The organism is Thalassospira sp. A3_1, from assembly GCF_017744215.1.
Classification (GTDB): Bacteria; Pseudomonadota; Alphaproteobacteria; order Rhodospirillales; family Thalassospiraceae; genus Thalassospira; species Thalassospira lucentensis_A.
Genome location: NZ_JAGHQQ010000001.1, coordinates 807,403 through 864,374, shown reverse-complemented (window position 1 = coordinate 864,374; position 56,972 = coordinate 807,403). Strand labels below are relative to the sequence as shown.

The following is a 56,972-nucleotide window of genomic DNA, read 5'->3' as shown; positions in this document are numbered from 1 at the left end:
GGCAATGCCATGGTACAATTACGGGCTGGAAGCGAGTGTTCATGACCGAACCGGGAAAAAACCCGAAAGGATTCAGGAACTGGCTTGTCATGCCGCTGTCGGCGGTATCGATGGGGTTGATGTTGCTGCTGGCATCAGACGCGCATGCGTCTGGTGGCGGACATGGCGGGGACGCCACATCCGAGAGCAGTGGGCCAAAGGAACCCGAGATTCCCGAAACGGTAATCCAGTCGGATTCAATTGCACTGACCGTGGTTTTGCCAAAGGTCGGTGCAATCCGGCAGATGGTGTTTCACGTTTGGCTGGAGGCGTCGTCGGTGGCGGACCGTGCCATCCTCGAACAGGCAGAGCCCAAACTACAGAACGCATTTCTGCGTGATCTTCAGCGCATCATGTATCGTGATACCCAGAACCGGTATGACAAGCTCGAAGCAGGCAAACGTGGCTTTGTCTATAACGGGCCAGAACTGATCGCGCCGCCACCGCCCAAAACGCCAGAAGAACTCGAAGCGGAAAAAGAAGCGGCCGAAGCGGCGAAGGAAAATGGTGAGGAAATCAAATCCGAACCACCATTCTCTCCATTTCCGCCAACGACCAATCGCTATTTTGCCGCTCTTCAGAACCGGCTTTTATCGACCGCACGGGGCATTGTGCCACCAGAAGCCATCCGCTCGGTCCAGGTGCGCAAGTTCTATGACAATTGGCCAGGTGATAAAAAGCCTGGGCGGTGAGACGTTCCTGCAAATCCTGTGCATGCCTTGTGGCCGCTTGCCATATGATTTGTCTCCCCATTCCTGAACGATCCTTTGCGGATTGGTCCATTCCCATACAACGCGTTTTGAACCGGGTTGAATGCGGCAGGGGCGGTGACTCCCTGTGCACTTGGTCTGTGGATGCCAGCCGTGCGCAGAGTGCACTTGTTCGAGGGCTTGAGCGTGATATTCCGAGGGCGTTTGATGTGACCCGGGGATTGAAATGCCGATTGAAACATGGCTCAGCTTTTGCGCACTGGTATCACTTATGGTGGCGACACCGGGTCCAAGTGTTCTGATCGGGATGTCGCATTCGTTGCGTTATGGTCCTCGCCCGACAATGATTACGGCACTTGGCGATGTGACCGCCAACATGATCCAGATGGTGATTGCCGCAGTTGGTCTGGGGGCGTTGCTTGCGACTTCGGCGACGGCGTTTGGTGTTGTCAAATGGTGCGGTGTTGCTTTCCTGTTTGTTATCGGCGTGACAGCGATCCTGCGCAAATCCAAGGCAGGAAATGATCGTAACGATATAGAAATGAATTCAGCGCCGGGGTTTGAGCCCGTGCGCAAGCGTCGCCTGTTCAGCGAAGGCTTCCTTGTCGCAGCCGGCAACCCGAAAGCGATTGCTTTTTTCGGAGCACTGTTTCCGCAATTCATCGATCCGTCGGCGGAACTTTTGCCGCAGTTGATGATTCTTGGAACCACCTTTGTGATTTTTGATTACACATTCGTAATGATATATGCGATGGGCGCCGCCCGTCTGATGCCCTGGCTGATAAAACGCGGCGGGAAAAACACAATTGGCCGTGTCAGCGGCGGTGTTTTGATTGTTGCAGCCCTGCTTTTGTCCTTGATTGACATGCCGGAAAGCATTGCCAAGACCCGTTAAGCCGAAATCTGGGATAAGCAGAAACTTCTTGTGTCACGGAGTATATGTTGCGGCTCTATGCGCGGGTGTTTCGATATAAGTTTTTGATATCAAAAGATTAAATCAAATATCTAATGCCTGGACGCAAAAACTCCTAACAAACCAACTGGTCTGTTTGTTGGCTATTCTTACGTGTGGGAAGGTGGGGTAAGAAAGGATGGGGCAGATTTTCTGTCCCATTTGGCGGAATTGCGCACTCTTGCCAATTCTTGGCTGCCAAAAACCGGGTGAATTCTGCTTGCCGATGGCAGTGACACCCGAAAAAACTTGGCTCGAAAGCCTCGGCTATTCGGTTTTCTTGCCGGCAGCGACGATAATGTCGCCGAATTCGCGGAGGAAAACGGAACCCTTTACCGTGCGCTGAATCAGGACCGAGCGACGGTCGTCCTCGTCAACCTTGCGTTTGACCATACCCAGCGAACTGAGGCGGTCAAGTGCACGTGTAATGGCCGGTTTGGAGATGTTAAGTGCATCCGAAAGGCCACGCACGGTATGCGGGGCCGGGGTCAGGTAAACAGTTAGCATAAGGGCCATCTGGCGGGCCGATAGGTCGGGAGAGTCCCGACGCACACTTTCCACAATCGCGATACGCCAAAGGTCAAGCGCCTGAGACGGTTTGATCTCGATCGACATGCCTGTGCCCAACAATTAATTTGTTACGAATACGTAATCTGTCTACCTGACCCCTGCACAGATGTCAAAGGTCTAATTGGCAAAAACTGAACGTTTACTTTCCGTAACGATCTGCGATCAGCTTGAAAGCAGCCCGAATGCCTTGGGCTTCGCCGCCTTCGGGGCGTCCCGGGCGGGCAGAAGGATTCCACGCCATCAGGTCAATATGCGCCCAGGCTTTTGCGCCCTCGGCGAAACGATCAAGGAACAGAGCGGCGATGATTGCCCCGCCATAGGGCGATCCGGAAATGTTGTTCATGTCGGCTGCCTTGCTATCAAGCATCGGGCGATAATCATCCCACAGCGGCAGGCGCCACATCGGATCGTTCAGCGCCAGGCCGTTTTCGAGAAGCCCATTGGCAAGATCATCGTTATTGGAAAACAGGGCAGGCAGACCAAGGCCCAGTGCAACACGTGCCGCCCCGGTCAGGGTTGCGAAGTCCAGAAGCATTTCCGGATCCTCGGCGACGGCTTCGGTCAGCGCATCGGACAGGACTAGCCGACCTTCGGCATCTGTATTGCCAACTTCAACCGTGATGCCCTTGCGGGTCTGAAGAATGTCGCTTGGCCGGTATGCCTTGCCCGATACCATGTTTTCAACAGCCGGGATCAGAACGCGCAAACGAACCGGAAGACCGGCTGCCATGATCATGCGCGCCAGACCAAGAACCTGTGCCGAGCCGCCCATATCCTTTTTCATCAGCAGCATATTGCTGGACGGTTTCAGGTCATAGCCACCGGTATCAAAACAGACACCCTTGCCGACCAGTGTGATTTTAGGTGCGCTTTCATCGCCCCAGCGCAGATCGATCAGGCGCGGGTCGCGGTCGCTGCCCTTGCCGACGGTATAGATCGCCGGGAAGTTTCGCTTGTTCAAATCTTCGCCAACGATGCTGGTGATCTTTGCCCCGAATTCCTCGCCAAGGCGACGTGCGGCGGCTTCGAGTTCCTCGGGCCCCATGTCATTGGCCGGGATATTGATCAGATCGCGGGCAAGGCCAATGCCGCGCGCGATATTCTCGGCACGCTTGGCCGCCTCGTTTGCCGGAATGGCAAAAAGGGCCCTTTTGGCGGTGCTGGCATCCGACTTGCGGTAACGATCAAACCGGTAGCCGCCAAGATAAAGACCAAGAACGGCCTTTTCACAGACCGCATCATTTTCCGTGACATCATCGGTCAGTATATATTCGCCCGCAGGAAGCGCACCGGGCAGTGCCGCAAAATCCCACTGGGTTTTTGCATCATCGACATAGCTGATCACAACGGTCTGATAGGCGCCCGCTTCGCCGGGCAGGGCAAGATGGGTGCCGCGTTTGCCTTCATAGCCGGAAGATTTGACCCATGCCTGATGACCATTAGTTTGTTTGCCCAACCAGTTTTTGAAATCGGCTTCGGCGACGGCCGTAATGCGGATCGGGTTGGACGATTTTTCAGACGCGATGATGTGATCGAACAATTTGACACTTCCCTTGTGGTGGCATGTTGGCGTTGCCGGGAGAAGACCCATGGACAGGGGGGCCGACAACGTTTCCTACGGCGAGATATGAATCCGATCTTACGGATGCCACCGTCAATCGGCAATCGCCCAAAAGAAAACCCCGTATGCGGAAATATCATGCGGATGATGATCTGTTTTGGCCGTCGAAGGGACATGGCATTGCCATATGCAAAAGAAGACGTTCGGGTACGGTAAAACGGCAAACGAAAATCAGCGATGCAACGGTCTTGAACCGGATTTTGAAAGCCCCGATAGTGGTCGGCCACCATCATCCGTTTGATAAAGGATACCGCAATGGAAACGCGCCCCGTTCTTTATATCGGCAACAAAAATTATTCTTCCTGGTCGCTTCGTGCCTGGCTTGGTCTGCGCGTGGCCGGGATTGATTTCGAGGAAAAGCTGATCCCGCTTTATACCGAGGAATGGCATGCCAAGGCCGAGATTTTTTCGCCCAGCAAAAAGGTTCCGTCCCTGTTTGATGGCCGCAAAACCATTTGGGAGGCATTAAGCATTCTGGAATATTTCGCCGATAGCAGGCCAGATGCCATGCTATGGCCGCTTGATCTTGATGTGCGCGCGATTGCGCGGTCGGTTTCACTGGAAATGCATGGCGGGTTTACCGCATTGCGCAGCAATATGCCGATGAATTTACGCAAAAGCCTTCCGGGCCGTGGTCGGGGAGAGGGCGTTGAGAAGGACATCGCGCGAATTGGTGAGATTTTTAAAACCTGCCGGACCCAATACGGGCAGGGCGGTGATTTTCTGTTCGGTCATTTTTCGATTGCCGATGCGATGTTTGCACCGGTCGTGACCCGTTTCAAAACTTATGGCGTGTCGCTTGATCCTGTTGGCAATGCTTATATGGAAGCAATCCTTGGCCTTCCCGAGATGGTCGAATGGTATCGTGATGCTCTGGCCGAGGAATGGGTGGTCGCCGGTGGCGAGATTTCCGACGCATAGGCAGCAGCAAAGCAGGAGCATGCAATGGCCGGAGTGACCGGCGAGCTTCCCGAAATCGATCCGCCGGGTGATGACCCGGCGCTCGACGATCTTCTGGTCAATGTCCGGGCCTGCCGGATATGCGAAGGTGCGTTGCCGCTGGGGCCGCGTCCGGTTGTGCGGATGGCGGCAGGTGCGAAAATCCTTGTGATCGGGCAGGCCCCGGGGACGAGGGTGCATGAAACCGGCTTGCCATGGAACGATGCATCGGGGGACCGGTTACGCGACTGGCTGCAAATGACGGTCGAGGATTTCTATGACCCGGCCAAACTTGCAATCATGCCGATGGGATTCTGTTATCCCGGCCGGTTTGAACGTGGCGGCGATTTACCGCCGCGCCCCGAATGTGCCCCGACATGGCATGATGAATTGTTACGACATTTGCCTGATATCGGCCTGACACTTCTGATCGGGCAATATGCGCAGGAACGTTATCTGGGCCCGCGCCGTGCAAAAAGCATGACGGAAACGGTGCATCGATTTGACGAATATTTGCCAGACGGATTACTGCCGATGCCTCATCCAAGCTGGCGCAATACCGGCTGGATCAAAAAGAACCCGTGGTTCGAAGTCGACCTTTTACCGGTCTTGCGCAACCGGGTGCATCGGTTGTTGGGCACAAACTGATTTTATGGTCCAATAGGGCAACGAAAAATGCAGGAGGTCACAATGAGCAAACTGGACAAAACCGCCATCGAAGCCGCAATTGCCAAGCTGGATGGATGGGATCTGGCAGAAGACGGGTTATCAATCGGCAAGATTTATATGTTCGGCGATTTCAATTCGGCATTCGGTTTCATGACGCGAGTTGCGATGCAGGCCGAAAAGATGAACCACCATCCGGAATGGTTCAATGTATACAACAAGGTGGGGGTTACGCTGACAACGCATGATGCGGGTGGCGTGACGCAAAAGGATATCGATCTGGCGACCTTTGCCGAAACGGTTGTATCGCATTAAGCTGCGTGATGCGTCAGAAAGAAAACGCCCTGCCATTGTGGGACTGGCAGGGCGTTTTTCGTGGCAGCGGTGGCTTATTTGGGTTCCAGCCTGACCGCGCCATCGATCCGGATGGTTTCGCCGTTGATCATTTCGTTTTCGCAGATATGCAGGGCCAGTCGGCCATATTCTGCCGGATCGCCAAGGCGTTTCGGGAAGGGAATGTTTGACGCCAGCGCCTGCTGCATTTCATCAGGCAGGGCAGTGACCATCGGGGTGCCAAACATACCCGGCGCAATCGAAACGACACGGATGCCATGACGGGCCAGTTCGCGTGCTGCCGGAAGGGTCATTGCGGCAACGCCGCCTTTGGATGCCGAATAGGCGGCCTGCCCGATCTGGCCTTCGTAGGCGGCGATGGATGCGGTATTGACGATAACACCGCGTTCACCGCCCTCGGTCGGTTCATTGCGGCTCATCGCGGTGGCGGCAACACGCATCATATTGAACGTGCCGATCAGGTTGACGTTGATCACGCGCGCAAAGGCATCAAGGTCAGCCGGACCTTCGCGTCCGACGATGCGTTCGCCTTGCAGGATACCTGCACAGTTTATCAGAATGGATGGAATGCCTTGTGTTTCGATAACATCCGAAACCGCGTCCTCGACACTTTTGGCGTTCGACACATCAACACCATAACCAATCCCACCCAGTTCGGCTGCTGTGGCTTTGGCCCCGGCCTCGTTCAAATCAAAGGCTGCGATTTTTGCTCCGGCGCTAGCAAGAACACGTGCAGTGGCAGCTCCAAGACCGGACGCAGCCCCGGTGACAATGGCGATGGATCCCTTGACCTGCATGGCTTCAAATTCCCTGTATTCAGTCCGATAAACAAATAATAGGTAATTCTATACCAAATTATTTGTTTATCGGGCAAGGTCATTTGACTCTGTTGTGTCAGGGGCCCGAATGTCGGCCTTCCGGTGTTGCGGCAATCGGGTCTTGTGCTGCGATATCGGGGACGGTTGGTGTGACGGATTTGCCGATTTTCCGCTCCCGCAGGGCAACATAGATTGCTGCTGCGATGATCAGTGCCCCGCCCGGTAATATCCAGATATCGGGAATTTCGCCAAACAGCATCAGGGCCAGAATGGCAATGATCGGCAGACGCAGATAGGAAAAGCCAACAAAGAAACTGTAATCAGCCAGTTGCAGGGCTTTGACATTGCACACCTGCATGACGTTCATCATGAGTGCGGCAAGCGCCATCAGGCCCAGTACCGGCCAGCTTGGCGTTTGCCAGACAAGCAGGGCCGGAATCAGGGATACCGGAGTTGTGATCAGCATCAGATAAAACAGAAGGGCGGTTGTGCTTTCGGTTGCAACCAGCCGTTTGGTGATCAGACCGGCACTTGCCATACAGATGGCTGCGGCAATCGGCAAAAGACTGGCCGGTTGCATGGCAGCGGTTCCCGGCTGGATGATCAGTCCGACACCGACAAACCCGACAAGAACAGCCAGCCAGCGATGAATGCGCACAGTCTCGCGCAAAATCAGGGCTGCCAGAATGGTGCCAAACAGCGGCACGGTGAAGTTCAGCGTGGTGGCCTCGGCCAGTGGCAGATAAAGAACGGCCATAAACCACAGGGCACATTTCGGCCGCCGACAATACGCCACGCAATCCCAGAAGCGGCAGGCGTTTCGTGCGCAGTTCGCCAAGGCCACGGTGCATCACGATGGGGGCAATCATTATCAGGCCAAACAGGAAACGCAGGAATACCGCCTGATAGGGATGGATTTCAGCCGTGGCAAAGCGTATTGTCAGGGTAAAGCAGGCGGCAAGGATGGCCGCAGAAAGGGCATAAAAACTGGCCTGAACCGGGGCGGATTGTTTCTTGAACCAGTTTTTCATGAGATCCTTGTTCCTTTGAATGGTCGATCAGTGACTTTCGCGCGTGGGTGGTGGGTCAAGATCACTTGCCGCAGGTGATGGGCCTCGATTGATCCGCTTGGCTTCTTTGGCCAGTTTGGCTTCGCGACGCGCAATGAACAGTGCGGATCCGATAATCAGACCAGCACCTGGCAGAAGCCAGATTTCCGGGACTTCGCCAAACATCACCAATGCGATGACGACGACAAACGGCAGGCGCAGATAATTGAACCCGACGACAAAGCTGTAATCATAGATGCGAAATGCGTTGGTGTTACAAATCTGGGTGATGTTGGCGATAAAGGCGCCCAGCGCCATCAGCCCCAATACCTGCAGGCTTGGGGTTTGCCAGACGAAAAGGGCGGGCACCAGCGTTAGTGGCGTGGTCAGCAGCATCATGTAAAGCACGATGGTGGTGCTGTTTTCGGTTCTGGCCAGCGACTTGATGGTCAATCCGGCACTTGCCATGCAAAGGGCTGCTGCAATTGGCAGCAGGCTGGCCAGTTGCATTGTTTCGCTGCCGGGGCGGATGATGATGATGACACCAATGAAACCGGCAAAAAGTGCTGCGATACGGTATTTTCGGACCGTCTCACCCAGAAAGATTGCAGCCAGGATCGTTCCGAACAGCGGCACGGTAAAGTTCAGCGTCGTCGCCTCGGCCAGCGGCATATAGGCAAGGGCTGAAAACCAGAAGCTCATGGCACCCATCGATAGGAACGCTCGTAGCAGAAACATCGGCATGCGGTGTGTTTTCAGCCGAGCAAAACCGGATCTGAGTGCGATGGGGGCAATAAAAAGAAGTCCGAAGAAGTTGCGAAAGAAGACCGCCTGCAACGGATCAATCTCGCGGGTTGCCATACGTACTATGACCGAAAACAGGGCTGCCATAAGCGATGCAATTACGGCGAAAACCGATGCCTGAAGATAGGGCGGCAGGCTGTTGAACCACTTACGCATCGATGCGGCCCGTTCTGTTTCCTGTATTGTCTTCTGGGGTATCTTCAGGTGGATTTATGGTTTTGGCCTTGGTGACAGGAATGGCCTGTGAGTCGGCTGCCGCTGTTGTCGGCATGCGGCGGCGGCGTTTTTCATTCCTTGCCAGAACAGCTTCGCGCCGCGCGATGTAAAGCGTTGATCCAATAATCAGCGATGCCCCGGCCCAGGTCCAGAAATCAACCGTTTCACCAAACATGATGAAGGCAAGTGCGGCAACAAATGGCAGACGTAGGAAATCAAACGCCATGACGTAGGACTGGTCCGCTGCGCGATTGGCACGTACAAAAAGCTGCTGCCCGGCAGTTGCGAGAATGGCGATAGCAAGAAGGATGGCGAGTTGCTGCCATGTTGGTTGCTGCCAATAGAAAAGTGCCGGGATCAGAGACAGGGGCGTCATGATCATGCCCATCCAGGTCACGATGCCGTTGGCACTTTCGCTGCGTGAAAGCATTTTGACCGTCGTCACGGCGCAGGCGGTAAACAGGGTCGCCAACAGGGCCAGAATTGCGCCGGTTTCAAGAGTTTGGCCAATCGGGCGCACGATGATCATGGCGCCGACAAACCCAAGAACCACGGCGGACCAACGGCGCGCCCGGACGGTCTCACGCAGGATAAGGGCTGCAAGGATGGTGGTCAGGATCGGGACGGTGAAATTGATCGCGATGACCTGTGCGGCAGGGGCGATTGCGAGGGCCGAGAACAGACACAGCATACCGGCCAGCCCGATCACCGCCCGAATGAAATGCAGCTTCAGTTTAAGCGTGCGCAGACCAACAAACCGGTCACGCAACATCCAGGGAATCATCGGTATCAACCCGAACAGATTCCGGAAAAAGGCTGCTTCAAACGGATGAACTTCGCGCGTGATGTACCGGATAAGCACCGCCATTGCCGCAAAAAGGATTGCAGCACCGGTCATCAACAGGGCGCCACGAAGCGCATCATTATCCGGAGAGACACGAAAAAGGTGCATGATCATCAACGAATAAGGCCGATTTTATAAAAAATCCAGCCTTGATCGGTGAAATAGTCCTACCATTTATCCAAAAGGTTGGCCGAAAGTTTCATGCGCACACAGTTTTCGTGTAAGATCGTCTGATATTGATAAAAATTCTTCAGGGGGATGTTTTATGGATGCCATTGATCGCAAGTTGATCGACATCTTGCAGGATGACGCGTCTTTGTCTTATTCGGCACTGGGGACGAAGGTCGGCCTTTCTGTTTCGGCGGTAAATGACCGTGTACGTAAACTGCGCGAGCAGGGGGTGATCAAGGCGTACCGCGTTGAAGTTGATGGACATGCCATCGGTCGCGCTCTTACCGCGATGGTCTGGTTACGGACCGATCCAGCCAAGGGAAACAAGAAGCTGGTCAAGTCGCTGATCAAGGCGGACGAGGTTCTTGAATGCCATCACATGACAGGGCGGTTTGATTTCCTGTTGAAATTACGGCTGCGCGATACGGCACATCTTGAAAGCTTTGTGACCGATACTATCAAGGAAGTCCCTGGCGTGGTCGAGGTTATTCCGGAAATTGCCTTGTCTACGGCCAAAGAAACCGGCTTTGTTCCGGCGGCACTTGATGGAGATAAGTGATCGGTTGTGTCACACTCTGAGCGGTAGGAGTACATAATTCCAGTTGCCTGATATTTGACCAAATGTCGGGCAATTTTGCCGCAAGAATGCCGCCTTTGGGCGTTTTAAACCATCGTTGCGGTAACGCATTTCAAACTTTCCCGTCGTAACTGGCGTGCGACAGGAACCTGACGGGCCTTTGGGCCTGTCCCACGGGTAATGACAAACAGGATGGAGACGCAAATATGATCGAATCGATGAATCTGGTGATCCTGATTGCATCGGTTCTGGTTGTCGTTGCTGTTTTTACCAGCCTGATCAGTTTCCGGGTTGGGGCACCATTGCTGCTTGTGTTCCTGTTTGTCGGGCTTGGGGCCGGAGAAGACGGGATTGGCGGCATTAATTTCGATAATGCGCCGCTGGCCTACTTTATCGGGTCTATCGCGCTTGTGATGATCTTGTTTGATAGCGGATTTGAAACCCAGCTTCGAACATTGAAAATTGCGGCAGCACCGTCGCTTGTACTGGCGACGGTGGGGGTCATGCTGACCACGGGGGTGGTTGGCGGGGTCACGTGGCTCGTGCTGGATGTGCCCTGGCTGGTGGCACTGCTTTTCGGGGCGATTGTCAGTTCAACGGATGCGGCGGCAGTATTTTTCCTGCTGCGGGTTGGCGGGATCAATTTGCGTGATCGTACGCGCAGCACGCTTGAAGTCGAGTCCGGTTCGAACGATCCCATGGCGGTGTTTCTGACCATTTCACTGGTCGAACTGATCATGCAGGGGGGCGGGGACAACCTTGCACTGGAATTGCTTGAACGGTTTGTCCTGCAAATCGGGCTTGGCGGTATTCTGGGGCTTCTGGGTGGTATGGCCATCGTCCAGATGATCAATCGGGTCAAGCTTGAACCGGCCCTTGTTCCCATTGTCACGCTTGCCTGCGCGCTCAGCCTGTTTGGTGCGACAAGTATCGTTGGTGGCAGCGGATTTCTGGCGGTTTATGTTGCCGGTCTTTATGCTGGCAACAGCCAGATGCGCATGAGCGTTGGTGTGCGCAGGTTTCAGCATGTCACGACATGGCTGGCGCAGATCGCGATGTTTGTCACCATGGGCCTGCTGGCAACCCCGTCACAGTTTGGCGAAGTGGTCATTCCGGGTGTTATTCTGGCACTGGTACTGGTGTTTATCGCGCGCCCGGTGGCGGTATGGCTTTGCCTGATGTTCTTTAACTTTTCACGCAACGATACCGCCTTCATTTCATGGGTCGGCTTGCGCGGGGCGGTTTCCATCCTGCTTGCGATCGTACCGATGGTTGAGGGCGTCGAATACGGACAGTTGCTGTTCAACACGGCATTTATTGTTGTAATCACATCGCTGCTTTTGCAGGGGTGGACGATCCGGCTGATGGCGCGGTGGCTTGGCATTATGATTCCGCCGCGACATGGGCCGGTGGATCGTATTGACCTTGAGCTGCCGGGCAACGCCAATCAGGAGATCGTTGTTTATCGCGTTCATGATGAAAGTGCAGTGGCAACGGGTCACCGTATTCCGCGTTGGGCACGGCCAAGCCTGATCCTGCGGGATGGCAAATCGTTACGCCCGCACAGCGCCGGGCGGATTGAAGGTGGCGATCAGGTCTATATTATTACCCCGCCACGCCATGTCGAACTGCTTGATCAATTGTTTGCCGGTCCGGCCGAAGGGGCAAATGATATCGACCTGTTTGGTGATTTCAGTTTTCCACCCGATACACGTATCGCCGATGTCGGTCGTCTTTATGGCTTTGCGGTCAAGGAAGAGGACGAAGAGGCAACCGTTGCCGAAATTCTCGAGCGCAATCTTTCGGGGGATATCGAACCCGGGGATCGGGTTGCCTATGGTATGGTTGAGCTGATTGTTCGCCGGATCGATGACACACACGAAATTGTCGAAGTTGGCATGGCGGTCGAACAGAAGCCGGTCAAGCCGAAACGGCATCTCCCGATGTTCCATTCGCGGACAGAATTGCTGGCAATATGGAAGGAATGGCAGCGCCGTCGACTGCGTGAAAAAATGCGCAAGCAGCGTGGTGATGATGCCCTTGATTCCGATGAAATTACAGAGCCGGCGGAAGGAATGTCGGGTATTGACGCGGCTGCTAATGACGGCGGCGATGAAGGCGTCGGGCCGGTGCGGACAGAAGCAGGACAGTCCGACAAATCCTGAGCATGGATTGGCAAAGGGATTAGCCTATCTAATTGATAGATGAGTTTTGCTGGTTTGTGCGAATGGCGCAAACTGCCCTAAATTCCAGCGATTGATTTCGTTGGAGTGCCGTTATGGGCCCGCTTGGATTATATAGCGCTGTCGTTCTGATCTGGGGAAGCACCTGGATCGCGATCCAGTACCAGCTTTCGGTCGGGCCGGAACTGGCTGTTGCCTATCGGTTTGTTCTGGCGGCAGTAATTCTGATGGCATGGTGCGTGATCCGCCGCCTGCCAATGCGTTATTCCCTGCGTGATCATGTATTCATGGCCGCCCTTGGCGTGTGCCTGTTTTCATTGAATTATGTGTTGATTTACATCGCCAGCGCCCATTTGACCTCGGGCCTTTTGGCTGTGGTGTTCTCGACCATCGTCATCATGAACATGATTAATGGCGCGATATTTTTCAAACGACGGCCCGAAACACGGACTTTGATCGGGGCGGCAATCGGGCTTGGCGGAATTTCGCTGGTGTTCGCGCGCGACTTGGCAACGTTTGATCTGGCAGCAGGTGGTAGCGTTGGTTTGCTGGTTTCGCTTGCGGGCAGCTACATAGCATCCCTTGGCAATATGGCATCGGCGCGCAATCAGGCGCGCGGTATTCCGGTTCTTCAGGCGAATGCTTATGGCATGATGTATGGCTCGATCCTGTTGATCGGATACATCCTTGCTGCCGGTATTCCGTTTACCTTTGATACCAGCCCGTCCTTTGTTGCCGCGCTGATTTATCTTTCCCTGTTCGGATCGGTGCTGGCGTTTGGCTCTTACCTGACACTATTGGGCAAGATCGGTCCGGATCGTGCGGCATATAGTTCCGTCATGTTTCCGGTGGTGGCGCTTTTGCTGTCGACCTGGTTTGAGGGATTTATCTGGGACAGCAATATCGTTCTAGGCGTTGGCCTTACTCTGCTGGGTAATATCGTGATCCTGACCAAGCGGATGCCCAAACCGGCGGTCATTGCGATGCAGACAACAGGCACTAAGCCAGCGTCAACACCCTGCGACGCAAAGGCCAGATAATGTCTACGGCTCCGAACTAACAGGTGTTGCGACGAGATGACGACGGATGAAATGCGATGAACGGTGTTGCCTATTTTCAACGGATGGCCCTCTATAACAGTTGGGCAAACCAGCATGTTCTCGACGCTTGTGCCGACCTTGATGCCGGTGCGCTTGCCGCGCCACGTGCGGCCTTTTTCCCGTCTATCATCAGGACACTGAACCATCTTCTGGTGGCAGATCGTTTATGGCTGGGACGTCTGGTCGGTACGCCCGAACGTCTGGCACTTGATACCGTGCTACATGCCCGATTTGACGAATTCTGCGCCGCGCGCGAGGCACAGGATGCCAAAATCATCGCTTTTACCGAGCAACTTGATGCGGACACGCTGGCAAGCGATTTGTCCTATCAATCGATGCTGGCCGGCGCATATACCCTGCAGCGCGAGATGATTTTGGCACATATGTTCAATCACCAGACACACCACCGTGGGCAACTGCATTCCATGTTGATCGAGGCCGGAGTAAAGCCGCTTGCGATTGATCTGGTTTATTACTGTCTGGAGGCCGATGCGTGATGGCCGATCTTCTGATTCAGTACACGCCATTTCTGATTGCAGCTCTTTTGCTCAATATCTCGCCTGGGCCGGATCTGGCTTATATCACTGCGCAGACCGCGATCCATGGTCGCAAGATTGGGGTGTTTTCCAGTCTTGGCGTTTGTTCCGGTGCCTTTGTGCATGTGGTTGCCGCAGCCCTTGGGCTTTCGGCCATTCTGGCGACATCGGCACTGGCATTCTCGGTGGTGAAATGGGTGGGAGTCGCATATCTGGTGTGGCTGGGGATTGGTGCCTTGCGCAGCAGTTTTGTCAAGCATGGCCCGGATGATGCGGCATCTGAAATATCTGCCGCAGAACGGTTTCCGATACGCACAATGACAGCCTTCCAGGCGTGGCGTCAGGGCGCGATGATCGATGTACTTAATCCCAAAGTCGCGATTTTCTTTATGGCGTTTCTGCCACAGTTTGTTGACCCCGCGGTGGGGGATGGTGCGGTTCAGTTTCTGGTGCTTGGCACATTGGTCAATGTGATCGGTTTTTGTGTCGAGACGGTCGTGGTGTTTTCCATCGGATTTGCCGCGACCCGCCTTCGGGGTAACGGATTGCTTGCTATTTGGCTGCAGCGTTCGCTTGGAGGGATGTTTATCGCACTTGGTGTCCGGCTGGCACTGACCGAGCGGTGATTTATCGAATTCGTCACCCTTCGTTTCCAACCGGTTGCGAAGGGTGACGATGACGGACTTTCGTATTCAGGTGCGAAGGTCCTTGGTCCGGATTAGTAACCGGGCCCTCTGGATTTTACATTCCATCCAGAGCTCTCTTACTGCAAACCAAGACTTGCGCCCGGCTGGGTTATCCTCAGAACCGGGCGCCTTTTTTGGCAAGGTGACGCACCAGCATATTTGAAAGCGGGGCGGCCGACAGGCCATGCGCGGTTACGCTGATGGCAACGATCATGACGGCGGCGGCAATCAGGGATTCATAGCCCTTCGGATCGATCATGGTGATCATGATCAGCAGGTAAATAACCGACGCTATGCCACGTGGGCCAAACCAGCCGATATAGATTTTCTCCGCCAGACTGTAGGGGCTGCCGATCATGCAAAGCCAGACGCAAAGCGGGCGCAGGATCGCGAGACTGACGATTGAGAAGATCAGCATTTCCCATGTCCAAAGCTGATATACTGCCGGTATGACTACCAGACCGAAAATGAAGAAGGTCAGCATGGTAAGCAGCTCTGATTCTGCTTCACCAAAGCTTTCGATCGTTTCGCGGACCTGTTCTGATGAGATGTTAAGCGCAAGGCCGCCTGCGAAGGCCGCAACAAAGCCGTTTCCGCCAAGTTTTTCGCTGAGGAAAAAGATGAACAGCGCAGCGAGTACGCCGAGCAACCTTTCGAAGCGGTCGATAATGGTGTTGGTGGTGACCGCGTGATTGACGATCTGGCCGATGACATATCCGGCCAGAAGCCCGACCCCGGCGCCGACGGAAATTTCAATCGCCGCCTCTGTCAGCCAATTGTTGCTGCTTTCGCCAACAAGGTCGGCCTCGAGCAATACGACCGCAGTGAATACCGGCAAAACCAGCCCGTCATTCAGGCCACTTTCGATATTGATGCCCTGTCGCACCGGGTCGGGGACGGCGGTGTTTTCCATCACCGGACGGCCAAGGGCTGCATCTGTCGGGCTAACGATCAGCGCCAGTATAAGGGCGGGCAAGACACCAACGGATGGATGAAGGCCAATGATAAAGGCCCATGTCACACCAATGGTTAGCGGCAAACCGATCAGAAGCAACCGATTGGCAAGCCGGATGGCGGGCCTTTCCTTGCGGTAATCAAGAACGGCGGCATCGAGGAACAGTATGATCGCCAGCGTCATTTCGGAAAAGCTGGTGGCAAAGGGAATGCGATCAGCAAAGGGGGCCAGCGGTGCCTCATGCCATATGCCGAGCGGTACGGCGATTAGCGCCCCGGCCAAGGTCATCATCATGGGCGAAGATATATTGCTTCGTTGCAGTCTGCGTGACTGCAACCCGTAAAGCAGTCCCGATCCCAGAAAAAGGATGATGACCCATTCGAACATGATACAGCCTAACTGATTGGTTCATTGGATATATTGCCGCAATTCAAGGCAAATACCAAACATCAAAGGCGGAAAGCGAAGGGCGAGAAGAGATCAGGCTGTTGCTGCCCGGATGGTGGAAAGAACATTCTGATGGCATCGTGCGTCGCCACTCGCGATGACGGCACCATCACTGAAAATCGTAAGTGGTTTGCCCTGCCAATCGGTCATAACGCCACCCGCACCTTCTACAACGGGGACAAGGGCACAAAAATCATATGCCTGCAAACCGCATTCAACCACGGTATCGGCAAAGCCAAGCGCAACCAGACCGTAGGCATAGGCATCAACGCCATACATCGGCTGGCGGCATTTCTCCGAGACTGCCTTGTAGGCTCGTGCCGAGGCATCGGTTCGGAAAAGTTCCGGGGCAGTGGTAAAGAAAGTCGCGGTATCAAGCGTTTCGCATTCACGCGCGTTGATTTCGTTACCATTCATCGTGCTCGGGCGCCCCATAATCCCAACCCAGCGTTCATTCGTGATGGCCTGATCAATGATGCCAAGTATGGGGACGCCTTTATGGCACAGCGCAATCAGGGTCGCGAAGCTTGGTTTGCCCGCGATGAACGACTTGGTGCCGTCAATCGGATCAAGGACCCAGACAAAATCGGCATTGATATTGTGGCGGCCATGTTCTTCGCCAAGAATTCCGTGATCAGGAAGTTCTGCCGACAGAATTGCACGCATCGCGGTTTCAACTTGGCGGTCGGCAATGGTCACCGGGCTTGCATCAGCCTTGACGTCAACTGCTACGGGGGTGCGGTAATACTGGTGCACGACCGGACGGGCGGTATCGGCCAGCTTGTGGGCGATCTCCAGAAAGTGGTCGAGATTTTCCATTAAAACGCATCCCTGCTTGAAATGATTGGCCGCAAACGAAAACAGGGGACAGTTACCTGTCCCCTGTAAAAAATCAATCGATTATCCGGTGAATTTTCCTGCCCTTTATTGGGCGGGTGCTTCACCCTCTGCTGCAGGTTCTGCCGGTGTGTCTGCCGCAGGTGCTTCTTCAGCAGCCGCATCGTTGGATTCCGCAGCTTCGGCCGGGGCATCTGCGGCTGCGTCGGTGGTTTCACCTGCCGCGGCCTCTGCCGGATCGGGATAAGGTAGCGGATTATCCGACTTGCTGTTCAGCCATGCGATGACTGCGGCGCGCTCCTCAGGCTTTTTCAGGCCCCCGAAGCTCATTTTCGTGCCTTCAACGTAATCGCGCGGCTTGTAAAGGAAGTGGTTCAGCTCTTCCCAACCCCAGGTCCCGCCATGGTTTGCCATGCCATCGGAATAAGCGAAGTCACCCTTGTGGGCGAAATCGTTGCCGACAATACCATAAAGGTTCGGGCCGGTTTTGTTCGGGCCGCCTTTTTCGACGTCGTGGCATGATGCGCATTTTTTGAAGACTTTCTCGCCCTCGGCAAGGTCAGCCGAAGCAAGCATTGCCAGAATCGGCTCCGGTCCGGCAGGCTCTGCCGGTGCGGCAGCAGGCGCGCTAGCACCGGCCATCAGTTCTTCGGAGAACGGGTAAACGGGCGATTCCAGTTCATCGGGGTGCACAAGGGCACTTCCGATCTTGCCAACAACTATGACCAAAAGCACAGCACAGATAACACCGGCGACGATCTTGTTGATTTCCATCGTTTTCATGACGGGATCCCTACAGCCTAATCACTCTCAGGTTTCTTTTTTAACAGCTGACCCATGCGCCCCCAAAACGCTCTTAAAGATCACAAGAACGCGCATGCGACAGCAGGTCAGACCGGTCGGAGGGAAAACTATACGTTTCAGAGATTTGCATCAACCTTTCTTAAACACAAAGGCGAAAACAGACGAGATAGACCTTCGTCATATTCAATTCCGTCTTTCGCAAAATCCCCAAAACCGGCTATTGTCCCGCCGAATCAAGCCATTGTTTCTTGCACAGGTCATCAGACACGCGCTTTGCGCGAGATCAAAGCAGGATCAAGCCAATCCGGAGGCCCAAGATGACTACGCCGCGCAATCCCGTTGTCGTTATTCCTGCCCGCATGGCATCGACACGCCTGCCCAACAAGCCGTTGGCCGATATTCACGGGGAGCCGATGATTGTTCATGTCTGGCGTCGGGCCACCGAGGCCGGAATCGGCCCGGTTATTGTGGCTTGTGCCGAGCAGGAAATCGTCGATGCCGTTACGGCGGCTGGCGGGATTGCTGTTTTGACCGATCCGGATCTGCCGAGCGGATCGGACCGCGTGCATCAGGCGCTGCAAAGCTTTGATCCGGACGGAAAATATGATGCCGTGGTCAATGTGCAGGGGGACCTGCCGACGATTGATGCGGCAGATATTCGGGCGGTGTTCGAGCCGCTTGCCGATCCGAATGTCGATATCGCGACTCTGGCAGCCGCAATTACGCGCGAAGAAGAACGGACCAATCCCAATGTGGTCAAGGCGGTTGCCGCCTTTGGTGCCGGTAGGGTTGCACGCGCACTTTACTTCACGCGCGCGACAGCCCCGCATGGCGACGGGCCGCTTTATCACCATATCGGGCTTTATACCTATCGCCGGGCGGCTCTTGACCGGTTTGTCAGTCTTCCGCCTGCCGAACTTGAAATGCGTGAAAAGCTTGAACAGTTGCGTGCACTTGAAAACGGCATGGTGATCGCAGTTGCCCTTGTGAACGGCGTCCCACTTGGCGTTGATACTCCCGAAGACCTTGAACGCGCACGACTTGTGCTGGGCGCGTAATTAGGCTTTTCTATGTTTTGCTCAGCGGTAAAGCCGCAGGATGCAACATGGAAATCATATTAGATATCAGGAAACAACCAGATGACTGCCCAACAACGTATCGCTTTTCAAGGAATGCACGGTGCCTACTCCGATCAGGCAGCCCGGCGCGCCTTTCCGGGTGCGACGACTGTGCCTTGCCGGACGTTTGAGGGCGCATTTGGTGCATTGCGCGACGGCGATGTCGATCTGGCGGTGATTCCGATTGATAACACCTTGGCCGGTCGCGTGGCGGATGTTCATCACATTTTGCCCGATTCCGGTGTGCATATCATTGGCGAGACGTTCCTGCGGATCAATCACGCGCTGGTCGCGGTTCCGGGGGCGAAGATTTCCGATATCAAGGAAATCCGAAGCCACGTTCACGCACTGGGTCAGTGCCGCAAAATCCGTCGGGAACTTGGCGTGAACACCGTCGTTGGTCCGGACACTGCCGGATGTGCGAAGGAAGTTGCTGATCTGGGCGATAAAAGCATTGCGGCGATTGCGCCGGTACTTGCCGCAGAAATCTACGGTCTTGATGTGCTGCGTACCGAGGTCGAGGATGCTGAGCATAACACGACCCGCTTCATTATTCTGGCGCGCGAACCACTTGATATTGCCAATGATGGCACGCCGGTGGTGACAAGCTTCGTCTTCCGCGTCCGCAACGTTGCAGCCGCTCTTTACAAGGCGCTTGGCGGTTTTGCAACCAACGGCATCAACATGACCAAGCTTGAAAGCTATATGGTTGAGGGACATTTCACCGCCACCCAGTTCTTTGCCGAGGTCGAGGCCCATCCCGAACAGCTTGGCCTGCGTCATGCATTGGAGGAACTCCAGTTCTTCTCGCACGAGGTTCGCATTCTGGGTGTTTATCCATCCCATTCCTTCCGTCGGGAAAATGATCTTCCGGCGGAATAGATCGGGTTAAAATCCTCTTGCGATCAGTCATAAGACAAGCAAAACGGGCCATTCCAAAGGAAATGGCCCGTTTTCTTATTTATGCGCTAGGCTGTTTTCAGCAGGGATCAATTTTCGGCCTGTTTGACCAGGTCGTTTGAGAATCGCTGAATGATCTGGGTCAGTTCCGAAGAACGTGAAGAAAGTTCTTCGGACGCATCGCGCAGATCGCCTGCGTGGGTTGTCGTGCTTTGCGCATTCTTCATGGTCTGATCGACGCTGTAGGAGATCTGTTTCACGCCGTCGGCACTGCGGTTCGCATTGCCGGCAATTTCCTGCGTCGCGGCACCCTGTTCCTCAATTGCGGCTGCAATGGCGGTCGAGGCAGATCGAACCTGGTCGATGGTTTCCGACACACGTGAAATGCCGGTAACAGCGCGTTCTGTGCCTTCGACGATACCGTTGATCTGGGCAGCGATTTCCTCGGTTGCGCGTCCTGTCTGGGTGGCGAGGTTCTTGACCTCACTTGCGACAACGGCAAAGCCTTTGCCTGCATCGCCAGCACGGGCGGCCTCGATGGTTGCGTTTAGTGCCAGGAGGTTGGTCTGGCCTGCGATGTCATTGATCAGGCTGACGATTTCCTTGATCTTGTCGACCGCATCGGAGAGGCCGCCAACATCATTTGATGCACTTTGGCTTTCATGTGTTGCGCGTTCGACCGTGTTGGACATCTGGGAAATCTGGACGTTGATTTCCGTGATCGAGGATGAGAGTTCCTCGGTTGCGGCGGCAACCGCGTCGACATTCTGTGACACCGATCCGGCGGCAGAAGCGACCTGCTGGCTTTGATCCAGAATACCTTCGGCGTTGTGTGACATACTGATCGCAAGATCGCCACTGCGTTTAACCGACTGGTCAACGGCACCGGCGATACCGCCAACTTCACTTTCGAGTTTTTTGGCGATGTTGCGGATATTTGTACGACGTTCTTCTTCGGCTTTCTGTTTCTGGAGGGCCGCATCTTTTTCAAGCTGCTGGGCCTGTGCGGATTTGTCGCGCAGGGCAAGAACGCCGGATGCCATATCGCCGATTTCGGTAAAGTTGGACTCGGTATCAACCGGTGCCTGATAATTGCCTTCGGCAATTGTCGCGATGGAGCGGTTCAGGCCCACGATGCTTTTGGTGATACGGGTCCCGACGAACCAGGACAGAACCCCCGCGATGATGATGGCGATGACGGAAATGATCGCAATACGTTGCATAACAGACTGAAATTCTGCAGCAACATCATCCATATAGACGCCAGCGCCAAGTGCCCAGTTCCACTCCGGGATCGGGCGGACATAGGCCGCCTTTTCGATCAGGCGGTCGCCTTCGCCCGGCTTTTTGGTTTCATAGGTGATGACACCACCACCGGCCTTGGCGGTGCTGACGATCTTTTGGCGTACTTTGCTGTCGGGATTACATTTGCCAACGTCATCGGGGCTAAGAGGATCCAGAACCATGCAATGGCTGTAGTCGGATGCATAAATATAGTTCTCGCCATCGAACCGATAGGCATTGAGAAGGGCAAGAGCCTCTGCCTTGGCGGTATTTTCGTCCATGTCGCCAGCTTTAACTTTGGCGATATATGCATTGACGATTGTGACCGCACCTTCGGTCAGATGTTCGATCTGTTCGAACTTCCCGTTTCGCAGGCTGCTTTGATAATTCAGTGCCACCGTTGCAATAATCGCGATCAGCGTCAGCAGGCAGATCGCCGGGATTGAGAAAATCCCCGTAACAACCCGAAACCGCATGGTCCATCCCCTTGAATGTTGTGTAACCGACCGATAATGCGCACAAATTCGATATCGATAGATTAATTCGGTGTTACATATGGGAATGATAAATGCGTTTTTGCATGGCTGCCCGGCGCAGGGATTGATTGACTTTGTTCCGAGGGGCCTGTATCACCCGCTTCATTCCTTCGCTTGTAGGGCAGATTGAGCTGTCAGGAACTGTGTGAAAAGGCGAGGGCGGCGATGACGTGATGACGTCATGGCCTCATCATATGCCTCTCATGCAGGGTCCGAAGCAGCGGCTTGATCGCCGTGCACCGGTCGCTATTGCTGTCGAGCAGGCACATCATGGCGCGAACATGGCGCCGACCGGATTTTGAAGGACTTTCCTTTATGACTAATTTTGAAGGGCTCAACCTTATCGAGCCCCTGCTGCGCAACGTTGAAGCTACCGGTTTCACTGCACCGACCGAGATTCAGGCAAAAACCATTCCGGCATTGCTTGAAGGTCGTGACCTGATGGGGATTTCCCAGACGGGTGGTGGTAAAACCGCTGCATTCTGCCTGCCGCTGTTGCAGCGTCTTGCCGAAAATCCGAAACGCCCGGCACCGGGTCAGCCGCGCGCGCTTATTCTGGCGCCGACGCGTGAACTGGTAAACCAGATTGGACAGTGCCTGCGCGATTTCAAAAAAGGCATTCGCCTGTTTTCTTCCGTTGTTTATGGCGGCTCGCCGATGGGCCCGCAGATTCAGGAATTGCGCCGTGGCGTTGATATCCTGGTTGCGACCCCGGGACGTCTGCTTGACCATATGTCACGCAACACCATCCGTTTCGACGATATCGAAGTCTTCATCCTTGATGAAGCCGACCGTATGCTCGATATGGGTTTCTCCGAAGATGTTCTGACCGTTGCCGAAGTGCTGCCGCGTGATCACCAGACGGTGATGTTCTCGGCAACTATGCCGCCGGCTGTCAAACATCTTACCGACCGTCTGTTGAACAATCCGGTTAAGGTTGAAACCGCGCCGCAGTCCAGCGTGACCGAGCGTGTTACCCAGCGTGGCATGTTCGTGAAACGTCATGACAAGACCTCGCTTCTGGTTCAGTTGCTGAAACGTCAGGAAAGCGAACGCGTACTTGTTTTCACCAAAACCAAAGCCGATGCGGACGAACTTTCGTTCCAACTGCGCGATGAAGGTGTTGATACCGACGCCATCCATGGTGACAAGCAGCAGCGTATTCGCCAGAAAATCCTGCGGAATTTCCGTAATGGCCAGTTCCCGGTCCTGATCGCAACTGACGTTGCAGCGCGTGGGATTGACGTCCCGGGCATCACGCATGTCATCAACTATGACCTGCCGACCGATCCGGAAAACTATGTGCACCGCATTGGCCGTACCGGTCGCGGCAGTGCCGAAGGTATTGCGATTTCGTTCTGCGAACCGCGTGACGTTCGTCATCTGCGCAACATCGAACGCGTGATCGGCCAGCAGGTCGAAATCGACGAAGATCATGAATTCCATTCGGCTCCGCCTGCCCGTTCGTCGGGTGGTAGCGGTCGCGATGGCGGCCGTGGTGGTCGCGGCGGATTTGGCGGTGGTCGTGATGGCGGTCGTGGTCGTGGCGGTTTCGGCGGCGGTCGTGACGGTAGTCGCGATGCTGGCCGTGGTGGTCGCGGTGGATTTGGTGGTGGTCGTGATGGCGCCCGCGACGGTGCCCGTTCATTCGGCGGTCCGCGTCGTGCCGAAGGTGACCGTGATGGTGCGCGCCGTTTCGAAGGTGATCGTCCTGCTCGTTCGGATCGTAATGATCGCGGTGGTGACCGTTTTGATCGCAAGCCGCGTTTTGACCGCGCTGCTAGCGATCAGCGTCCGGATCGTGCCGAGCGTTCTGATCGTACCGAGCGTACGGATCGTGGCACCAACTTCCGCCCGCGCGGCGAAGGGGCACCGGCACGTGATGGCGAGCGTCGTTTTGCTGACAAGCCGCGTGGTGAACGTGGTTTCAAAAATCGTGATCGCGATACCCGCGGTCGTGATTTCAGTGATCGTCCGCGCCGTGCCGAAGGTGGCCGTGGTGAAGCCCGTGGTGGTAACCAGGGCATGAAACGCCGTTCTGCCTAAGGCATTTCCCCTTTCCGGCTCTGGCTGGAATATCCGGGAAATCTGAAGATTTTAAAGGAAGCCTCCGCTCTGCGGGGGCTTCTTTGGTTTCTGTCTCATCGCGCAGTTGGAGAATGTCTGTGATAATGTGCTAAAAAACATATTCTGTATGATGAATATGTTCGTGTGCCTTCTTACATACTTCATAAAATAATCGACGCTGTGTGATCGATAATGCAGTTGGAGAGTGGTGGATATGCAATTTATAACCCGGACAGGGTTTGCGGGGGCGGTTTGTGCTGCCGGACTGTTGCTGGCAAATATTGCACATTCCCACGACGCATCGCAGCATCTTGCCGTCAATGATGATGGCGGGCGCGATTGTACCCGTCTGCTGGCATCCGGAAATCCTGATTATCCGCCTTATCTCTGGCCAGCAGAAGATGGCAGCAATCATTTGATTGGCGCGGCAGCAGATTTTCTTCAGCGCGTTGGCGAAGCTGCGGGTATCGTGATCGAGGTTGTTAATACCGGCAGCTGGGGGCGCGTGCAGCAGCATATGCGCGAAGGCGGCATTGATATGATTGCCGGGGCTTTCTTCACCGTTCCGCGGCTCGAATACATGGATTATTTTTATCCCGCATTTCAGGGGACGCGCACTGTCATCTGGACCAAGGACAATATCGATATCAATTATCGCCAGTGGTCGGACCTTCGCGGGCTTGAAGGTCTTACCGTGATAAATAACAGTTTTGGTCAGGGGTTTGATACCTACGCGGCCCAAAACCTGACGATCCGCCAAGTCCCAAGTCTGGAACAGGGCCTGAAGATGCTGGATCGTGATCGCGGCGAATATCTGATTTATGAAGAATTTCCCGGCAAAGCTTTTGCTGCGCGGGAAAATATTGACGGCATCCGCAGTTACGACGTCCCTGTCAGTGAAGAAAGCCTGTATCTGACCATGTCACACAAGTCGCCATGCAATACCGGTGCATTGCGCGGCCGGATCGCGCAAGCCTTGTTCAAGCTGGTGAACGACGACGTGATGACTGATATGCTCGAAGCCAGTATCGCCCGCTGGAGCGCGGGTACAAACTGATCCCTGCTAATCCCAGAAAACTTCTGAAAACCGGCATCTGACCTGTTGCGATCATAAATCGGTATAGTTGTGCGGATTTGATTTGACGTTAACGTAAACGTTAACTAAAACGGAATCGCGTCACAACCCGTCATTCCCGGTTATTAAAAAGATTGGGCCGGAATGGCCGCAGGCAGAACAGGACCGAGAAATGGCACAGTTTGAGCCGCAAAATCCGAATTATGATATCGAAGTCCGACATCGGTTTCGTCAGCAACCCTACAATCTGTCGATTGGGGCTGAGGTCATCGACGTGAAGCCGGGGCGGGTCGAGATTGTGGTTCCGTCGCGTGCCGATCTGATCCAGCATAATGGCTATTTTCACGGCGGTCTGATTGCCGGGCTTGCGGACATTGCAGGCGGTTTCGCCGGATGGAGCCTTGTTGCCGAAGATCAGGGCATGCTGACCATCGAATACAAGCTTAATATCGTTGCACCGGGCATCGGGCAGGAATTGCGGGCGGTGGGTGAAGTCGTTTCTCGCGGCAGGTCGATTATTGTTACGCGCATTGATGTTTTCGGCAGCAAGGATGGTGCACCGGTTCTGTGTGCGACTTCGCTTCAGACACTGAAAGTGATGAAGCTGCCACCAGAACTTCTGGGCGACGCAGCGGCTTAAACCATCACGCGGGTCTTATATCCGTGAACAAACAGAACTCCACTCCAGGGCAGGATAGTTACCATGGCATTTTTCGAATTTCCCGGATTGAAATTTGATCTCGGCGAGACCGCAGAGGCGATCCGAGAAACCGTTTCATCCTTCGCCGAGGCCGAAATCGCGCCGCGCGCCGCTGAAATCGACGAAAAAAATGAATTCCCCAACGATCTGTGGCGCAAGTTTGGTGATCTTGGTCTGCTGGGTATGACGGTTCCCGAGGAAGATGGTGGTACCGGCCTTGGCTATCTTGAACATGTGATTGCCATGGAAGAAATCAGCCGCGCATCGGCATCGGTTGCGCTTTCATACGGGGCGCATTCCAACCTGTGTGTCAATCAGATCAAACGCAATGCCAATGCCGAACAAAAGGCAAAGTACCTGCCAAAGCTGATGAGTGGTGAGCGTGTCGGTGCGCTTGCCATGAGCGAACCGGGTGCTGGTTCGGATGTGGTATCAATGAAATTGCGGGCGGAGAAAAAGGGTGACCGTTTCATCCTGAATGGTAACAAAATGTGGATCACCAATGGGCCGGATGCTGATACGCTGGTGGTTTATGCCAAAACGGATATGGATGCCGGGCCCAAGGGTATTACGGCCTTCATTATCGAAAAGGGTTTCAAGGGTTTCTCGACGGCGCAGAAGCTCGATAAACTGGGGATGCGGGGCTCCAACACCTGCGAACTGGTGTTTCAGGATTGTGAAGTGCCAGAGGAAAACATTCTAGGTCACCTGAATGGTGGTGTGCGTGTTTTGATGAGTGGCCTTGACTATGAGCGTGCCGTTCTGGCAGCAGGCCCTACCGGCATCATGCGTGCCTGCATGGATGTGGTCGTGCCTTATATCCATGAACGCAAACAGTTTGGTAAGGCGATTGGCGAGTTCCAGCTGATGCAGGGCAAGATTGCCGATATGTACACCACAATGAATGCTTGTCGCGCCTATGTTTACGAAGTGGCCAAGGCGTGCGATCGAGGTGAAACATCGCGCAAGGATGCGGCCGGTGTAATCCTTTATGCCGCGGAAAAGGCGACCTGGATGGCGCTTGAGGCCATTCAGACGCTGGGCGGTAATGGCTATATCAACGAATACCCGACCGGACGTTTGCTGCGCGATGCTAAGCTTTACGAAATCGGTGCTGGAACAAGCGAAATCCGTCGCATGTTGATCGGTCGTGAGCTTTTCGGCGAAACCGCTTAACCCGCGTCTTACTTCGGAATACAGGACCAAAGTTATGAACAGTTCAGATCCCATCGTTATCGTTTCCTGCGCCCGTACCCCGATGGGGGGCATGCAGGGTGACTTCGCAACCGTCACTGCATCCGAACTCGGCGGCGTTGCCATCAAGGCAGCACTCGAACGTGGCGGTGTTTCTGCCGACGATGTCGACGAAGTCATCATGGGTAACGTTCTGCCCGCCGGTCAGGGACAGGCCCCGGCGCGTCAGGCGGCATGGAAGGCGGGTATTCCGCGTTCTGCCGGTGCAACCACGATCAACAAGATGTGCGGATCGGGTATGAAAGCCGTGATGTTTGCCCATGATATTTTGCGTGCTGGCAGTACCGATGTCATGGTCGTTGGTGGTATGGAAAGCATGACCAATGCACCCTTCCTTCTGCCCAATATGCGTAGTGGCCAGCGTTACGGTCATACCGAGGTCTATGATCACATGGCGCTGGATGGGCTTGAGGATGCCTATGAAAAAGGACGTTCGATGGGCACCTTTGCCGAGGCGACAGTTGATAAATATGGCTTCACACGGGAAGAGCAGGATGACTATGCGATCACCTCGCTGACGCGTGCGCAGAATGCGGCGTCTGCCGGGCATTTCGATACGGAAATTGCCCCGGTGTCATTTACCGCCCGTAAAGGCGATGTAACCATTTTCGCCGATGAACAGCCGCCCAAAGCGAAACCGGAAAAAATCCCGACCTTGCGTCCGGCATTCCGTAAGGACGGAACCGTGACAGCGGCTCATTCGGCATCCATTTCGGACGGAGCGGCGGCAATGGTAATGATGCGCCAGTCCGAAGCAGAAAAACGTGGTTTGAAACCTATGGCGAAAATCATGGGGCATGCAACCCATGCGCAGGAGCCATGCTGGTTCACAACCGCCCCGATTGACTCAATTAAAAAAGTGCTGGCGAAAACCGGTTGGTCCAAGGATGACGTTGATCTTTGGGAAATCAACGAAGCCTTTGCTGTGGTGGCAATGGCCGCCATGCGTGATCTCGACCTTGACCATGGCAAAGTCAATATCCATGGCGGTGCCTGTGCGCTTGGCCATCCGATTGGTGCGACCGGTGCACGTCTGCTGGTGACTTTGATCCATGCACTTAAAACCCATGGTGGAACCAGAGGGGTGGCATCACTTTGTATTGGTGGTGGCGAAGCAACTGCGGTCGCCATAGAGCTTTTGTGAGCCAGATTAAAGTTGTTCTAAAAATCAGTGATTGGGGCTACCAACTTGCGCGAATTCACCCTATTTTGTCGCCAGAGTGATTGACGAGGATGAGGGAATTCGCGTGATGTCAAAACCGACAGTCGACCGGATGCTTGCCGGATTTAAAAGCTTCAAGGCGATGTATTACGAGCAACGCCCTGAACGAGTAGAAGATTTGGTCAATATGGGCCAAAAGCCGGAAGTTCTGCTGATTGCCTGTTCGGACTCCCGTGTTGATCCGGCGATTTTGACCAATGCCGAACCGGGTGAGATGTTCGTCGTTCGTAACGTGGCAAACCTGGTGCCGCCTTATGAGCCTGACGAGAATTATCACGGAACGTCAGCGGCGATTGAATTTGCCGTTCGCGATCTCAAGGTCAAGGATATCGTCATTCTTGGTCATTCGGGATGTGGTGGTATGGCGGCTTTGGTCGAGCATGGTGATGCGGGCAAAGTGCCTGATCGTGACTTTATCGGCGAATGGGTCAGCATTGCGAAATGCTGCCTCCATCACGGGCCGGATGTGGATAAGGTATCCCGGCATTCGATCCGTAATTCGCTTGAAAATCTGATGACTTTCCCGTTCATCAAGGAACGGGTCGATGCCGGTGACCTTAACCTGCATGGTTGGTGGTACGGCATGAAGGAAGGCATCCTGTGGCGTTTTGACGCCGATCAGGACAAGTTTGTGCAGGGCGAAGAATAAGCTCTGGTCTGATCCATAGGTTCCAAACCTGTTCCGATCGCATGGCCGGTGCATCGCCCAATGGGGAGGATGGCCGCCATGCGGTTGGAAGAACATCAAATCATGGTGCGCGATACCGCGCGCGAGTTCGCCGAAAATGAACTCAAACCTCATGCCGCAAAATGGGACATCCACCATACCTTTCCGGCCGAAGCGATTGCCGGATTGGGAGAGCTTGGCTTTTTGGGCATGCTGGTGCCCGAAGAATATGGCGGGGCGGGCATGGATCATGTCGCCTATGCGCTGGCACTCGAAGAAATAGCTGCTGGCGATGGGGCAACATCCACCATCATGTCGGTGCATAATTCGGTCGGGTGTATGCCGATCCTGAAATTCGGTACCGAAGATCAGAAAGAAAAATATCTGGTCCCGATGGCGCGTGGCGAAAAGATCGGCGCATTTTGCCTGACCGAACCTCAGGCCGGATCAGATGCCAGTGCACTGCGCACGCGTGCCGTGCGCGACGGAGACGACTGGATTATCAACGGCTCCAAACAATTCATCACATCGGGCAGTGAAGGCGATGTTGCGATTGTGTTTGCTGTGACAGACCCGGAAGCAGGCAAACGTGGCATTTCCGCCTTTATCGTGCCCACCGATACGCCGGGCTATGTGGTGTCACGGGTCGAGGAAAAGCTTGGACAGAATGCATCGGATACCTGCCAGATCACCTTTGTTGAATGCCGCGTTCCGGCGGAAAAGATGCTGGGTGAAGAGGGTCAGGGGTACAAGATCGCGCTTGCGAACCTTGAGGGCGGGCGCATCGGTATTGCCGCCCAGTCGGTCGGCATGGCGCGTGCTGCGTTCGAAGCTGCGCGCGATTACGCCAATGAGCGCGAAACGTTCGGTAAAAAGATCATTGATCATCAGGCGGTGGCATTCCGCCTTGCCGATATGGCTACCAAAATCGATGCGGCACGGTTGCTGGTGCATCGTGCAGCAGCGTTGCGCGATGATGGCAAGCCCTGCCTGACCGAGGCCTGCATGGCAAAGCTTTATGCGTCCGAAATTGCCGAACAGGTTTGCTCTGCCGCGATCCAGATTCACGGTGGCTACGGATATCTGAAAGACTTCCCGGTCGAACGGATTTACCGTGATGTCCGGGTGTGCCAGATCTATGAAGGCACATCCGACATCCAGCGTATGGTGATCGCGCGGTCGCTGGCCGATTAAATGCCGGGTGGTGGGCCAAATCGATCTAGATAGCGTTCGGCGCGGGGCAATGCGTTGTGAAGAAACTGATCTGGTTCGCGTAACCAAAGGCCTTTGATTTCCTTTGATTTTTGCTCCGATATCAGAACGTTACGAGGCAGCAGGGTAAGCTCTGCATTCCATCCCGGCCAGCGTTGTCTCGCCCGCTTGAAATAATGGGCGATTAGGTCGGTGCGCTTGCTATAACCATGATAGTCAAATGCCCACTCGTTCCATATGACGATAATATGGCTGCCGGTATAACCTTCAAACGGGCGCAGCCAGAGTGGCTGCATTGTCCTTGTTGTGTGCCGATCAAGAAAGGCGTGTGCGAGAATATGACACGCACCGCAGGCAAAAAAGACCCTGTCGGGTAGGTTCCGGCGTTTGGCCGGATCGGATTTGCAGTAATTTTTGGTACGGGGCTGATACATGCCTGTGTTCCGGGTCTATTTTCCGGGATGCAGTTTGTGTTTGTCTAGTAATCGGCGGAACTGATGATAATTCAGACTGAGTTGTTTGGCGGCTTCGGTCTGATTGTTGGCGTTGTCTGCCAGTGCCTTTTCCAGAAGGCGAATTTCGAAGGCTGCGACTTCTGATTTGAAGTCGATGCCGGTTTCGTCGCCTGAGTTTTGGGGTGCAGCCTTGGCCGGGGCGGCGGTTTCGGACCAGATGCTGGCAAAGGGATCAAGTACGATACGCCCAAGCGGGTTTTCGTCATCTTCAGCCAGATAAAGGCTGCGTTCAACCGCGCTGCGCAATTCGCGGACATTGCCCGGCCATGAATGGGTCAGAAGCTGTCGTGCGGCGGTGGGAGTAAAGCCTGCAAAAACGGAACGTGACAGGCGCTTGGTCATTTCAAGGGCAAATTGTTCGGCAAGCGGCAGAATATCATCGGATCGTTCTCGAAGTGGCGGTACGGCAATTACATCAAAGGCAAGGCGATCAAGCAGGTCGGCGCGGAATTTTCCCTGATGGGCCAGTTCGCGCAAATTTTCATTGGTGACGCCAATCACGCGGGTATCGATTTCAATTACGTCAGAGCCGCCAACGCGTTCTATTTCACCGTATTCAACAACGCGCAGAAGCTTTTCCTGCACCATCGGGCTGGCGGTGGCGATTTCGTCCAAAATAATGGTGCCGCCATGTGCGCGTTCAAATCGTCCGACATGGCGTTTGGTGGCTCCGGTAAACGCGCCGGCCTCGTGACCGAATAGCTCGGTATCCAGCAGGCTTTCGGTCAGGGCTGCGCAATTGACCTTGATCAGAGGGCCGCCCCAGCGCCGGGACAGATAATGCAGGCGTGATGCAATCAGCTCCTTGCCCGACCCGCGTTCGCCGATCACCAGACATGGCCGTTCAATCGGCGCCAGACGTGAAACATGTTCAAGGGCGGCCAGAAAAACGGGGTCTTCGCCCAAGATCGGTTGCAAACTATCCATTTCGCGAAAAACGTTATCGAAAATCGACAATAAAGTCGCGAAGAATATAACTTATTAGTGATGGTGAAATGATAAGTTGTTGATTTTATTAAAAACTAAAATTGGCACGCTGCCTGCAATAGTTGGATCAGAATTTTTGCGTCCCCCGTATTCTTAAGGAGATCAGACAATGGGCGTGTTCTCGCGTTTGTCCGATATCGTAAATGCCAATATCAACTCGCTCTTGGATCGTGCCGAAGATCCGGAGAAAATGGTTCGATTGATGATCCAGGAAATGGAAGATACCCTGGTCGAAGTTCGTTCCGCTGCCGTCAAGGCGATTGCCGACAAGAAGGAAGTCGAGCGCAAGCTCAAGAAACTTCATGACGGTCAGCTTGAGTGGGAAGGCAAAGCAGAATTTGCCATTTCCAAAGGCCGTGATGATCTGGCGAAAGGTGCGTTGATGGCGCGTCGCCGTCTGGCCGATCAGAGCGTCGTGCTGGAGCGCGAGCTTGAAGTGATCGAGGAAACGCTTGGCAAGTTCGATGATGATCTGAACAAGCTTCAGAACAAGCTCAACGAAGCCAAGGGCAAGCAGCGTGCAGTTGAAATCCGCATGCAGACCGCCGAAAAGCGTGTCAAGATGCGTGAAAAGCTGCATTCCGGTCAGATCGACGAAGCGCTTCTGCGCTATGAGCAGATGGAGCGTCGCATTGACGAGCTTGAAGCCGGCGCGGACTCCTGGGACCTTGGTCGCGGTCAGAGCCTTGAAGAGCAGTTCGATGATCTTGAAGCCGAGCTCGGGATCGAGGACGATCTGAAAGAGCTTAAGGCTCGGGTCAAAAAAGACAAATAATCAGCGGTTTGCGTGTTTCGATGCGATAAGCTGCAACAAAGGTTGAGCTGACTGAAATGTGGGCGATTGCTGTACCGCTAATTGTGTTTGTTGTCGTTGTCGGTCCGGTATGGGTTGTGTTTCACTACATAACACTCTGGAAACGGATGAAAGCCGAACAGCAAAAATCCAGTCCGGAACAGGTGGCGAAGGAAAAGGAAATCGTCGCCATGCTGAAGGGCCGGGCAGAACGCCTTGAAAATCGTGTCGAAACACTTGAACGCCTGTTGGATGCCGAGGTTGCCGAATGGAGGAACAGGATATGACTGCCCAGCAAGCTGCTGCCGGTGCCGGTTATCAGCGCGGTCACAAGAAACATCGTCATGGCGGATGCCGTTTCCGGCATCATGACCAGGATGGCAAGGAATGCGGTGGCGTCATTCGCAGGACAACACGCGGGATCGCGGAGAAGTTCGGTATCCCGCGCAAAGGGGTTCTGATCGCCTTCATTCTTATTCTGATTTTCAGCTTCCCTGTCGGTGTGATGCTGTTTGCCCTTGCATGGGCCTATGTGCATCATCCGGAATGGTTTGATGGTCTGCGCGGCAAATTCCGCGGGGCCGGTCGCCCGGGAACATATAATGCCTCGACCGCGCATGCCGGTGCGACCGAAGAACGTCCGACGATGGGTGTCGATTTCGAGGAGCCCTGGATGGAAGATCTTCGTGAGAAATTCGATGATCTCGAACGTCGGACCGGTTCGATGGAAGGTTATGTGGCTTCCGGCGATTACCGGCTCGCTTCCGAGCTTGAAAAGATGAAAAAGAACGATGCCAGCGACAAGAATGATGTCGATGGTAAAGCTGACGACGCTTCATCCTCCCCCAACGATAAAGTGTAACGCATGCTGTGATGTTTTGCCGGTATCAATCCCCCCTGCCATGCAGTGATACCGCATGATATTCAGCATTGCTGCCTGACCGGGCCTGTTTTGCAGGCCCGGTTTCTTTTTGAGGAGCTTGGATTAATCGCAAGTATTTGCTGAAAAATACCGAAATAGCGTTTATCACTATACCTAATTTAAAGGTTTTCTCGGTTAGTTTGATGCCGAACGTGCGGCGGGCATGCCGGAAAATCAGCCGGAAAACGGGGTGGGGTGATAATGGCGACCATGATTGAACATCCGGGCGAGCAGAATTTCCTGCAACGGCTGATGCTTGATAATCCATGGTGGGATGGCATCACCGACGATCTGGTTCATGATTTGCCGCAACGCGCCTTTTTCAAACGGTTCTGGACGGCGATTGAAAAGAATGACGGATCAAAGGCCGTTGTTTTAACCGGGCCGCGTGGGGTTGGCAAAACCGTCATGCTGCGTCAGGCGGTTGCTGAATTGCTGAATGCTGATACCCCGCGACGTCATGTTTGCTACATCTCGCTTGAACATCCGCTGTTTCTGGAAATCGACCTGCCGCGTCTGCCAAAGCTTCTGCGTTCCGTGCGGGGCATATCGGCGGACCATCCGCTATGGCTGTTTATCGACGAGGTTTCCTATCAGCGTGACTGGGAAGACCGGATCGCGAAATTGCTGGTCGCTGATCCGATGTTGCGCGTGGTGGCGGTTAGCGCGCTGGCGCCAAAGAAGGATGCACTTGGTCATATTCAAAGCCTGTTTTTACCGCCCTTCAGTTTTGCCGAATATCTTGAGCAGCGCGGGATCACGCCATCGGATGTGTTGCCGCAAACCCCGAATGTCGGGCGCTATACCGCCGATATTCCCGATGGCCTGATCGAGCTTAACGATCTGTTCGAGGCCTATATCAATGAAGGTGCCTTCCACGATCGTGACGGCGAGGCAGGATCAATCCATCGGTCACTTCATTCGGATCTTCCGGGGCTGCATGGCATTTCAAGCCCGTCGGATCTGCATCGGTTGTTTGTGCTTCTTGCCTATAACACGGGTGCAGAATTTTCGATCGAGACACTGGCGCGCGAGCTTGATATCGCCAAAAACACGCTGCGCCGTTATCTTGAATATCTTGAAAGTGCGTGGCTGGTTCGCAGGCTTGAGCGAGTTGATCAGGACGCCAAGCCATTTCAGCGCGCGGTGGCGTTCAAGGTGCATTTGATCCATCCGGGTCTTCGGACCGGCCTGATCGGTGCCAAGGCGATGGATAGCGGAACGATTACCCGGTTGGCGGAAACCGCGATCCAGACCCAGTTCCTGACATCAAGTGCGGGGATTGAAAGCCTGTATTACGCCCGCTGGGGGCATTACGAGGTGCCGTTTGTCTTCCTTGACCGGCGCAGCGGAACACCGCTTTTTGCCTATCATTGTCTGTGGCGGGATGAAGGTATTCGCAAACCCAGGGAAATCCGCGCACTGGTCAATTTCCGCACCAGTCATGCCTTGCCACTTGGGGCGTTTGTACTGACCAAGGCGCAATGGCATGGCGGCAAAATTGGTGGTGTGCCGATGCGCTTTGAGCCTGCGAGTGTCCTGGCGCTTCGGATCGGACTGGAATTCTCGCAGCTCTAATGTCGTGGCTTCACAGTGCAGGGTTGGTGGCGTCTGTTCCGGGCAGTATGTCGCTGCCCTGACGGTTGCGGCAGGAACTGTATAGGACAAGGCAAAGGAGGTCGTTCATGACGACACTTTCAAAGCTTTCTCGAATTTTTGCAGCCTTGATTCTGCTGGTGTGCGGGTTGTTTATGCTCAGTGCTGCATCTGCGACGGCACAGGTTGCGTGCCCGGTCGGCACGATCACAAATGCCGGCCTGCCCAACATCAATGGCGACCACGTTTTCTGCGGTGAGATTAATGGCAAAGGCAAAGCTGTCGGTTTCCACTCCCGCCCCGGAGGAAATAATCCTGCGGGTGGGGGGATTACGAATGTTGTGATCACCCAGACAGCGAACCCGATGGGAATTTACAACATATCCTTCGATAAGAACGGGGTTCCGAAATCGATTTCTACCATGTTCCCCGATAGCTGTTCCCAGGATGAGGTTGTGAACTCCATCCTTTATGCTGAAGCCAATCAGGAAGCATGTCCGACCGGGGCACCCGGTTGGGTGGTGTGCGGAAAAAACCGACCCGATCCGGTGTTGGCGACACAGGGGCCGTATTGTGAAGGTGATGACGATTCGAACCGTTTTTACATCGCGGTTGGGGTTAATGGTGGAAACATCAACACCGCGTTCCCGCTGCGTTAACCGTGAAATGTGAGGCTTGAAAATGGCAGGCGGTGAAATGATGGTGCCCGATTGGCCCGGCAGGATTGTTGGCGACGAAGGGCATGATCGCATCGCCGCCTGTCTTGTTATGGATATTCAGAATGCACCGGAATGGGCGCAGATCGTGCTTGATCGGGTCGATGCCGTTATCAATGGCGACGAAGGCCATTGGGAGATGGCAATGAATGCCTATATTTTAAAAGTGGACCCGGCCATTTGTGAAATTGCCCCGGCATATGAAGAGCAGGGCGAGGAGATTGTCTGGGTGCCCTCTTCAGAATTTCGTGCAGCACTGGTCGCATGGATAAAACAGATGGATAAATCAACGGGTTAACCAGCCGATAAGCAATTTGATCAATGCTGGCGCCAAATTTGACGTTTTGCGGGGACAAAATCGTGATTGCAGGCCTTTGGCGGCTTTGGATGCCGGTGTTTCTTATGCTGATCGCTGTGATATCGGCATCGCAGGTGGCGTATGCCGCGGAAAAAACAGAACCGGGCGATACGCTGGTCAAATTTCTGCGGCAATATGTCGAGCAGGCCGGTTTGCCGGGGGCAGTGATCGGCATTGGTTATGGTGACGGCCAGATGCGTTTTGCCGCGACCGGATATGCTGCGGTGAATCCTGACAAGGGCATGACCCGGGAAAGGCAGTTCTATATCGGGTCGCTGACCAAGATGATGACGGCGGTGGTCGTGTTGCAGCTGGCATCTGAAAAGCGGATTGATCTTGCTGATCCAATTGCCAAATGGCTTCCCGAAGAGTTTCGCGACAAGATTGCCAACGCCAGAATTGCCACCATCCGCGATCTTTTGCGCAACAGCTCAGGCATTCCCGATTATCTGGATGGTGAGTTTTTCTTTGAGCTGGTCGGGCGCGATCCTCAGCATGGATGGCGCAATCGCGAATTACTGCCGCTGATTGCGGGCCGCGAGGCACATTTCAAACCCGGTACGCAATATAACCCATCCAACAGTAACTACATCCTGCTAGGTGTGTTGATCGAGCAGGTCGAGGGTGATCATATCGAAGCAGTGTTTAATCGGCGGATTTTCGAACCGGCCGAAATGCGCAATACATCCTTTGGCCGGTATCCGCGACCCGATGATCTGGCGCGTGGTTTCGATGATGCCAATGGGGATGGCAAGCTTGAAGATGTGACTGACTTTGATGTTGGTGATCAGTTGGCCGATGGCGGGGTGATTTCAACTGCGGAAGACCTTTTGAAATTCGGGCGAGCTCTGTTTGCAGATGGTATTCTGCTTGGCCCGAATGCGCTGGAACGCGCGACGACCGATACGCTGTTTGCCGGGGAAGGTTCCTATGGCTATGGCATGATGATCGGCAATACCGACTGGGGCCCGGTCTGGGGACATGATGGAATTTATTTCGGGTATTCCGCGGAATTTTCATGGTTTCCGAAACAGGGTGTCACGATTGTTTTTCTGTCCAATGGTCGGGCGTTAAACGAGGTGCCACCTGTGACGGGTCTGCTGTTGTCGGGCCTGTTTGGTAAGGCTCAATAAGCGCGGCCATTGTTTAACTCATTGAATATAGATTGATAATTTTCATTCCGCTATGTGCAGGGGGGGGATTTATGCCCGTGACGCATGACAGATAGGATTATAATAGTTAGAATCCTATCTAATTTTTCTGTTATGTTTTGCGCATGGAAAACAATGATCCCGATACCCCTTATCTGAGCTTTGGAAGCACGTTGATGCGTGTCGCACTCTGTTGGCGGCGCGAGATTGACCGCACATTGCAGTCGCATGGGCTGTCTCAAACCATGGTGATGCCCCTGATTGTTCTCAATCGGGCAGCCGGTCCGGTGCGACAAGGTTTGATCGCAGATGAGATCGGTGTTGAAGGTCCATCGCTTGTGCGGGTTATTGATGCGCTGGAACGCGACGGGCTCATTTCGCGGGTATGCGATCTGAGCGACCGGCGTGCCAAAATGGTTGCGCTGACGGCAGCAGGCAAAGACAAAGCCGCCGAGATCGAGGTCATTCTTGCCGATATCCGCAACGAACTGACGGCTGATATCGACCCCGAAAATCTTGCGACCACGCTTGACGTCATGCAGCAATTGCTTGGCAAGCTGGCGCAACGCGACGGCGAAGCTTAGAGGAAGGGGACAGGATGTTTGCAAATATTCTTGCCCTGCGTCCCAAAGGTGCTGACTGGCTGTTTTCGGCGAAAACGTTTGCCGCGGCGGTTCTTGCATTATTTATTGCGCTGGCCTTTGATCTTGATCGGCCTGTCTGGGCGATGGCAACGGTCTATATCGTTGCCCATCCTTTGTCCGGTGTTCTGGCGTCCAAGGCGATTTATCGTGTCATCGGTACGATCATTGGGGCGGTTGCGGCCATTGTGCTGGTGCCGAACCTTGTGAATGCGCCTGTTCTGCTTTCGCTTGCGCTCGCTCTTTGGGTTGGTGGCTGTCTTTATCTATCGCGGCTGGATCGAACGCCCAAAAGCTACCTTTTCATGCTGGCGGGCTATACCGCAGCGATTGTCGGTTTTCCGTGCGTAACGGACCCCGGGATTATTTTTGATACGGCCGTTGCGCGTGTCCAGGAAATTTCGCTTGGCATCATTTGTGCCACACTTGTCAGTCATATCATTTTCCCACGCCATGTCGGCCCGGTCGTCGCGGCACGGATTGATGGCTGGATGGGCGATATTGCTGACCTGGCAAAGCTAAGTTTTGATGCCGGTTCTGATCCTGAAAAATTGCATCAGGACCGGACACGCATCGCGGCAGATATTGGTGAATTGCACGGGCTTTCTGTTCATCTGGGATATGAAAAGTCCCGATTTGCTGGGCGAACCCGCCAATTGCAGGCCCTGCAAAGCGCGATAGCCGCTCTTTTGCCTGTGTTTTTCGCCGTTCATGACAGAATAACAGCGCTTGTCGATTACAGTGGGAGCATCCCCAAAGATTTGCGGGCCATTCTCGATGATGTTGCGATCCATATGGCAACCGGCCACTACGACGGTTCGTCAGCGCAGGCGCTTCATACGCGAATTGCCGCATATGGTACCGAGTTTTCGAATGCATCGGAATGGGATGGCCTGTTGCAGCTTAATCTTTGTAATCGTCTGCATCGGCTTTTGAATTTTTATTCAGATTGCTGCCGGTTGTGGGATGGGTTGCGTGTCGACAATGTTCCAGCCGACGTCGTGGATCGCTGGCGTGATAGTGCGCAGGAGCGGGCTTTGCATCGCGATTACGGTGTTGCGTTCCGGTCTGGCCTGACGGCGGTGATTGCAACCTTGCTGGTGTGTGGTTTCTGGATCGTGACGGCTTGGCCGGCCGGCAGCACGGCCGCGATGATGGCGGCAGTCGGTGCCAGTATCATGTCGTTTCTGGATAATCCGGTTCCGGCCTTAAAGGGCTTCATCCGTTATACTGCGATGGCAATTGTTGTCGTGATTATCTACAGCCTTGCGATTTTGCCCGCTATCGATGGTTTCCCGCTTCTTGTGATGGCATTTGCACCCTATTTCCTTTTGCTGGGAGTGTTGATGACTTCGCCGCAGACCTATGGGTTTGCTCTGGCGATGCTGGTCAATGTTGTGATGATCCTGAATGTCGATACCAGTTACAGCAGCGATTTTGCGACTTTGCTCGATGGCGGGATTGCTTCTCTTGCCGGTTTTGCAGTTGCCGCGGTCGTGACGGCTTTTGTCCGTAGCGTGACGGTAGATGACAGTATCCGGCGTCTGGTAATGTCGAACTGGCGCGATATCAGTGCAATCGCGCGCGGGACGGTCAGCTTGCCACGGATGGTTATGGTCCGTCGCCTGCTGGATAGGCAGGGATTGATTTTGCCGAGGCTGGCACTCGCACCGGACCATCGCGACACCCTGATCCGCGCAATGCCCGAGGTTTCAATCGCGGCCAGCATTTATGACCTGCGTCGTTTCAAGGAGCTGGCGGATCGGCGCATCGCAGCAAAGCTTGATGGCGTTTTGCGTAACATGGCCCGACATTTCGATAATCGTCGTCATGACTTCTCCGCACTGCCCGATCCGCTGATCGTTGAAGAAGTCGACAATATCCTGCGCGACGTGGTGGCGATTTCGCCCTCACCATTGCGTGGTAAATTGCTGATCCCTTTGATTGCGCTACGTCGTGCCTTGTCTCGGACCGGTGCGCCAAAGCTGGATCGCCCGGCAGAAAAAGCACTCGTGCCTGACCTGCCGCCGTTAATGGGAGAAACCGCATGATCAATCCGACGGTCGATATTTATGGCGTGTTTGTACCCGCCTTTCTGATGATGGCGCTTGGCGCCTGGTTCTGCCTGAAAGTGCTGCATGTTGGCCTTGCGCGGATCGGTTTTTACAAGATAACCGCGCATCCTGCTTTGACGGATCTGGCCCTGTTCGTGCTGATCCTGACCGCACTTTCGGGATTATTTGTTCAATAGGTGACGATATGAAACCGACTTTTGCCAATTTCCTTCGCGCTTTGGTGACGCTTGTTCTTGTTCTGGCGGCATCGGCTGGCGGTTATCAGCTGTATGATTACTATATGAATTCCCCTTGGACGCGAGATGGCCGGGTTAGTGCCGATGTCGTTGCGATTGCGCCGGATATCGCTGGTCTGGTCAGTGAGGTGCATGTTACCGATAACCAGATTGTTCACGCCGGGGATTTGCTGTTTTCCATTGATCCCGCCCGTTATCAGGTGGCCGTCGATCAGGCACAGGCGAAGCTTGAAAGTGCCATCGCCGCACGGGATCAGGCCCAGCGTGAAATGAAACGCTACAAGGGGCTTGATAGCGACGTTGTGTCGCGCCAGAAAAAAGAACAGGTTGCGACCAACCTTGCCACCGCACAGGCAGATATGGATCTGGCCAAGGCCGATCTTGACCTTGCGGTTTTGAATTTGGCGCGTACCAAGGTTGTTGCCCCGGTGGATGGCATCCTGACAAATTTCTCGTTGCGTCGGGGAAACTATGTTGGTGCAGGGCAGGCGATTGCTGCTCTGGTCGATAGCCAGTCATTCTATGTCGCTGGTTATTTCGAGGAAACCAAACTGCAGCGTATCGCAATCGGTGATCAGGTCGAAGTCCGTCTGATGGGTGAAGATGACGCTATTTATGGTCATGTGGTCAGCATTGCGGGTGGCATTCAGGATAGTGAACGGTCGGGTGCAGGCGGAAACCTTGCAAATGTCAAACCGACCTTCAGCTGGGTCCGCTTGGCGCAACGTGTGCCCGTGCGCGTATCGCTTGATAACGTCCCTGAAAGTGTCCGGTTGGTTGCAGGGCGTAGTGCTACGGTAACGGTACTGGACGAAAAAGACGGAAGCCCTTTCCGGGCGTCCGTCTTTTAAGGAACGTCTAGTTTCCGATTCCACTCAGCAAGGAGGGGGTCCCAAACTGTTTGAGTTCGGCATTGGAATGCTCAAAGTAGCTTGCCCAGAAATTCTCAAGCGCTTTCAATGCCAAAGATGAACGATATTTCCCATTGGCAAGATAACCACCGCCAATGACATATACTTTGGCCTTGTCCATATTTTCAAATGCAAGCTTTCTACTGAGCTTGCTGATTTCCTGGTCGACGTTGAGAGCTTCCAGTTTGCCAGTACCATACAGCGACAGCAGGTCAGAATTTTCCATCATGTCTGAAACTATAAGAACATACTTTTCCGGTGTTTCAGACTTGGCGATAATATCCTTTGCAACAACGGAAAGGTTGGAAACAATTTCTGTTTTGGGAAGTTCGGTTGTTGCTTTGGAAAATGCATGGATTAGAGCACGCCCAGCATATTGACGCACTTGAGTGTCCTGTGTTTCGTAACACTGATCCAGTTGCCGCAAGATTTTCTTGGAAACGGAATACCGAACGTCATCAATCAAGCGGGTATCAATGACACCTTTGAGAATTACCTCAGTGTAGAACCCCGCAGCATTGGCGGAAAAACCGATAATTTGGATAGTATCTCCTGGGCTCAGAAAGTCGATGATTTTCTGATATGTTTCTTCCTGAAGCTTTTCAGGTAACTCCATTGTTTGGTCGACAAGCACATATAAATCTCGTGTCGGAACTGGAGGATTGATATCCTCCAGCATGACCAACTGATAGCAGCTGTCGATTTTTGCGGTTGCGGCGTTTGCAGATTGTTGGCTGAGGCCAAAAAATGCAGCAGCAGAAAACAGCGTAGCGGCAAATAGATGCCCTAACTTCTGTGTCGTCTTTGGAACCGGATGTTTAAGAATCAAGTCCGAGCTCCTTGCGCATGCGTTCTCGCATTTCTTCTTCGGTCTCGATATGCTTTTCTTTTGCCTCTTTTTCGGCAAGCAGTTCCCTGCGAATGCGCGCTTTCATTTCTTCTTGGCTCTCCGCAACAGCAGGCGGTTTGTCCGTTTTTGCAGGTTCTGGTTCGGACGTAATCTTCGTACTTTCTGACGTCGATGCTTTGGTTTCGGCTGAACGAGCAAGTTTGCGTGCTTCGCTGTTTTGGCGAGATTGCTCTGCTTTGAGTTCAGATTGTTCGTAATGCTCGATAAATGTACGATCTGCAGAATGTTGCAAAACTTCCCTGTGCGTTTTATCTACCCCATTGGCTGCAGCGTTTTCGGTTAGTCGTGCCTGCAAATTTGAGAGGTGTTTTTGAGCAACCCTGGCGATTGCATCACGTTTGCGCTCATACCAAGCCTCATAAGACATCCTGCTTGGAAAACTGCGAATGATGCGTCGCGCTGTAGAGCTTTCCTTGCCTGCGAAGCCAGTTTTATAACCGATGCCGATACCCATGATCTGAATCAGGATGAATAAAGTTGCCAGAATGGCATAGGTCGTTAGATTGGCAGCATCACGTGCGCCTTCCTGTTCGTTCTGTGCCTGGTTGTCAGCTTCAGCCTGCGGCTGAGTCAGAACATCAGGAAGTCCTTCAGAATGAAGGCTTTCAAGTGAGAAGAGGGAATTACTCGACGGCGTGGTTGCGCCAATGGTTTCCGCAGTTTTTTCCTGTTGGTAGGTCTCATAGCGCACATATGTTGCACCAATGGCGACCCCGATGATGGCGATTGTCGCAATGATGGTCCACATTGGTGCGCCGGGCGTAACGTGTGCATTTGTATCAACGCGATGGAGAATCTGCATATAGGCGGGGTCATCATCATCAACTTGATCATTTTCAAGGGTGACCTTGTTGGTGCGCCCCAGAAGATTTGGGCGATCTTCCGAAATGTCATGCATCCACCATGTGCGAATTTTCTTGATCAGGCCACGTTTGTGAAGTTCCTGACCTGATTGATGGGTCAGAAACACCAAAACACAGGAGATTAGGAAGGCAATAAAGAAGGATCCCTGAACCTGCAATTGCTCACTGGCTCCTGGCAAGGTATAGCCCGCAAGTACGTAGGCAAAACCAAGAGCTTCGACAAAGACCATGGCAATCAGAAGAATGCGCATGAGGATGCCGAGTTCGTTCCGGCCCAGTTCTTGTACTTTTCCGAGGTAACTTTTGGAACGGTCGTACATTTCAGGATCAGCTGCAATACGCCGGATATCACCCGCAAAGTCATCGCAAAGAGTACGCTCGGAAGCAAACCAACCATCTTTGCGGACAGAAATGTCCTTGGCGAGGCGACGTGTTTTACCAATCAGGGGTAAGCTATAGAGCGCGCTCTTGAAAAAAAGTTTTACTTCATCCCACCAAGCAATGACGAGAATGAAAAAGATGGCTGTAAGAACCGCTGCGCCAATGATGGCACGATATGCTAACAAGAATGCGTAAAGTTCATCCATTTTTATTGTTCCGTGCTTTGGGCTTTTTTCAAGTTCATCGCGGTTGCAAACACTTTGCTGTCTTTATCGTAATATATACGCGCTTGTGCATGGCCTTGTTGAGTCATGTTGCGCGGGAAGAACGTATCGACGCATCTCACCGGCCAAGCGCTTTCATCAAAGAAGACGCGATAGACGACGCCGTTTGTCCCGACATATGACCTCGCCGAGCCCTCAGCACTCAGATTCGGTTCTTGATCCCCTTTCCTGTAATTTTCAAATACAAAGAGACCGGGGTTTTTATCAACAAGGCCGCTATCTTCCAGCACTGCCACTTTGGTTAGTCCGACAAGATGTTTGTTGACGCTGTCATGCCAAGAGGTTGAGTAAAGTCCGGGAATATACTCCGATGTGCGATGAACCGGCTTGTCCCCATCCAGAGACATGATGTTTCCAACCGGGCGATAGCTGTCACTAATGCAAGCTGTGCCAAGCATGATGTTTTCTCCGTTGGAAGCGTTGGCTTCGGAGATCGGCCACAGGTAAGAAAGAAGAGGTTCCTCTTCTTGGTTTTTATCGACATTTGCAGCTAGGTTCTGATCAAATTCATCAATTGGCTGGCCACCAAAATCAATTGATTTACCTGATTTCAATGCGGCGATTACGGTTTTAGTATTGGGTAAGATTTCGGGTTTTGTTTCTGCTGCAGGTTCGGATTTTTGTGGTGGTTGCGGTGTGCCTGGAGTCTCGTGCGATTTAGCAACCCGCGCGGGAAGAGTTGGATCACTCTCAACGAAGTTGTCATAGGCAATGATGCCCTCTTCGGATCCAAGTTCAACGACCTCTACCCGGCGATTTGCCGCGCGTCCCTCTGGTGTTAGATTGCTGGCGACCGGTCGGTCGGCACCTGCCCCCTTGTAGTACAGGTCACCTAGTTGCACGCCGGATTCTTCGAAGATTTTGGCGACTTCTCTTGCGCGCTTTTCGGAAAGGGTTCGGTTAAGCTGTTCTGGGCCGGTCGAGTCTGTATGTCCGATAATCAAAACCCTGCGGTTCTTGCCGGCATATGTTTTTGCCAATTGTTGTAGATCAGCAGCGGCGGATTCTGTTGGTACCGATGAGCCGGTGGCAAACATTGCCGCATTTGAAACAGTGACGACGATGCCTTGCTCACCTTCTTTTGGTGACGTTGCATCGGGGTTTACCCAACTGCTTGGTGCAGGAGCTGTTACCGCCTGAACGGTAAGGTCACTTTCCTTCATGCGTTTTTGGGCCGCAGCAAGTTCCTGGCATCTGCTTTGCAGGTAAGACTGCAAACCTTTGCCTGCGAGGCCTCCCACGGCACCGCCCGCAACGGTTGCAAGTCCTCGATTATCTCCGCCAGCAAGCAGGCCGATACCAATGCCTATAATTGCACCGCCAATAACATAGGCAGCTTCATTATAGTCACATTCGCCATTCGCGCCGGGTGTACTGCTCAGGAAATTGCGGTTAGAGCCATTTGTAACACAACCACTTAACAAGCTGGTTGCGCACAAAGATGCAATCAGGGCCCTTGCAGGCATGGATTTCATGTGAATCCCCAAGTTCAATCATTATGTGTATCAGTCCCCGTTAATACTATTAACGTTACCGATATAAGATCAGCAAGTATTGTTTGTGAAATGGTCCACCGATAATTATCCGGTATACTGCAATGCAAAAAGAGACTTGCGATGCATTCCGAGCTTGGGTAATTTTCATAAAAATTATAAATGAATATTATACGAAAATTACCCAAGCTCGGAGGCGCCTTATGGTTGCAACTAACCGCCCACGTCGCAGTGTTCTTTATATGCCGGGCTCCAACGCCCGGGCGCTGGAAAAGGGACGCAGCCTGCCTGCTGATGGTCTGATCCTTGATCTTGAGGACGCAGTGGCCCCCGATGCAAAGGATGTGGCGCGCAATCAGATTGTTTCCGCGCTGGCGGAGGGCGGTTATGGCAAACGTGAAATCCAGATCAGGACCAACGGATTAAATACCCCGTGGGGATATGCCGATATCGTGGCTGCGGCCAAAACATCGGCTGATGCCATTCTGCTGCCCAAGGTCGAAAGTGCCGATACGGTCCGGCAGGTCGCGACCATCATGGAGGCCGAAGGCGCGCACGCAGATATGCGTATCTGGTGCATGATGGAAACGCCACTTGCGATGCTTGACGCGAAGGAAATCGCAGGTGCTCACCCGCGTCTTGGTGGTTTTGTGATGGGAACATCCGATCTGGCGAAGGATCTGAACTGTGCCCATACGCCTGATCGTTTGCCGATGATAACAAGCCTTGGTCTTTGTCTGCTGGCAGCACGTGCCTATGGCCTTGCGATTCTTGATGGCGTTCATCTTGATCTTTCGGATGATGATGGTTTTGCCGCGTCCTGTAAGCAGGGGCGCGAAATGGGATTTGATGGCAAAACACTGATCCATCCCAAAACCATTGCTGCGGCCAATACCGCATTTGCCCCCGCCGAAACCGAGATTGTCTGGGCACGCAAGATCATCGCAGCCCATCAGGAAGCAGCCCAAGAGGGCAAAGGCGTTGTCGTGGTGGATGGCAAGCTGATCGAGAATTTGCATGTGGTTTCGGCCAAACGTCTGGTCGCTATGGCCGATCAGATTGCGGAAATGGACGCGGCTTAAGCCCGGCCACATAGCCGGTAAAAAAGCGAAAAGCACCGGCTTCCTGCCCGTCAGACCAAGCGCCATACATGCAGGGAGGCATCATGGCATCGAAAACAAATCCCGGAAATTACTTTGAGGATTTCCGTATTGGTCAGGAAATCCGCCACGCGACACCGCGTACGATTACGAGTGGTGACGTTGCGCTTTATACCGGGCTTTATGGTTCCCGTTTTGCGGTGCAGTCATCGGATGAATTTGCCCGCCGGATCGGGTTCGATGGCGCGCCGGTGGATGATCTTCTGGCGTTTCACATGGTGTTTGGCAAAACCGTGCCGGATGTGTCGTTAAATGCGGTTGCCAATCTTGGTTATGCGGGCGGGGTCTTTGGTGCGCCAGTCTATCCGGGGGATACGGTCGGCACGGTATCGACCGTGATCGGGCTCAAGGAAAACTCGAACGGCAAGACTGGGGTGGTTTACGTCAACTCCGTCGGTCGTAATCAGCGTGGCGAGATGGTGCTGGATTACAATCGCTGGGTCATGGTGCACAAACGTGATGAAAGCGCACCGACACCTGAAACTGTACTTCCTGAATTGCCGGGTGTTGTTGCGCCCGAGGCATTGCAAATCCCCAAAAGCCTCGATCTGTCGGCCTATGATTTTGAATTGGCTGGATCGCCCCATTGCTGGGATGACTATGCGATTGGCGAGAAAATCGATCACATTGATGGCATGACCATCGAGGAAGCCGAGCACCAGATCGCCACCCGGCTTTACCAGAACACGGCCAAGGTCCACTTTGATCAGGTCGCGGCAGGTGCCGGGCGGTTTGGCAAGCGGCTGATTTATGGAGGGCACATCATTTCACTGGCACGGGCATTGTCCTTTAACGGGCTTGGCAACGGTTTCCGAATTGCCGCGATTAATGCGGGTGCGCATGCCAATCCGGCCTTTGCCGGGGATACGGTGTTTGCCTGGACCGAGGTGCTCGACAAGTTTGAAATTCCGGGACGGCGTGACTTGGGGGCCCTTCGTTTGCGTCTTGTTGCGGTGCGGGATGGTCAGGCATCTGACTTTCCGTTACGTGACGCCGAAGGAAAATATGACTCCGGCGTTCTTCTGGACTTTGATTATACGGTTTTAATTCCCAGATAATCTGGCAGCTGCAGTCTTGCGTAATAAGGTCTAATTGTGCGATTGCTAAAAGCACGTTACGCCGTTTTCTGCGTAAAGGGGAAACCCTTGGCCCTTCCCGCGGGTCGCAAACGGCATATGAGAGGTCAACCTACGTAGTTTAACCGAGGCGAAAACGGAATTTGATCGCGGATTTCTTTGGATTTCAAAGGTGTCTAGATTGACTCAATCCCGTTGCATGGGTAAATAAACCCTGCTTTCCCGCCAGCTACTTTGAGAAGAGGCAAATCCGCTATGAGCAAAGCCAATCGGCCGCTGTCTCCGCACTTGCAGGTGTACCGGCTTCCGATGGCAGCAAAGATGTCCATTTCGTTCCGTGCGATGGGTGTCGGTCTTGCCATTGGTTTCGTATTTCTGGCGTCCTGGCTGATTGGTGCCGGCGCTGGTCGTGACGCCTTTAACGGCTATCACGCATTTTTCACCTCGTGGTTTGGTCTGCTGCTGCTGTTCGGTTGGACGGCGGCTTTTTATTACCACGCTTGCAACGGTGTCCGGCACCTTGTCTGGGATACCGGTCGCGGCCTGACGAATGAGGGTGCCGCAAAAGGCAACCCGATCGTCCTTGGCGCGGCAGTCGTGCTGACCATTCTTACCTGGATTATCGGTCTGGCCTAAGGCCGGGCAAGAGGGGACAAACCTGTCATGAAAATGCAATCCGATCTGGGTCGTGTACGCGGCCTCGGTTCTGCTAAAAGTGGCTCGTCGCACTGGTGGACCCAGCGCGTTACCGCTGTCGCAAACCTTCCGCTCGGCATCTGGTTCATCATATCGATCCTGTCTGGCCATACGGCCGACTATGATGCAGTCCGTGAATGGCTGAGCTCGTATTTCCATTCGACCATGATGATCCTGATGATCATCAGTGTTTCGGTGCACTTCACGCACGGCCTGCAGGTCGTGATCGAAGATTATGTGCACAACCGTAAAGCAGAAATCGTATCGCTGTTCCTGATCAAGGCTGTGGCCGCCTTCCTGTCGGTTGCCGCCATCGTGTCGGTCTTGCGTATCGTTTTTGCCGGAGCCTGAACCAATGAGCGAATCATATAAAATCATCGACCATAACTACGACGTCGTCGTTATGGGCGCAGGCGGCGCCGGTCTTCGTGCGACGCTTGGTACGGTCGAAGCCGGATTGAAAACCGCATGTATCACCAAGGTCTTCCCGACCCGTTCGCATACTGTTGCGGCGCAGGGCGGCATTGGTGCGTCGCTTGGCAACATGTCCGAGGATCACTGGCAGTGGCATATGTATGACACCGTCAAGGGGTCTGACTGGCTGGGTGACCAGGACGCGATTGAATATATGTGCCGTAACGCCGTTCCGGCGGTTCATGAACTTGAACATTACGGCATGCCGTTCTCGCGGACCGAAGATGGCAAAATCTATCAGCGTCCGTTCGGTGGTCACACCCGTGACCACGGAAAGGCACCGGTCGAACGTGCCTGTGCTGCGGCTGACCGTACAGGTCACGCCATGCTGCATACGCTGTATCAGCAGTGCCTGAAACACAAAGCCGAATTCTTTGTCGAATATATTGCCCTTGATCTGATCATGGGTGAAGATGGTTCGTGCAAAGGTCTGGTTGCCTGGGATCTTGATACCGGCGAACTGCATCGCTTTAACGCCAAGATGGTCATTCTGGCATCTGGTGGTTACGGTCGCGCCTTCTTCAGCTGCACCTCGGCACATACCTGCACCGGTGATGGTCATGGTATGGTTGCACGTGCGGGCCTTGGTCTTCAGGACATGGAATTCGTTCAGTTCCACCCGACCGGCATTTACGGCTCGGGTTGCCTGATCACCGAAGGCGCACGCGGTGAAGGTGGTTACCTGACCAACTCCGAAGGCGAACGTTTCATGGAACGTTACGCCCCGACCGTTAAGGACCTTGCATCGCGTGACGTCGTTTCGCGCGGTATGGCACAGGAAATCCGTGATGGTCGTGGTGTTGGTGAACACGGCGAATATATCCATCTGCACCTTGAACATCTTGGTTCGGAAGTGCTGTGGGAACGTCTGCCGGGTATTACCGAAACCGCAAAAATCTTTGCCGGTGTTGATGCGACCAAGGAACCGATTCCGGTCCTGCCGACGGTCCATTACAACATGGGCGGTATTCCAACCAACTATAAGGGCGAAGTCCTGCGTCCGACCCCGGATAACCCGAACGCAATCGTTCCGGGTCTGATGGCGGCTGGCGAAGCGGCCTGTGTATCGGTTCACGGTGCGAACCGTCTGGGCACCAACTCGCTGCTTGACCTTGTTGTGTTTGGTCGTGCCTGCGGTCTGCATGCAGCCGAAGTCGTCGATGCCAAGGCATCCTACAAGGAACTCAAAACCACTGACGGCGACGAGGCGATTGCACGTTTCGACCGTCTGCGTTGGGCAAAGGGTTCCCGCCCGACTGCCGAGATTCGTCTGGAAATGCAGCGTGTCATGCAGGGCAACTGTGGTGTGTTCCGTACGTCCGAGATTCTCAAGGAAGGTGTCGAAAAACTTTCCGCGACCGCAGCAACGCTTCCCGATGTTGCCGTGTCGGACCGTTCGTTGATCTGGAACTCCGATCTCGTCGAAACGATGGAACTCGAAAACCTTATGGTCTGCGCCGCAGCAACCATGAATTCCGCCGAGGCCCGTCACGAATCACGCGGGGCACATGCCCACGAGGATTATCCGAAGCGTGATGACGAAGTCTGGATGAAGCACACGATCGCCACCGTCGGTTGGGACAAAGGGTATGGCGTTGATCTGACCTATCGTCCGGTCAATACCTTCACCCTTACCGATGAAGTGTCGTATATCGAGCCGAAAGAGCGCGTCTATTAAGGCGCGGCAAGAGAGGATTTGAGAGATGGTAGAATTCAATCTTCCCGCCAATTCGGTCGTCAAAGAGGGCAAGTCGTTCTCTGCACCGGCTGACGCGAAAAACACCCGCAGCTTCAAGATCTATCGTTACGATCCTGACAGCGGAGATAACCCGCGTACCGATACTTACGATATTGACCTCGACAAGTGCGGTCCGATGGTTCTTGACGCGCTGATCAAGATCAAGAACGAGATCGACGCGACCCTGACTTTCCGCCGTTCCTGCCGCGAAGGCATTTGCGGTTCGTGCGCGATGAATATCGACGGTCGCAACACGCTTGCGTGTCTGAAACCGATCGAGGACATCAAGGGCGAAGTCAAAATCTATCCGCTGCCGCATATGCCGGTGGTCAAGGATCTGGTACCCGATCTGTCCCAGCCTTACGCACAGCTTGCCTCGATCGAGCCGTGGCTCAAGGCTGACAGCCCGACACCGCCGGATGGTGAACGTCTGCAGTCGCGTGAAGAACGCGCGAAGCTTGACGGTCTGTGGGAATGCATCCTGTGCTTCTCCTGCTCGACCGCGTGCCCGTCCTATTGGTGGAACTCCGACCGTTACCTCGGCCCGGCTGTTCTGCTGCAGGCTTATCGCTGGCTGGCTGACTCGCGTGATGAATATACCGGGGAACGTCTCGACGCGCTCGAAGATCCGTTCCGTCTGTATCGTTGCCACACGATCATGAACTGCACCAATACCTGCCCGAAAGGCCTGAACCCGGCATTGGCGATCACCGAAATCAAAAAGATGATCGCAGAACGCCGCGCCTGATCGGTTCGCACCATAAAAAAGTCTTTTTAAGACAAAAAGTTAAAGCCGCCGGAGATCGGATGATCCCGGCGGCTTTTTCTGTTTTAATACCTTTCATGAAGACAACCTGACCCGGATAATCGGGCGCGAGCAAAGGCAAACCCATGAAAAAGGCGCATTGGCTGTTCCCCCTGAGCGGCGCGGCATATGGCTTAGCATTCTGGTATCTGATCGATTATCGCTGGGAGGATAATTATCTTCTGGCGAGCCTGATGACGTTTATCGCCGGACTGGCTTATTGCAGCTGGTTTGCCATCGGGGTGCGTCGGCTGCGTGATGATCTTGCCGTGACGCTCGTCCTGCCATTGATTGCAGCCCTGCAGGTATTGGCATTTCAGTATCTGGTTGGGTTCGAGTATACGGACGAAACCGCCATTTTCGCCCTGCTGGCCTGTCAGGCGCTTTGGGTCGGGGTCGCTGTTGGCATATGGCGCATTTGGGGGCCGTTGCAGACGACCGTTTTGCCAAACTATCCGGATCGGGCGGCACTTGTGCCGGAAATCTGGTCGATCAAGCTGGCATTGGTTTTCGGTTTGGTCGGGGTTGCCGTTTTCTGGCCGGTTTTCTATGCGCTATGTTCACTGTTGATTCTGGTTGGCATCGACCAGATCTGGGAACTGCTTAGCGAGGCATATGTTGCCTTGCCGCTCTCGGGGGCGGCCTTTGCCACCGGTATTCTGATTGCCCGGGAAAAATCGGGGCTTCTGATCCCGGTCCGTCAGGTGATTGGCGGTATGTTCCGCATTCTGTATCCGATCCAGGCATCCGGGCTTTTCCTGTTTCTGGTTGCAGCCGCACTTGGCGGCTGGGAAGTTCTGCTGGATCAGGATTTTGGTGTCTGGTGGACCGTGATGGCTGCCGCAGCAGGGCTTAGTTATTTGCTTTTTGGTGCGGTTCAGGCAGGCGAAGGCACAACTCTGTTTGGCCGGATTGGTGATCGCGTCTTTCGCTTTACATTATGGATGGCGCCGATATTCGCCCTGATTGCGATGGCGACGATTTATATCCGGGTGCGTGAATATGGCCTGACCCCTTCGCGGGTTTATGCGATCTGGGCGGCGGTATTTGTCTTGATGGCAACGATCTGGCTTTCGGTGGCGGCATTTGGCCGTCGTCAGTCAACCCCGGTCTCCCTGCGCAGGGCGTTTGGCCATATCGCGATTTGCGGGGCCCTGACGGCCTTTATCATGCATCTGCCCTTCCTTGATCCGGTCAGCATTTCGGCGCGCAATCAGCAAAGCCGTCTGTCATCTATGACAGACTGGGACACGGCTGATCTTGCTTTCATTGCCCGAAATCTTGGAATGCCGGGCGAGGAGGCACTTGCCGAACTTGGGAGCGCAAAGCCCGACGTGGTGCCGCCACTTGCCGAACTACGCAGCTATTTCGATCCTGATGGTGATCGAATGAAGGCCGGAATTGACAATATTCCGGTCTACCCGTCGCAATACCAGATACCTCAGGAAGCAGTTAAGACCCTGCTGGAAGGCCAGCTTGAATATGATCGTCGTTTCTGTCGCAAGGCAGCTTCAGGTACAGGAGGGGCCCCGAACCAGTGTGCATTGTTGATGGTTGACCTTGACGGGGATGGCATGGAAGAGGCGGCCTTTTTCACGACACGCGACTATGTTGATGTCTATCGTTACGGGCCAGACGATGCTGCTTGGCAGATTGCAGCCAGTTTCTTCCATGATCAGAGTGAAATCGACCACGAGGAAATGCTGCGTGATCTTGCCAACGGAAATTTCGAGATCGTTTCGCCACGTTACTCCGACCTTCTGATCGGTGGGGCACGTTGGGGGCAATATCGTTAACGCCTGCCTAATCGGGGCGGGTTATGCTTTGTCATCATATGAAACAGCATCAGGGAATGACTGCTTTGTTGATCCGGACACATCATCTCATTGTGGGTTTAGCACTTCTGACTTTGGCGGCCTGTGGCGATACCTCCCCGAAATGGGAGCCTCAGGACATGTTTGCCAGCCCGGCAGAAAAACCGGTCGATGAGCGTTATCGTGCGATGATTGATTTCAAGGCGTTGTCGCGTGACGAGGCCGGGATTGAATATGCCGCTGGACCGAGTGCGACCGTCCTGGGTGCAGTTGAAGAGTCCGTTGCCCTTTGTCAGGAAAAGGGTGGCAAGGGATGCAAGGCGGTTCGTGTCGGTTTGACATGGGTTGATGGTCTTGATAGCGATGGCATCAAGTCGGTGATGGAAACCTATCGCAACACCATGCTGGCGGAAGCAACTCAGGCATCGAATGCAGGGAATGCCGGTGCGGCAAACTGGCTGGCGTTCCACTATGCCGTTCGCGGGGAAAATCTGGGTGAAGCAGAACGCCTGATCAAGCGTGCCTTGCAGGTTGCCCCTGATGATCCCGGTGCACTCGATACCTATGGGCTGGTGCTTTACAAGCAGGGCAAATATCAGGAAGCCGAAGAGATATTCATTGCGGTTAACAAAGCAATGCCGACGGCTGAACATCTTGCACATTTTGCCGACAACGCCCTTGCAATGGGCAAGACCGAAATGGCACGTGCCGCCTATCAGCGCGCCCTTGGCGCGCAGCCAGGTGCGGTGCTGTCCCAGGAAATTCAGAAACGATTGCTCGCCCTTGATCTGGGTGGCGGTTCGGCAACGCAGTGATCAATCTGGTCATCTTTGATTGTGACGGTGTGCTGATCGATAGCGAAGTGCTGTCTTTTGCCGTCGATGTTCAGATACTTGCAGGTCACGGCATTGCATTGTCATCGGATGATCTGGCGCGCCGTTTTGGCGGTGTATCCTATGCCGGGATGATTGAGAGCCTGAATGATGAGCACGCGACTGCAATCGAAGCGGCGCATTATCAGAAAGAATGCGAAGATTTGCTCGCACATCTTTTTGAAACCGATCTTCGGGCAATCAGCGGTATCGACACGTTGTTGAAATCGTTGAGCGTGCCGGTTTGTGTCGCATCAGGCAGCGATTTGGCGCGGCTTGATATGTGTCTTGGGATTACGGGGCTGCTTGATTTCTTCGGGACGCGGATTTTCTCGGTCGAGGAAGTAGAAAATGGCAAACCTGCCCCGGATATCTTCCTGCATGCGGCGCGCGAATGCGGTACCAAGCCGGAAAACTGCCTCGTGATCGAAGATAGCCCCGCCGGAATTATTGCCGCTGCGGCGGCCGGGATGCGAGCCGTCGGCTTTCTTGGTGGCGGCCATAGAAATCCGGAAGATGCCAAAATGTTGATGCAGGCAGGCGCCGAGGATGTCGTCGGTGATGCCAGCGAACTGCATCGGTATCTTGCAAATCTGGGACTGGCAAATCGACCCTGATCGAAATCGATCAGGGTGCGATGTCTTCGTGGTCCGATATTAGGGCAGGGGCCAATCAAGTGTGATAACCGTGCCATCGACCATCGGCAGATCAACCTCGTTCAGGTTGTTGCCCGGGCCGCTGCGATCCACGATCAAGAAGTCACTTTCAGGTTCAAGCACCAGAAGCGGGTGGTGCCAGATATTCTTGGCATAAGTCACACCTTGTGTTCCGTCCGAGATAAAGGCGCGCAGCTTTTCGGAGGTAGGGGCTTCCGAGCCCTCTGCCACAACAATCAGGAACTTCTGACCGCTTAGAGGCACGAACGCCTGGGAGCCGAGCGGATGGCGTTCCATCATTTTGATTTCAATCGGCATCGGGCGCGGTGTGCCGCGAAAAATGCTGATGATTGGTGCGCCGCCTTCATCCCCGACATCAACGCGTGATATATCGTGAAATCGCGTTGTCGTGCCCAGATTGATCTTGTATTCATCCCGCGCTGTGGCGGTTGATATCACCTCACCAAACGGGGCAAACGATGCTGGTGTCAGCAGTTCGACTTTCAGTTTCATCGTTCTTATCGCTTTGCCGGTTTACCAAGAATGCGCAGGCGGCTGATCCCGCCATCGGGAATGGAATTGACGCGCAAATGCGATACCGGTCCAAGCTTTGCGATCACTGATGCATCAAATTCGTGGATATGGTCAGCCTGCATTTTCTGTTCGGGCAGAATGGTTTGCCAGAACATGGACCGTGCGCGCAGCGACTTGTCCTTTTCACCATCGACATAAGCGGCCTGAATGGAAACCCGGTCGGGATAGTTGCCCTTGAAATGGCAGGTATCGACGATGATTTTTTCAATCTCGCCGGGATGGCCGAGTTCAACAACCAGCCACTCGTTACCGGGTTCGCGGCGGCGCCGGGTTTCCCAGCCATCACCCATATTGATGCCCCGGCCCGGTGCCAGAATGGCATTCGGGTTACCATAATGGGCATCCGACCATGTCAGGACCACACCACCATTAATCATGGCTGCCAGATCAACCTGATCGGCACTGCTTGCCATTTTTGACCAGTCTCGATCCGGGCGCCCATAAACGCGCAGGCGGGCAATACCACCATCGGGAAAGATATGCAGGCGCACATGGGTGAAAACGCCCTCTGCCATGACTTCGGCATAATGGTGGGCTTCTGCTCCGACACCGGCACGTAGCCCGATCGGGGCGACGATTTCGGTCCAGGTCGCATCATCTGCGGGATCGCCATCCGGGCAATAGCATGCCTCAAGCGATGCGGCGGGCGGGAAGTTGCCAGTGAAGTGGCTGGTATCAATATCGACACCATAAATCCGTCCCGATGTTGCCAGCCGCACCACACAGTAATCATGACCTTCCACACGTTTACGGCGGCTTTCCCAGCCGTCCATCCACTTGCCATTGTCATCGTATTTGTCCGGATAGAAAATCGCATCCGCGGTTTGCAGCATGCGCTGCTTGTCGGCAAAGAAATCATCAGTCGCAAAGATTGCCTCTGCACCCAGACGTTCATCGGCCAGATTGACAAAACGCCGGGTAAATTCCGGGGCATCATGGTTTGTGTGGTGGCTCATGGCTTTTAAATCCTGATTATTGGTTATTTTGTTCAGGCCGGTCATTGGCGATCAAAGGGCTTCGAGGCGCAGCTTGGCGATACGATGTACCTGATTGATGGCCTCGTTAAATTCGGTTTCAACATCGTTTTTAACGCGGCGTTCGAATGCGTTCAGGATGTCGGTCCGATGGAACCCTTTGACAGCAAAAATGAACGGGAAACCGAACTTCTTCTTATAGTCGTCATTCAATTGCGTAAAACGGGCAAGTTCGTCTGGTGTGCATTGATCAAGTCCGGCACCGGTTTGTTCATTCTGCGAGGAATGCGTCAGTTCCGCCAAGGCAAGCTTGCCTGCAAGATCAGGGTGGGCGCGAAGCAGTGTCAGTTTGTCATCGTCAACCGCGCCATTTACCACGGCTGCCATGGCATCGGCGAGTGCATCGGGGGTATCAAGGGCAGACGTGATGCCGCGATCATAAAGCTGCTTTGCGATCCAGGGGGAATGTTCGTAAACCCCGCCATACAGCGAGACAAAGGCGCTTTGCGCCAAGGTGCTGGGCGGTCGGGTTTCGAACAATGATTTTTCAGGTTTGGTCATAACGGCCATTTCAGTTCTTGTTTTTCTTGATGCTTATTTGTTTTCGGTAAACGGATGATGTTCACGCCAGTGACGCGCAATATCGACGCGACGTGCAAACCAGACATCATCATGACCGCGCACATAATCGACAAAGCGTTTCAGGGCTGCAAACCGCCCCGGCCGGCCGACAAGACGGCAATGTAAACCAATCGATAGCATCCGCGGCGTTTCGGCACCTTCTTCGTAAAGCGTGTCGAAGCTGTCTTTCAGATACTGGAAATACTGTTCGCCGGAATTGAAGCCCTGCATGGCGGCAAAGCGCATGTCGTTGACGTCAAGCGTATAGGGAACGATCAAATGCGGTGTGTCTGTCTGTGTTGACCAGAAAGGCAGTTCGTCGCTGTAATCATCGGCGTCATACAGGAAGCCGCCTTCTTCGGCGACAAGCCGCCGGGTGTTCGGGCTTGTGCGGCCTGTATACCAGCCAAGCGGGCGTTCGCCCGTCACATCCTTGATGATGTCGATGGCTTTGTGCAGATGTTCGCGTTCAAGTTCTTCGGGGAAATATTGGTAATCGATCCAGCGATAACCGTGGGAGCAGATTTCATGACCGTCGCGCATAGCGACTTCGCCAACCTTTGGGTGACGGGCCAGTGCCATGGCAACGGCAAAGATGGTGATCGGAATTTGCCGTTCGCGGAACAGGTTCAGGATGCGCCAGACACCAACGCGCGAACCATATTCGTAAATCGACTCCATGCTCATATGGCGAACGCCTTCGCGCATGTCGGCACCGATGATTTCCGACAGAAATGCCTCGGACGC

The 56,972-nt window shown here is 54.0% G+C and carries 58 protein-coding genes (1 of these 58 running past the window's edge); 39 read left to right on the top strand and 19 right to left on the bottom strand.

Annotation, left to right across the window (positions count from 1 at the left end):
- Positions 1-41 precede the first annotated feature (41 nt).
- Positions 42-731, top strand: coding sequence for a hypothetical protein (locus tag J7395_RS03845; RefSeq protein ID WP_062951044.1), 690 nt, complete (start codon positions 42-44; stop codon positions 729-731).
- Between the two features lie 244 nt (positions 732-975).
- Entirely contained in the window at positions 976-1,644 is a 669-nt protein-coding gene (locus tag J7395_RS03840; RefSeq protein WP_209220580.1) for a LysE family translocator, read from the top strand.
- Between the two features lie 324 nt (positions 1,645-1,968).
- On the opposite strand, the gene J7395_RS03835 is transcribed toward J7395_RS03840, so the two are convergent.
- Together J7395_RS03835 and J7395_RS03830 are read right to left on the bottom strand one after the other, a co-directional pair.
- The gene (locus J7395_RS03835; protein ID WP_062951051.1) at positions 1,969-2,316 is read right to left on the bottom strand and encodes a MarR family transcriptional regulator; all 348 of its coding nucleotides are present in this window, start codon (positions 2,314-2,316) and stop codon (positions 1,969-1,971) included.
- A 94-nt stretch (positions 2,317-2,410) separates the two neighbouring features.
- Complete coding sequence (locus J7395_RS03830) at positions 2,411-3,811, bottom strand: leucyl aminopeptidase family protein (protein ID WP_209220579.1); 1,401 nt, start codon at positions 3,809-3,811, stop codon at positions 2,411-2,413.
- A gap of 336 nt (positions 3,812-4,147) precedes the next feature.
- On the opposite strand from J7395_RS03830, the gene J7395_RS03825 reads away from it, so the two are divergent.
- The 3 genes from J7395_RS03825 to J7395_RS03815 are packed head-to-tail and all read left to right on the top strand — an operon-like array spanning position 4,148 to position 5,812.
- Entirely contained in the window at positions 4,148-4,813 is a 666-nt protein-coding gene (locus J7395_RS03825; RefSeq protein WP_209220578.1) for a glutathione S-transferase family protein, read from the top strand.
- Positions 4,814-4,837: 24 nt separating this feature from the next.
- Entirely contained in the window at positions 4,838-5,479 is a 642-nt protein-coding gene (locus J7395_RS03820; RefSeq protein ID WP_062960580.1) for a uracil-DNA glycosylase family protein, read from the top strand.
- A gap of 42 nt (positions 5,480-5,521) precedes the next feature.
- A complete protein-coding gene (locus J7395_RS03815; RefSeq protein ID WP_209220577.1) occupies positions 5,522-5,812 on the top strand; it encodes a 4a-hydroxytetrahydrobiopterin dehydratase in 291 nt (96 codons plus the stop codon).
- 74 nt (positions 5,813-5,886) lie between these two features.
- Here the strand turns inward: J7395_RS03815 and J7395_RS03810 are convergent, their stop codons facing one another.
- The 4 genes from J7395_RS03810 to J7395_RS03795 form a co-directional block, all read right to left on the bottom strand.
- Complete coding sequence (locus J7395_RS03810) at positions 5,887-6,648, bottom strand: SDR family NAD(P)-dependent oxidoreductase (protein WP_209220576.1); 762 nt, start codon at positions 6,646-6,648, stop codon at positions 5,887-5,889.
- A gap of 97 nt (positions 6,649-6,745) precedes the next feature.
- Positions 6,746-7,426 carry a DMT family transporter gene (locus J7395_RS20840; protein WP_280634634.1) on the bottom strand — a complete coding sequence of 227 codons (681 nt, stop codon included), beginning with the start codon at positions 7,424-7,426 and terminating at the stop codon, positions 6,746-6,748.
- A 301-nt stretch (positions 7,427-7,727) separates the two neighbouring features.
- Complete coding sequence (locus J7395_RS03800) at positions 7,728-8,678, bottom strand: DMT family transporter (protein WP_114109416.1); 951 nt, start codon at positions 8,676-8,678, stop codon at positions 7,728-7,730.
- Positions 8,671-9,696, bottom strand: coding sequence for a DMT family transporter (locus J7395_RS03795; RefSeq protein ID WP_209220575.1), 1,026 nt, complete (start codon positions 9,694-9,696; stop codon positions 8,671-8,673). The genes J7395_RS03800 and J7395_RS03795 overlap by 8 nt, the downstream gene beginning before the upstream one ends.
- 151 nt (positions 9,697-9,847) lie before the next feature.
- Here J7395_RS03795 and J7395_RS03790 point away from each other — a divergent pair, with 151 nt between their 5' ends.
- The 5 genes from J7395_RS03790 to J7395_RS03770 all read left to right on the top strand — a co-directional run bounded on the left by J7395_RS03790 (position 9,848) and on the right by J7395_RS03770 (position 14,775).
- A complete protein-coding gene (locus tag J7395_RS03790; RefSeq protein WP_062951068.1) occupies positions 9,848-10,312 on the top strand; it encodes an Lrp/AsnC family transcriptional regulator in 465 nt (154 codons plus the stop codon).
- 224 nt (positions 10,313-10,536) lie between these two features.
- Complete coding sequence (locus tag J7395_RS03785; protein ID WP_209220574.1) at positions 10,537-12,495, top strand: potassium/proton antiporter; 1,959 nt, start codon at positions 10,537-10,539, stop codon at positions 12,493-12,495.
- Positions 12,496-12,608: 113 nt separating this feature from the next.
- On the top strand, positions 12,609-13,553 hold the full coding sequence (locus J7395_RS03780; protein WP_209220573.1) for an EamA family transporter: 945 nt from the start codon (positions 12,609-12,611) through the stop codon (positions 13,551-13,553).
- 56 nt (positions 13,554-13,609) lie between these two features.
- Positions 13,610-14,110, top strand: a complete 501-nt coding sequence (locus J7395_RS03775) for a DinB family protein (protein WP_209220572.1) — start codon at positions 13,610-13,612, stop codon at positions 14,108-14,110.
- Complete coding sequence (locus tag J7395_RS03770) at positions 14,110-14,775, top strand: LysE family translocator (RefSeq protein ID WP_209220571.1); 666 nt, start codon at positions 14,110-14,112, stop codon at positions 14,773-14,775. Before J7395_RS03775 ends, J7395_RS03770 begins: the two co-directional genes overlap by 1 nt.
- A gap of 175 nt (positions 14,776-14,950) precedes the next feature.
- Here J7395_RS03770 and J7395_RS03765 read toward each other — a convergent pair whose 3' ends face one another.
- From J7395_RS03765 to J7395_RS03755, 3 genes are all read right to left on the bottom strand, one after another.
- A complete protein-coding gene (locus J7395_RS03765) occupies positions 14,951-16,177 on the bottom strand; it encodes a cation:proton antiporter (protein ID WP_209220570.1) in 1,227 nt (408 codons plus the stop codon).
- A 93-nt stretch (positions 16,178-16,270) separates the two neighbouring features.
- Positions 16,271-17,056: a histidinol-phosphatase gene (gene hisN / locus J7395_RS03760; RefSeq protein WP_097051647.1), complete on the bottom strand. Its 786-nt coding sequence runs from the start codon at positions 17,054-17,056 to the stop codon at positions 16,271-16,273.
- Positions 17,057-17,161: 105 nt separating this feature from the next.
- Positions 17,162-17,857 carry a cytochrome c family protein gene (locus J7395_RS03755; RefSeq protein ID WP_209220569.1) on the bottom strand — a complete coding sequence of 232 codons (696 nt, stop codon included), beginning with the start codon at positions 17,855-17,857 and terminating at the stop codon, positions 17,162-17,164.
- 338 nt (positions 17,858-18,195) lie between these two features.
- On the opposite strand from J7395_RS03755, the gene J7395_RS03750 reads away from it, so the two are divergent.
- Together J7395_RS03750 and J7395_RS03745 are read left to right on the top strand one after the other, a co-directional pair.
- Complete coding sequence (locus tag J7395_RS03750; protein WP_062951084.1) at positions 18,196-18,936, top strand: 3-deoxy-manno-octulosonate cytidylyltransferase; 741 nt, start codon at positions 18,196-18,198, stop codon at positions 18,934-18,936.
- Positions 18,937-19,017: 81 nt separating this feature from the next.
- Positions 19,018-19,878 (top strand): prephenate dehydratase, encoded by an 861-nt coding sequence (locus tag J7395_RS03745; RefSeq protein WP_062960594.1) that lies wholly within the window; start codon positions 19,018-19,020, stop codon positions 19,876-19,878.
- 107 nt (positions 19,879-19,985) lie between these two features.
- Here J7395_RS03745 and J7395_RS03740 read toward each other — a convergent pair whose 3' ends face one another.
- On the bottom strand, positions 19,986-21,656 hold the full coding sequence (locus tag J7395_RS03740) for a methyl-accepting chemotaxis protein (protein WP_209220568.1): 1,671 nt from the start codon (positions 21,654-21,656) through the stop codon (positions 19,986-19,988).
- Positions 21,657-22,031: 375 nt separating this feature from the next.
- Between J7395_RS03740 and J7395_RS03735 the strand changes: the two genes are divergently transcribed.
- The 7 genes from J7395_RS03735 to J7395_RS03705 all read left to right on the top strand — a co-directional run bounded on the left by J7395_RS03735 (position 22,032) and on the right by J7395_RS03705 (position 29,895).
- A complete protein-coding gene (locus J7395_RS03735; RefSeq protein ID WP_209220567.1) occupies positions 22,032-23,762 on the top strand; it encodes a DEAD/DEAH box helicase in 1,731 nt (576 codons plus the stop codon).
- A gap of 235 nt (positions 23,763-23,997) precedes the next feature.
- The gene (locus J7395_RS03730) at positions 23,998-24,840 is read left to right on the top strand and encodes a transporter substrate-binding domain-containing protein (protein ID WP_247741947.1); all 843 of its coding nucleotides are present in this window, start codon (positions 23,998-24,000) and stop codon (positions 24,838-24,840) included.
- A gap of 190 nt (positions 24,841-25,030) precedes the next feature.
- Positions 25,031-25,498: a PaaI family thioesterase gene (locus tag J7395_RS03725; protein WP_209220565.1), complete on the top strand. Its 468-nt coding sequence runs from the start codon at positions 25,031-25,033 to the stop codon at positions 25,496-25,498.
- Between the two features lie 63 nt (positions 25,499-25,561).
- Complete coding sequence (locus tag J7395_RS03720) at positions 25,562-26,734, top strand: isovaleryl-CoA dehydrogenase (RefSeq protein WP_209220564.1); 1,173 nt, start codon at positions 25,562-25,564, stop codon at positions 26,732-26,734.
- Between the two features lie 34 nt (positions 26,735-26,768).
- Complete coding sequence (locus J7395_RS03715; RefSeq protein WP_209220563.1) at positions 26,769-27,956, top strand: acetyl-CoA C-acyltransferase; 1,188 nt, start codon at positions 26,769-26,771, stop codon at positions 27,954-27,956.
- A 106-nt stretch (positions 27,957-28,062) separates the two neighbouring features.
- Positions 28,063-28,683, top strand: coding sequence for a carbonic anhydrase (locus J7395_RS03710; protein WP_097051639.1), 621 nt, complete (start codon positions 28,063-28,065; stop codon positions 28,681-28,683).
- 78 nt (positions 28,684-28,761) lie between these two features.
- The gene (locus J7395_RS03705; RefSeq protein ID WP_209220562.1) at positions 28,762-29,895 is read left to right on the top strand and encodes an acyl-CoA dehydrogenase; all 1,134 of its coding nucleotides are present in this window, start codon (positions 28,762-28,764) and stop codon (positions 29,893-29,895) included.
- On the opposite strand, the gene J7395_RS03700 is transcribed toward J7395_RS03705, so the two are convergent.
- Together J7395_RS03700 and pspF are read right to left on the bottom strand one after the other, a co-directional pair.
- On the bottom strand, positions 29,892-30,347 hold the full coding sequence (locus J7395_RS03700) for a hypothetical protein (protein WP_209220561.1): 456 nt from the start codon (positions 30,345-30,347) through the stop codon (positions 29,892-29,894). The genes J7395_RS03705 and J7395_RS03700 overlap by 4 nt on opposite strands.
- A 15-nt stretch (positions 30,348-30,362) precedes the next feature.
- Complete coding sequence (pspF, locus tag J7395_RS03695; RefSeq protein ID WP_209220560.1) at positions 30,363-31,355, bottom strand: phage shock protein operon transcriptional activator; 993 nt, start codon at positions 31,353-31,355, stop codon at positions 30,363-30,365.
- 169 nt (positions 31,356-31,524) lie between these two features.
- Here pspF and pspA point away from each other — a divergent pair, with 169 nt between their 5' ends.
- The 11 genes from pspA (at position 31,525) to J7395_RS03640 (ending at position 40,754) form a co-directional block, all read left to right on the top strand.
- Positions 31,525-32,190: a phage shock protein PspA gene (gene pspA, locus J7395_RS03690; protein WP_097051636.1), complete on the top strand. Its 666-nt coding sequence runs from the start codon at positions 31,525-31,527 to the stop codon at positions 32,188-32,190.
- A gap of 56 nt (positions 32,191-32,246) precedes the next feature.
- Positions 32,247-32,495 (top strand): envelope stress response membrane protein PspB, encoded by a 249-nt coding sequence (pspB, locus tag J7395_RS03685; protein ID WP_097051635.1) that lies wholly within the window; start codon positions 32,247-32,249, stop codon positions 32,493-32,495.
- On the top strand, positions 32,492-33,070 hold the full coding sequence (locus J7395_RS03680; RefSeq protein WP_209220559.1) for a PspC domain-containing protein: 579 nt from the start codon (positions 32,492-32,494) through the stop codon (positions 33,068-33,070). The genes pspB and J7395_RS03680 overlap by 4 nt, the downstream gene beginning before the upstream one ends.
- A 261-nt stretch (positions 33,071-33,331) precedes the next feature.
- Complete coding sequence (locus J7395_RS03675; protein ID WP_209220558.1) at positions 33,332-34,708, top strand: AAA family ATPase; 1,377 nt, start codon at positions 33,332-33,334, stop codon at positions 34,706-34,708.
- Positions 34,709-34,815: 107 nt separating this feature from the next.
- Complete coding sequence (locus J7395_RS03670; RefSeq protein ID WP_209220557.1) at positions 34,816-35,385, top strand: EndoU domain-containing protein; 570 nt, start codon at positions 34,816-34,818, stop codon at positions 35,383-35,385.
- Between the two features lie 22 nt (positions 35,386-35,407).
- Positions 35,408-35,740, top strand: a complete 333-nt coding sequence (locus tag J7395_RS03665) for a hypothetical protein (RefSeq protein ID WP_062951111.1) — start codon at positions 35,408-35,410, stop codon at positions 35,738-35,740.
- Positions 35,741-35,844: 104 nt separating this feature from the next.
- Entirely contained in the window at positions 35,845-36,933 is a 1,089-nt protein-coding gene (locus J7395_RS03660) for a serine hydrolase domain-containing protein (protein WP_247741946.1), read from the top strand.
- Between the two features lie 194 nt (positions 36,934-37,127).
- Complete coding sequence (locus J7395_RS03655; protein ID WP_247741945.1) at positions 37,128-37,535, top strand: MarR family transcriptional regulator; 408 nt, start codon at positions 37,128-37,130, stop codon at positions 37,533-37,535.
- 14 nt (positions 37,536-37,549) lie between these two features.
- The gene (locus J7395_RS03650) at positions 37,550-39,643 is read left to right on the top strand and encodes an FUSC family protein (RefSeq protein ID WP_209220554.1); all 2,094 of its coding nucleotides are present in this window, start codon (positions 37,550-37,552) and stop codon (positions 39,641-39,643) included.
- The gene (locus tag J7395_RS03645) at positions 39,640-39,843 is read left to right on the top strand and encodes a DUF1656 domain-containing protein (RefSeq protein ID WP_097051627.1); all 204 of its coding nucleotides are present in this window, start codon (positions 39,640-39,642) and stop codon (positions 39,841-39,843) included. The genes J7395_RS03650 and J7395_RS03645 overlap by 4 nt, the downstream gene beginning before the upstream one ends.
- Positions 39,844-39,851: 8 nt before the next feature.
- On the top strand, positions 39,852-40,754 hold the full coding sequence (locus tag J7395_RS03640; RefSeq protein ID WP_209220553.1) for an HlyD family secretion protein: 903 nt from the start codon (positions 39,852-39,854) through the stop codon (positions 40,752-40,754).
- Positions 40,755-40,761: 7 nt separating this feature from the next.
- On the opposite strand, the gene J7395_RS03635 is transcribed toward J7395_RS03640, so the two are convergent.
- Genes J7395_RS03635 through J7395_RS03625 form a run of 3 tightly spaced genes read right to left on the bottom strand, consistent with a single transcriptional unit; the run spans position 40,762 to position 44,727 of the window.
- Entirely contained in the window at positions 40,762-41,643 is an 882-nt protein-coding gene (locus tag J7395_RS03635) for a hypothetical protein (protein ID WP_209220552.1), read from the bottom strand.
- Complete coding sequence (locus tag J7395_RS03630; RefSeq protein ID WP_209220551.1) at positions 41,633-43,174, bottom strand: hypothetical protein; 1,542 nt, start codon at positions 43,172-43,174, stop codon at positions 41,633-41,635. Before J7395_RS03630 ends, J7395_RS03635 begins: the two co-directional genes overlap by 11 nt.
- Before the next feature lie 2 nt (positions 43,175-43,176).
- The gene (locus J7395_RS03625; protein ID WP_209220550.1) at positions 43,177-44,727 is read right to left on the bottom strand and encodes an OmpA family protein; all 1,551 of its coding nucleotides are present in this window, start codon (positions 44,725-44,727) and stop codon (positions 43,177-43,179) included.
- 221 nt (positions 44,728-44,948) lie between these two features.
- Between J7395_RS03625 and J7395_RS03620 the strand changes: the two genes are divergently transcribed.
- The 9 genes from J7395_RS03620 (at position 44,949) to J7395_RS03580 (ending at position 53,997) form a co-directional block, all read left to right on the top strand.
- On the top strand, positions 44,949-45,827 hold the full coding sequence (locus J7395_RS03620; protein ID WP_209220549.1) for a CoA ester lyase: 879 nt from the start codon (positions 44,949-44,951) through the stop codon (positions 45,825-45,827).
- Positions 45,828-45,910: 83 nt separating this feature from the next.
- Positions 45,911-46,963, top strand: a complete 1,053-nt coding sequence (locus J7395_RS03615; protein ID WP_097051624.1) for a MaoC family dehydratase — start codon at positions 45,911-45,913, stop codon at positions 46,961-46,963.
- A 273-nt stretch (positions 46,964-47,236) separates the two neighbouring features.
- Positions 47,237-47,617, top strand: a complete 381-nt coding sequence (sdhC, locus tag J7395_RS03610; RefSeq protein ID WP_062951138.1) for a succinate dehydrogenase, cytochrome b556 subunit — start codon at positions 47,237-47,239, stop codon at positions 47,615-47,617.
- A 27-nt stretch (positions 47,618-47,644) separates the two neighbouring features.
- A complete protein-coding gene (gene sdhD, locus J7395_RS03605) occupies positions 47,645-48,028 on the top strand; it encodes a succinate dehydrogenase, hydrophobic membrane anchor protein (protein WP_062960618.1) in 384 nt (127 codons plus the stop codon).
- Positions 48,029-48,032: 4 nt separating this feature from the next.
- The gene (gene sdhA / locus J7395_RS03600) at positions 48,033-49,829 is read left to right on the top strand and encodes a succinate dehydrogenase flavoprotein subunit (RefSeq protein ID WP_062951142.1); all 1,797 of its coding nucleotides are present in this window, start codon (positions 48,033-48,035) and stop codon (positions 49,827-49,829) included.
- A gap of 25 nt (positions 49,830-49,854) precedes the next feature.
- Positions 49,855-50,637 carry a succinate dehydrogenase iron-sulfur subunit gene (locus tag J7395_RS03595; protein ID WP_007088832.1) on the top strand — a complete coding sequence of 261 codons (783 nt, stop codon included), beginning with the start codon at positions 49,855-49,857 and terminating at the stop codon, positions 50,635-50,637.
- A gap of 143 nt (positions 50,638-50,780) precedes the next feature.
- Positions 50,781-52,490: a DUF4153 domain-containing protein gene (locus J7395_RS03590; protein ID WP_209220548.1), complete on the top strand. Its 1,710-nt coding sequence runs from the start codon at positions 50,781-50,783 to the stop codon at positions 52,488-52,490.
- A 158-nt stretch (positions 52,491-52,648) separates the two neighbouring features.
- Positions 52,649-53,323: a tetratricopeptide repeat protein gene (locus tag J7395_RS03585; RefSeq protein WP_247741944.1), complete on the top strand. Its 675-nt coding sequence runs from the start codon at positions 52,649-52,651 to the stop codon at positions 53,321-53,323.
- Complete coding sequence (locus J7395_RS03580; RefSeq protein ID WP_209220547.1) at positions 53,320-53,997, top strand: HAD-IA family hydrolase; 678 nt, start codon at positions 53,320-53,322, stop codon at positions 53,995-53,997. The genes J7395_RS03585 and J7395_RS03580 overlap by 4 nt, the downstream gene beginning before the upstream one ends.
- Positions 53,998-54,036: 39 nt before the next feature.
- Here J7395_RS03580 and J7395_RS03575 read toward each other — a convergent pair whose 3' ends face one another.
- The 4 genes in view from J7395_RS03575 to puuE are tightly spaced (at most 51 nt apart) and all read right to left on the bottom strand, a layout consistent with a single transcriptional unit that may run on beyond the window.
- Positions 54,037-54,558 carry an ureidoglycolate lyase gene (locus J7395_RS03575; protein WP_348541213.1) on the bottom strand — a complete coding sequence of 174 codons (522 nt, stop codon included), beginning with the start codon at positions 54,556-54,558 and terminating at the stop codon, positions 54,037-54,039.
- Positions 54,555-55,586: an allantoicase gene (gene alc / locus J7395_RS03570; RefSeq protein WP_247741943.1), complete on the bottom strand. Its 1,032-nt coding sequence runs from the start codon at positions 55,584-55,586 to the stop codon at positions 54,555-54,557. Before alc ends, J7395_RS03575 begins: the two co-directional genes overlap by 4 nt.
- Positions 55,587-55,637: 51 nt before the next feature.
- Complete coding sequence (uraD, locus tag J7395_RS03565; protein ID WP_244204966.1) at positions 55,638-56,165, bottom strand: 2-oxo-4-hydroxy-4-carboxy-5-ureidoimidazoline decarboxylase; 528 nt, start codon at positions 56,163-56,165, stop codon at positions 55,638-55,640.
- Between the two features lie 33 nt (positions 56,166-56,198).
- Positions 56,199-56,972, bottom strand: the 3' portion of a protein-coding gene (gene puuE, locus J7395_RS03560) for an allantoinase PuuE (protein ID WP_209220544.1). The gene runs 147 nt beyond the window's last position; 774 of the gene's 921 nt are visible here — the last part of the coding sequence; its start codon lies off the right edge, out of view; its stop codon occupies positions 56,199-56,201.

Coding starts and splice junctions, on each gene's coding strand:
- J7395_RS03740 (WP_209220568.1), bottom strand. CDS start 21,656: ATGCGGTTTCGGGTTGTTACGGGGATTTTCTCAATCCCGGCGATCTGC.
- J7395_RS03835 (WP_062951051.1), bottom strand. CDS start 2,316: ATGTCGATCGAGATCAAACCGTCTCAGGCGCTTGACCTTTGGCGTATC.
- J7395_RS03820 (WP_062960580.1), top strand. CDS start 4,838: ATGGCCGGAGTGACCGGCGAGCTTCCCGAAATCGATCCGCCGGGTGAT.
- J7395_RS03790 (WP_062951068.1), top strand. CDS start 9,848: ATGGATGCCATTGATCGCAAGTTGATCGACATCTTGCAGGATGACGCG.
- sdhC (WP_062951138.1), top strand. CDS start 47,237: ATGAGCAAAGCCAATCGGCCGCTGTCTCCGCACTTGCAGGTGTACCGG.
- J7395_RS03745 (WP_062960594.1), top strand. CDS start 19,018: ATGACTGCCCAACAACGTATCGCTTTTCAAGGAATGCACGGTGCCTAC.
- J7395_RS03625 (WP_209220550.1), bottom strand. CDS start 44,727: ATGAAATCCATGCCTGCAAGGGCCCTGATTGCATCTTTGTGCGCAACC.
- J7395_RS03720 (WP_209220564.1), top strand. CDS start 25,562: ATGGCATTTTTCGAATTTCCCGGATTGAAATTTGATCTCGGCGAGACC.
- J7395_RS03765 (WP_209220570.1), bottom strand. CDS start 16,177: ATGTTCGAATGGGTCATCATCCTTTTTCTGGGATCGGGACTGCTTTAC.
- J7395_RS03645 (WP_097051627.1), top strand. CDS start 39,640: ATGATCAATCCGACGGTCGATATTTATGGCGTGTTTGTACCCGCCTTT.
- J7395_RS03825 (WP_209220578.1), top strand. CDS start 4,148: ATGGAAACGCGCCCCGTTCTTTATATCGGCAACAAAAATTATTCTTCC.
- J7395_RS03840 (WP_209220580.1), top strand. CDS start 976: ATGCCGATTGAAACATGGCTCAGCTTTTGCGCACTGGTATCACTTATG.
- J7395_RS03710 (WP_097051639.1), top strand. CDS start 28,063: ATGTCAAAACCGACAGTCGACCGGATGCTTGCCGGATTTAAAAGCTTC.
- J7395_RS03680 (WP_209220559.1), top strand. CDS start 32,492: ATGACTGCCCAGCAAGCTGCTGCCGGTGCCGGTTATCAGCGCGGTCAC.
- alc (WP_247741943.1), bottom strand. CDS start 55,586: ATGAGCCACCACACAAACCATGATGCCCCGGAATTTACCCGGCGTTTT.
- J7395_RS03595 (WP_007088832.1), top strand. CDS start 49,855: ATGGTAGAATTCAATCTTCCCGCCAATTCGGTCGTCAAAGAGGGCAAG.
- J7395_RS03750 (WP_062951084.1), top strand. CDS start 18,196: ATGACTACGCCGCGCAATCCCGTTGTCGTTATTCCTGCCCGCATGGCA.
- J7395_RS03620 (WP_209220549.1), top strand. CDS start 44,949: ATGGTTGCAACTAACCGCCCACGTCGCAGTGTTCTTTATATGCCGGGC.
- J7395_RS03715 (WP_209220563.1), top strand. CDS start 26,769: ATGAACAGTTCAGATCCCATCGTTATCGTTTCCTGCGCCCGTACCCCG.
- J7395_RS03815 (WP_209220577.1), top strand. CDS start 5,522: ATGAGCAAACTGGACAAAACCGCCATCGAAGCCGCAATTGCCAAGCTG.
- J7395_RS03775 (WP_209220572.1), top strand. CDS start 13,610: ATGAACGGTGTTGCCTATTTTCAACGGATGGCCCTCTATAACAGTTGG.
- J7395_RS03810 (WP_209220576.1), bottom strand. CDS start 6,648: ATGCAGGTCAAGGGATCCATCGCCATTGTCACCGGGGCTGCGTCCGGT.
- J7395_RS03770 (WP_209220571.1), top strand. CDS start 14,110: ATGGCCGATCTTCTGATTCAGTACACGCCATTTCTGATTGCAGCTCTT.
- J7395_RS03755 (WP_209220569.1), bottom strand. CDS start 17,857: ATGAAAACGATGGAAATCAACAAGATCGTCGCCGGTGTTATCTGTGCT.
- J7395_RS03705 (WP_209220562.1), top strand. CDS start 28,762: ATGCGGTTGGAAGAACATCAAATCATGGTGCGCGATACCGCGCGCGAG.
- J7395_RS03630 (WP_209220551.1), bottom strand. CDS start 43,174: ATGGATGAACTTTACGCATTCTTGTTAGCATATCGTGCCATCATTGGC.
- J7395_RS03795 (WP_209220575.1), bottom strand. CDS start 9,696: ATGATCATGCACCTTTTTCGTGTCTCTCCGGATAATGATGCGCTTCGT.
- sdhA (WP_062951142.1), top strand. CDS start 48,033: ATGAGCGAATCATATAAAATCATCGACCATAACTACGACGTCGTCGTT.
- J7395_RS03845 (WP_062951044.1), top strand. CDS start 42: ATGACCGAACCGGGAAAAAACCCGAAAGGATTCAGGAACTGGCTTGTC.
- pspF (WP_209220560.1), bottom strand. CDS start 31,355: ATGGATAGTTTGCAACCGATCTTGGGCGAAGACCCCGTTTTTCTGGCC.
- J7395_RS03615 (WP_097051624.1), top strand. CDS start 45,911: ATGGCATCGAAAACAAATCCCGGAAATTACTTTGAGGATTTCCGTATT.
- pspB (WP_097051635.1), top strand. CDS start 32,247: ATGTGGGCGATTGCTGTACCGCTAATTGTGTTTGTTGTCGTTGTCGGT.
- J7395_RS20840 (WP_280634634.1), bottom strand. CDS start 7,426: ATGGCCGTTCTTTATCTGCCACTGGCCGAGGCCACCACGCTGAACTTC.
- J7395_RS03675 (WP_209220558.1), top strand. CDS start 33,332: ATGGCGACCATGATTGAACATCCGGGCGAGCAGAATTTCCTGCAACGG.
- J7395_RS03780 (WP_209220573.1), top strand. CDS start 12,609: ATGGGCCCGCTTGGATTATATAGCGCTGTCGTTCTGATCTGGGGAAGC.
- J7395_RS03665 (WP_062951111.1), top strand. CDS start 35,408: ATGGCAGGCGGTGAAATGATGGTGCCCGATTGGCCCGGCAGGATTGTT.
- J7395_RS03725 (WP_209220565.1), top strand. CDS start 25,031: ATGGCACAGTTTGAGCCGCAAAATCCGAATTATGATATCGAAGTCCGA.
- pspA (WP_097051636.1), top strand. CDS start 31,525: ATGGGCGTGTTCTCGCGTTTGTCCGATATCGTAAATGCCAATATCAAC.
- hisN (WP_097051647.1), bottom strand. CDS start 17,056: ATGGAAAATCTCGACCACTTTCTGGAGATCGCCCACAAGCTGGCCGAT.
- J7395_RS03730 (WP_247741947.1), top strand. CDS start 23,998: ATGCAATTTATAACCCGGACAGGGTTTGCGGGGGCGGTTTGTGCTGCC.
- J7395_RS03650 (WP_209220554.1), top strand. CDS start 37,550: ATGTTTGCAAATATTCTTGCCCTGCGTCCCAAAGGTGCTGACTGGCTG.
- J7395_RS03585 (WP_247741944.1), top strand. CDS start 52,649: ATGTTTGCCAGCCCGGCAGAAAAACCGGTCGATGAGCGTTATCGTGCG.
- J7395_RS03655 (WP_247741945.1), top strand. CDS start 37,128: ATGCGTGTCGCACTCTGTTGGCGGCGCGAGATTGACCGCACATTGCAG.
- J7395_RS03735 (WP_209220567.1), top strand. CDS start 22,032: ATGACTAATTTTGAAGGGCTCAACCTTATCGAGCCCCTGCTGCGCAAC.
- J7395_RS03700 (WP_209220561.1), bottom strand. CDS start 30,347: ATGTATCAGCCCCGTACCAAAAATTACTGCAAATCCGATCCGGCCAAA.
- J7395_RS03785 (WP_209220574.1), top strand. CDS start 10,537: ATGATCGAATCGATGAATCTGGTGATCCTGATTGCATCGGTTCTGGTT.
- uraD (WP_244204966.1), bottom strand. CDS start 56,165: ATGACCAAACCTGAAAAATCATTGTTCGAAACCCGACCGCCCAGCACC.
- J7395_RS03670 (WP_209220557.1), top strand. CDS start 34,816: ATGACGACACTTTCAAAGCTTTCTCGAATTTTTGCAGCCTTGATTCTG.
- J7395_RS03590 (WP_209220548.1), top strand. CDS start 50,781: ATGAAAAAGGCGCATTGGCTGTTCCCCCTGAGCGGCGCGGCATATGGC.
- J7395_RS03640 (WP_209220553.1), top strand. CDS start 39,852: ATGAAACCGACTTTTGCCAATTTCCTTCGCGCTTTGGTGACGCTTGTT.
- sdhD (WP_062960618.1), top strand. CDS start 47,645: ATGAAAATGCAATCCGATCTGGGTCGTGTACGCGGCCTCGGTTCTGCT.
- J7395_RS03800 (WP_114109416.1), bottom strand. CDS start 8,678: ATGCGTAAGTGGTTCAACAGCCTGCCGCCCTATCTTCAGGCATCGGTT.
- J7395_RS03660 (WP_247741946.1), top strand. CDS start 35,845: ATGCTGATCGCTGTGATATCGGCATCGCAGGTGGCGTATGCCGCGGAA.